This is a genomic window from Halomonas ventosae (assembly GCF_004363555.1).
GTDB lineage: Bacteria > Pseudomonadota > Gammaproteobacteria > Pseudomonadales > Halomonadaceae > Halomonas > Halomonas ventosae.
Genome location: NZ_SNZJ01000014.1, coordinates 57,672 through 108,402, shown reverse-complemented (window position 1 = coordinate 108,402; position 50,731 = coordinate 57,672). Strand labels below are relative to the sequence as shown.

Below are 50,731 nucleotides of genomic sequence, written 5' to 3'. Positions count from 1 at the left end.
TCGAGGGTGTCGGGTCCCGCCTCAGGGCCGCCCTCCCAGGTCGTCACCGGCACCAGCGGCGCCTCGGGGTCCTCGGCGTTGTCGTAGTCGTGGGCGCGCAGCCAGCCGGGGTGGAAGCGCAGTCGACGATCCTCAGGGGCGAAGTTCACGCACAGCGCGCCGGCGGCGTCGATCTCCGCGCCGGCGATCTCCGGCCAGGCGGGCAGGGTGGAGAGATCCAGGATGCGCTCGCGGGTCGCCGGGTTGACGGTGGTGTCGTCGGCGGCGTTCTCGCGCAGCCAGATGCCGTGGTAGCGGCTCACGCGGCCGTCGCGCCAGCGCACCGTCACCAGGCGCGGCGTGAAGGAGACACTCTCGAGGTCGGCCTCGATGGGCCAGGCGTCGTAGTCGGGCGTCGGGGGAAGATCAGCGGTCACCTGAGCCTCCTGTGCGTGTAGAGGTAAGTTTCGCATCGGCCAGCTGCCGTGCCTCGAGGGACTCGCGGAACAGCGAGAGCAGCACGCCGGCAGTCATGACCAGGATGACGCCGCTCAACGGCAGGGCGGCAGCGATCAAGGCGGTCTGCAGCGCGGTGAGGCCACCGGCCAGCAGCAGCACCGCGGCCACCAGGCCGATGACCACGCCCCACAGGACCCGAAACCGGCGCGGTGGCTCCTCGTCGCCCAGCGACAGGATGGTGGTCAGCACCAGCGTCCCGGAGTCGGACGAGGTGACGAACCAGCTCATCAGCAGGAACACCATCATGGCCGAGAGCAGCCAGCCGAAGGTACCGGTGCCGACGATGCCGTCGGCGGTGGCAAACAGCGCCGCCGGCAGCTTCCAGGCGTTGACCAGCTCGATGATGCCGGCGCTGCCCGCGCCGCCCCCCGCGTTGAGCTCCTGGTACATGGCGTTGCCGCCGAAGATGATCAGCCACACGAAGATGATCAGGGTCGGGACCAGCAGCACCCCGAGGACGAACTCGCGCAGGGTGCGGCCCTTTGAGATGCGCGCGATGAACAGCCCGACGAAGGGGGCCCAGGCCAGCCACCAGCCCCAGTAGAAGATGGTCCAGCCCTGCTGCCACTCTACGGTCGCGGGCTCGTCGGCGAACCATAGGCCCATGGGGATGAAGTTGACGGCGTAGTCGAGCAGGGTCTCGCCGAAGGCGGTGATCAGCCACAGGGTGGGGCCGCCGATCAGGAAGACGCCGACCACGAGCACCGAGATCCAGATATTGAGCTCGGAGATCACCCTGATGCCGCGCCGGACCCCGGTGACCGCCGAGAGGATCGAGACCATCGAGATCAGGGCAATCAGGATCAGCTGGGTATCCAGGCCGGCGCCGATACCCACCAGGCGCTCCAGGCCCACGGCCATCTGGCTGACGCCGAGGCCCAGGGAGGTAGCGACGCCGAAGACGCAGCCCAGCACGCCGAGGATATCGAAGAGGTGGCCCAGCGGGCCGAAGATGCGCTCGCCGATGAAGGGATACAGGGCCGAGCGCAGCGCCAGCGGCAGGCCCTTGCGGTAGGCAAAGTAGGCCAGCGACATGCCGACGATGACGTAGATCGCCCAGCCGTGCAGGCCCCAGTGGAAAACCGTGACCCGCAGGGCGTCGATGGCGCGCTCATGGCCGATGGCGGTGGCCCCAGCCATATCGGCGTGGGGGTTGTTGGGATAGCCGAAGGCGCCGGTGTCGTCGAGGTAGAAGACCGGCTCGGCGACGCCGAAGAACAGGATGCCGATCCCGATACCGGCCGAAAACAGCATCGAGAACCAGGCGAAATTGCTGAACTCGGGGCGGCTGTCATCGGGTCCCAGGCGCACGCTGCCGTAGCGGCTGAGGACGATGAAGGCACACACCGCCAGCAGCAGCATCACCGTGATCAGGTAGTAGCCGCTGAAGGTGCTCTCGATCCAGGCGCGAGCGGCGCCGAAGACGCTGCCGGCGGTTTCGGAGCCAAGCCCGGTGAAGAGCACGAAGGCCAGCACCAGGGCGCCTGCCGTGAGGGTCATGCCCTTGTGCATGCCCTGGAAGAGGCCGCCCTGGGCGAGCTCGGTCACCATGTAGTCGGTGGTCGTCTCGGCGTGCGGATTGGCGCCCTGTGACGAGGACGAGGGGCGAGTGGGGGGAGTCGACGCAGCGATAATCCATATCCTCCTTGGCCGGACCTCGGGCCGGCAATCCCGTCGGGCCGCCCCTGGAGTGGGCGGCCGGTCGCTGTTGGTTCTGGACGCGGGGGCTAGCGGCGTATGCCGATGGTGCGCCCGGCCAGTTCCGGCCAGGCGTCTCGCGCAACATGGGGCAGTGCGCCAATGGCGCTCTCGACGGGCGCGGGAAAGGGCGCGGGACGCACGGCCTCGCTGTCGATGCCCATCAGCATCTGCTCGCTGGTGGCCAGCAGGTTGCCCGCCTCATCGAGCAGTTCGAAGAAGACGTGCAGCCGCTTGGCGTCGCGGTCCAGCAGGGTCAGGGCGACCCTGAGCGGCTGCCCCTCGTGGACCTCGCGGCGGTAGCAGAGGTGGGTCTCCAGGGTGTAGATCGTATAGCCGTGCCGCTGGCGGCCGGTGGCATCCAGGCCAATACGGTCCATCAGCGCCTCCACGCCCAGGGAGAAGACCCTGGCGTACTCGGCGTCGTTCATGTGGCCGTTGTAGTCGACCCACTCGGGGGCGACGCGGCTCTCCAGGATCACCATCAGATGCGTCCCTCCAGGCCCTCTGCCTCGGGCCAGTACTTCTGCACCAGGTCGAGCAGCTCCACCAGGAAGTCGTCGCGGCGGCGGTCGAGCTCGGCCACCGGGCGGCCGGCGGCCTGGTGCTCGCAGCCCTCGACCACCCGGTCGATCAGCTCGTCGGTGAGCTCGGGCGCCTCCAGCTTGGTCCAGGGCAGTTTCAGCGCCGGGCCGAACTGCTCGAGCATATGACGCATGCCCTGCTCGCCGCCGGCCAGGTGGAAGGTAAGGAAGGTGCCCATCAGCGACCAGCGCAGGCCACAGCCGTAGACCACGGCGGCATCGATCTCCTCGGTGGTAGCCACGCCGTCATTGACCAGGTGCAGGGCCTCGCGCCACAGCGCCTCCATCAGGCGGTCGGCGATATGCCCCTCGATTTCCCGGCGCACCACCAGCGGGCGCATGGCCAGGTCCTGGTAGAGCGCCTGGGCCTGCTCGATCTGGCGGGGATCGGTGGCCTCGCCGCCCACCAGCTCCACCAGCGGCAGCAGGTAGACCGGGTTGAAGGGGTGGGCGACGATTACCCGCCCCGGCGCCTTGGCGCAATCCTGCTGCAGGTCGCTGGGCTTGAAGCCCGAGGTGGAGGAGCCGATCACCACCTGGTCTTCCGCGGCAGCGTCGATGGCGGCGAGGATCTCCTGCTTGAGCGGCAGGCGCTCCGGCACGTTCTCCTGGATCAGGTCGGCGCCCGTCACGGCGGCTTCGAGGCTCTCCACGAAGCGCAGCCGCTCGGGGCTGGCGCCCTCGGCCAGGCCCAGCTTCTCGAGCGAGGCCCAGGCGCCCGCGACGAAGGCGCGGGTGCGCGCCGGAGCCTCGGGGTCGGGGTCGAAGGCCACCACGTCCCAGCCGCGGGACAGGGCGCGGGCGATCCAGCCGTTGCCGATCACCCCGGTGCCGATCACGGTGAGTTGGCGGCTCATGCTTCACCTCCGGCGGCTTTTTCCACGGTCTGGCCGGTGTTCGGATCGCGCAGCCTGAGGTGGGCGCGGGTCTCGGCCGGCGTCATCACGCGGCCACCGAGGCTCTCGATGATGTCCCCGGCCTTCTCGACCAGCCCGCCATTGGTGGCGAGCACCCCTTTCTTCAGGTAGAGGTTGTCCTCCAGGCCGACCCGGGCGTGGCCGCCGAGCAGCATCGCCTGAGCGACCATGGGCATCTGCTGGCGGCCGATGCCGAAGGCGGCCCAGTTGGCGTTCTCCGGCAGCTTGTTGCGCATCGCCAGCATGGTCTCGGGGTCCGCCTCGGCGCCCCAGGGAATCCCCAGGCAGAGCTGGTAGAGCGGGTCGCCGTCGATCAGGCCCTCCTGCTGCAGCTGTCGGGCGAACCAGACGTGGCCCAGGTCGAAACACTCGAGCTCCGGCTTGACGCCGGCGGCCTGCACCAGTCGGGCGTGCTCGCGCAGCCAGTCTGCCGGGTTCACGTAGACCATGTCGCCGAAGTTGAGGCTGCCGCAGTCCAGGGTGCAGAGCTCCGGGAGCAGCGCGCCCACCGGCTCGTGGCGCTCGGCCGGGGTCTGGATGTCGGTGCCGGGGCCGCCGCGGGTGGGGTCCGCGGCGTCGGGGATCCAGTCGCCGCCGCCGCCGGCGGTGATGTTCATGACGATGTCGACGTCGGCCTCGCGGACCCGCTGCATCACCTCACGGAAGTGGTCGACGGAGTGGCTGATGCCGCCGGTCTCGGGGTCGCGCACGTGGATATGGGCCACGCTGGCACCCGCGCGGGCGGCCTCGATGCAGTCGTCGGCGATCTGCTTCGGCGTGACGGGCACGTTGGGGTTCTTGCCGGCGGTATCGCCGGCGCCGGTGACGGCGCAGGTGAGGATGACGTTGCGGTTCACGTTCGGCCTCCTGTGGCTCAACGAGGATGTGCCTACAGTGTGGGGGCATCCCGGCGTGACGTTTTGACCAGGAACGACGAAAAATCCACATCAAACGTCATTCACGTCGAGTTCCTGACGCCAAAGGCGAGCAGCGGGACCCGCCGACGCCACGGCACGTGGCCAACGGGAGCAATCAGGCAAGAGAGGGAAACCGGGTGAGGCACGGGGCCTGATGTGTGGCGATCGGCGTCGATGGCGTCAGCGGTGCAACACCCCGGCCTGACGCCTGCAATATCGCCTACCAGTGCAGCGGATAGCGCCGATGGCGAGCCAGGTTGTTCACCAGCACCGCCACCAGCACCATGATCGTGCTGCCGATGCCGATCGGCATCAGCGGATACCACCACTCCAGGCGGGTGATCTCGGGCCCCCCGATCACCGCAACCAGCGCGGCCGCCGCGCCGGGCGGGTGCACGCTGTGGGTAAGCTGCATCAGCAGGATCGAGAGCGACACGGCCAGGGTCACCGACAGCGCCGATGCCCCCAGTAACTGGAAGCAGGCGACCCCCACCACTGCCGAGAGCAGGTTGCCCAGCAGCACGTTGCGGGGCTGGGCGAAGGGGCTCTCCGGCGCGGCATAGAGCAGCACGGAGGTCGCCCCGAAGGAGGCCACGATCAGCAGGTGCTGGGAGAGCCAATGGGCACTCAGCCAGCAGATAGCCCCCATGCCGGAGAAAGCGCCGACCCATGACCAGAGCGCATCGCGAAAATCGGGAGTCTCACGTTTCAGGCGCTCGCCGCGCATCTTGCCCAGATATGTCTTCATCATCCATAAGGGATCGAGAGTGAGCGCGAGAGTCTGACAAATCACACGTTGGAATTAAAGACAATATTTTATATATCAAAAAGGAATGAAATTGATCGAGATCATCACGACCTACCGTTCCATGGCACTGCGGTGGTCGGCATGACCTGGGTCAATGCGGCCGTTTCCTCGCCAAGGAGGGCGATGGCGTAACGCTCGGCGTCTGTGAACCAGCACAGGGGGCCTGTCCAAGGGGGCGATCACAACCGAACGCGCCGGCGACCCGGTATTGGGCCCCCGCGCTGGATTCTCGAGGCCTGTCGGGTGACGCGCTTTCAACGCTCAAGGCGCCAAACGCCAGCGCCCGAGCAGCGCCCTTTCCAGGCAGGTAGGCTGGCATCATTAACGGCGAGGCGGCCTGCTTCTCGCCTGCCCATCAGGCCATCTCCGTCGTCGAGCCGGTTGGCGCAACCCGTGCCGGAACGCCTAAGCTGCAACATCACCTTTCGACAAGAACGACAACATCCAAGCGGCGCATCGACGCTGCGTGTCGGCCATCCAGGGAGATCGACCATGAACAAAGCCAACCTTCATCCGCATGGGGCCGTCAGCGAGCTGCGGGGACGGATCCGCGAGCACTATGCGGCCGACGAGGCCGACGTGCTGCATGAGCTGGTCGGACAGATCAAGCTGTCGGAGGAGGACCGCCGCAGGGTGGCTGATGTAGGTGCCAACTATGTAGCGCGCGTGCGCAAGGAAAGGTCGCCCTCGATGATGGAGGCGTTCCTCGCCGAATACGGTCTCTCCACCGCCGAAGGCGTCGGCCTGATGTGCCTGGCCGAGGCGCTGCTGCGCGTGCCCGACGCAGAGACCATCGACGATCTGATCCACGACAAGATCGAGCCGTCCGACTGGGGCTCGCACCTGGGCAAGTCGTCGTCGTCGATGGTCAACGCCTCGACCTGGGCGCTGATGCTGACCGGCAAGGTGCTGGATGACGATCCCAAGGGCCCGGCGCGGGCGCTGCGCGGCCTGGTACGCCGGATGGGCGAGCCGGTGGTGCGCAAGGCGGTCGGCCAGTCGATGCGCATCCTCGGCCGCCAGTTCGTGCTCGGCCAGACCATCCAGGAGGGCATGAAGAATGCCCGCGAGCTCGAGAAGCAGGGCTACACCTACTCCTACGACATGCTGGGCGAGGCGGCGCGCACCGACGAGGATGCGCAGCGCTATCATGAGGCTTACGCCAAGGCGATCACCGCCATCGCCAAACAGGCCAAGGGTGACGTGCGCGGAAGCCCCGGCATCTCGGTGAAGCTCTCGGCGCTGCATCCGCGCTACGAAACCACCCACCGCGAGACGGTGATGGAAACCCTGGTACCGCGCGCCCAGGAACTGGTGCGGCAGGCGGCCAAGGCCAATATCGGCTTCAATATCGATGCCGAGGAGCAGGACCGCCTGGACCTCTCGCTGGACGTGATCGAGGCACTGATGGCCGACCCTAGCCTCGACGGGTGGGACGGCTTCGGGGTCGTGGTGCAGGCCTACGGGCGACGTGCCGGGCCGGTGATCGAGGCGCTCTACGACCTGGCCGAGCGCCTCGACCGCAAGATCATGGTGCGACTGGTCAAGGGCGCCTACTGGGACACCGAGATCAAGCTGGCCCAGGAGATGGGCGTCGAGACCTTCCCGGTCTTCACCCGCAAGGTCAACACCGATGTCAGCTACATGGCCTGCGCCCAGCTGCTGCTCGACCGGCGCGACCGCATCTACCCGCAGTTCGCCACCCACAACGCCCATACCTGCGCCGCCATCGTCGCCATGGCGGGCGACGACAAGGACAGCTACGAGTTCCAGCGCCTGCACGGCATGGGCGAATCGCTGCACCATATCGTCAAGCAGTCGGAGGGCACGCACTGCCGCATCTATGCCCCGGTCGGTGCGCACCGTGACCTGCTGGCCTACCTGGTCCGCCGCCTGCTGGAGAACGGGGCGAACTCCTCCTTCGTCAACCAGGTGGTGGATGATTCGATTCCCCCCAGCGAGGTCTCGAAGGATCCGGTGGCCGGGATGCAGCAGCTCGGCGACGCCATTGCCAGCCCCATGATCCGCCAGCCCGGCGAGCTGTTCGCCCCCGAGCGCAAGAACTCCCGCGGCTACCGGATCAACGAACCCGCCTCGATCCTGCCGCTGCTGGCGGCTCGCGAGAAATTCGCCGACACCACCTGGACCGCCGGGCCCATGCTGGCGGGAAGCCCGGCCCCCCAGGGGCCGGCCAAGGATGTCGTGTCGCCCGCCGACACCTCGCGGGTGGTCGGCCAGGTGCATGAGGCGACCCCGGAGGAGGTGGCGACCGCACTGGACGCCGCCGAGGCGGGCTTCCGCGAGTGGTCGGCGCGACCGGTGGCCGAGCGGGCCGAGGTGCTGCGCCGCACCGCCGACCTCTACGAGGCGCACATCGCCGAGCTGACGGTGATCTGTACCCGCGAGGCCGGCAAGATGATGTTCGACGGCATCGCCGAGGTGCGCGAGGCGGTGGACTTCCTGCGCTACTACGCCAACGAGGGCGAGCGACTGGACGCCGAAGAGCCGGGTAGCGCTCGAGGCATCTTCGTCTGCATCAGCCCCTGGAACTTCCCGCTGGCCATCTTCACCGGCCAGCTCGCCGCGGCGCTGGCGGCCGGCAATGCGGTGCTCGCCAAGCCCGCCGAGCAGACACCCATGATCGCCGCGCGGGCCGTCGAGCTGATGCGCGAGGCCGGCCTGCCCGAGGCGGCGCTGCAGCTGCTGCCCGGCGACGGGCCCACGGTGGGCGGGCCGCTGACCAGCGACCCGCGGATCGCCGGCGTCTGCTTCACCGGCTCGACGCCGGTGGCACAGATCATCCACAAGGCCCTGGCGAAGAATGCCGGGCCGGACGCCGTGCTGATCGCCGAGACCGGCGGGCTCAACGCCATGATCGTGGACTCCACGGCGCTGACCGAGCAGGCGGTGCGCGACATCCTGATCTCCTCCTTCCAGTCGGCCGGCCAGCGCTGCTCGGCACTGAGGATGCTCTACGTACAGGAGGAGGCGCGGGATCGGCTGCTGACGATGCTCGATGGCGCCATGGACGCGCTGACCATCGGCGACCCCTGGAACACCGACGCCGACGTCTCGCCGGTGATCGACGCCGAGGCCCAGGCCGATATCAGTGCCTATGTGGCGGAGAAGGAAAAGGCCGGCAAGGTGCTGAAAAGGCTGTCCGCGCCGGACGCCGGCACCTTCGTCACCCCGGCCGTGATCGAGGTCGGCGGCATCGAGGACCTCGAGCGCGAGATCTTCGGCCCGGTGCTGCACGTGGCCACCTTCAAGGCGCGGGACATCGACAAGGTGGTCGATGACATCAATGACCGGGGCTACGGGCTGACCTTCGGCCTGCACACCCGCATCGACGACCGCGTGCAGCAGATCGTCGAGCGGATCCATGTCGGCAACATCTACGTCAACCGCAATCAGATCGGCGCCATCGTCGGCTCCCAGCCCTTCGGCGGCGAGGGCCTCTCGGGTACCGGCCCCAAGGCCGGCGGCCCGCTCTACGTCAACCGCTTCCGCCGTACCGCCGCCATCGAGCGCCTTGAGGCGCCGACAGGGAATGCCGTGACCGTCGGGGATCTGCAGTCGGCCCTCGACGGGCTGGATTCACGCAACTGGGCGGCACGGCGCGATCGGGTCGAGGTGCTGCGCAAGGCGCTCTCCGGCAAGGGTGGCGTGGTCCGCAAGGCGCTCGCCGAAACCGCGGCGCTGGACATGACGCCCCAGACGCTGCCGGGGCCGACGGGCGAAAGCAACCGCCTGGCGATGTATCCGAAGGGCCCGGTGCTCTGCCTTGGGCCGACGCTGGACATCGCCGTCGCCCAGGCGGTGCAGGCGCTGGGCGCGGGCTCGCCGGCAGTCGTCGTTGCCCCCGGCGCGGCGCAGGCCGTGCAGCCTCTGATCGATGCCGGGGCGCCCGTCGCCGCGCTCGACGGCAGCGTCGCGGCAGAGACGCTGACCACGATCAGGGGGATCGAGACCGTGGCCGCAGCTGGCGACAGCGACTGGACCCGCGAGCTGCGCATTGCGCTCGCCGAGCGCGACGGCGCCATCGTCTCGCTCGAGACCCAGACCATCGCGCCGGCACGCTACGTGGTGGAGCGTCACCTCTGCATCGACACCACCGCCGCAGGCGGCAACGCCAGCCTGCTGGCGACGGCCGAATAGGCTCGACGCGCCTGCCAGCGGCATCCCGCCGCGGCAGGCGCGGCAGCTTCCCCCCGGGGAGAGCCTTCCCAACCGCTACGCCGGGGCCTTGAGCCCCGGCGTTTCTTGGTGCGACAGGCAGGCACTGCGCGCCATGCCTGGCACACATCGAGAACAGGCCGCCAAGCAAGGATCGATGGCCTGAGCGTCAGGGAAGCTGGTCAACCGTGCTGGCCTGCCTCGGGCCCGATGAGGTGCTTCACCTGCAGGTACTCCGCCAGTCCCCAGGAGCCCAGCTCACGGCCGATGCCGCTGATGCCGAAGCCGCCCCAGCTGGCTTCCGGCATCACCACCTGCTCGCTGTTGACCCAGATGCTGCCCGCGCGAAGCTGCTGCCCTGCCCGCCGGGCCCGTTCGACATCACCGGCAACCACCGTGGCGGCCAGGCCGAAGGGACTGGCATTGGCGAGCGCGATGGCCTCGTCTTCGCTGGAGACGCTCCGCCCGCAGAGCACCGGCCCGAAGATCTCCTCCTGCCACAGGCGGCTCTCGACCGGCACATCGCGATAGAGCGTCGGGGCGACGAACTCACCGCACTCGGGCAGCTGGCGATGCCGGCCATCGCGCACCGCCACGAGTCCCTCCTCCCGCGCCACCGCCAGGTAGCGCTCGACCGCTTCGCGCTGGCGGGCGCTGGACATGGGGCCCATGTCGGTGTCGCTGGCCAGGGGGTCGCCCAGGCGAATGGCATCGATGCGCTTGGCCAGCGCCGCATAGAGCGGCTCGGCGAGGGCATCGTGGACGATCAGCCGCGAGGTGGCGGAGCAGATCTGGCCGGAGTTGAAGTAGATGCCCGCCATCACCCAGTCGGCAGCCTGCTCGACCTCGGCATCCTCCAGCACCAGGATCGGGGACTTGCCGCCCAGTTCCAGCGAGACGTTACGGACGCCCTCGGCCGCCGCCCGCATCACCTTCTCGCCCACCGCGTTGCTGCCGGTGAAGGAGAACTTGTCGACGCCGGGATGGGCGGTGAGCGGCGCCCCGATGCCTTCCCCGTCGCCGTGCACCAGGTTAAGTACGCCGGCAGGCAGGCCGACCGCCTCGGCGACCTCGGCCACCGCCTGTTCGGGCAGCGGGGTGACCTCGGAGGGCTTGAACACCACGGTGCAGCCGGCCGCGAGGGCCGGGGCAATCTTCCAGGCGCTGGTCACCAGCGGAAAGTTCCAGGGGGTGATCAGCCCCACCACGCCAACGGGGTCTTCGTAGGTCTGGGCCCGGATGCCATCAAGGCCGTGCTCGACGATGCGCCCCTGGCGCGCCTCCAGTTCGGCTGCCTGACCGGCGTAGTAGCGGTAACAGGCGATGGCATCATCAAGGTCGATACCCGCCTCGGCCAGGGCCTTGCCGTTATTGCGGGAGGAAAGGCGCATCAGCGCATCCCGACGTGCCTCCAGGGCGTCGGCGAGGGTCGATAGCCAGGCACCTCGGCGCTCACCGCCCAGCGCCTGCCAGGCCGTCAGGGCGCGTCGGGCGGCGGCCACGGCGGCGTCCACATCCGTGGCATCGCCGGCGGTGACCTCGGCGATGGTCTCCTGGCGGTAAGGGTCGGTGACGGGCAGGCGGCGCTGGCCGGCACTCTCGACCCAGCGATTGTCGATGAACTGGCGTGTCAGCTGTTGCATGGGGGGCTCTCTCGCAGTGGGTTTCCGGTTCGGTGAGATGCTATTCCTGCACCGCGGCATTCCAGGCCGCCGCGTCGATCTCGATCAGCAACGGCCCCTGCCGGGGGCGTCCGCGGATCGCCGTGGCCAGGGCCTGGGGATCACCAACGCGACGGGCAACGCAGCCGAATCCGGCGGCCAGCATCTGGAAATCCGGCGCCTGGATATCCACCCCCAGTCGCGGGACATCCGCGCCATCCATGTAGCGGCGGATCTCTTCATAGCCCTGGTTGTGCCACAGCAGGATCACCACCGGCAGGCCCTCCTCCACCGCACAGACCAGCTCGGTCAGCGTGAACATGATGCCGCCGTCACCCACCAGCGCCACGACCGGCAACCCGGGCTGTCCAAGACTGGCGCCCATGGCGGCGGGCAGGCCGTAGCCGAGCGTCCCGTAGCCGGTCGAGGCGTTGAAGAAGCGCCGCGGCGCCGGCTGGGCCACCAGGTGGTTGGCGGCATAGGTGGTGGCACAGGAGTCACCGACCAGGATGGCCTCCGGCAGGGTCTCACGGAGGGTGTCGAACAGCGGCACATAGGGCGCGAAGGCCGGGTCCTGCGACAACCCCAGCGCCTCCCGAGTCGCCCGGGCCCGGCCCTCGCCGTCTCGCTGGAGAGGCGTCTTGGCAAAACGCCTGGCCAGCGCCTTGAGGGTCGCTCCGGCATCCGCCACCAGTGCCAGGTCCGCCGACTGGTTTCTGGCCAGCTGCTCGGGGTCGATGTCCACGCGGATCAACCGCCCGGAAAGGGAGAAGCCGTCATCGAAGACGACGTCGTAATCGGTCTCGCCCAGCTCGGTGCCGATCGCCAGCACCACGTCGGCGTCTCTTGCCAGCTCACGCACGGCGGGCAGGGAGGCATTGGCGCCCAGGTCCAGGGGATGGTCGATGCCGAGCAGCCCCTTGGCATTGATCGTGGTGACCGTCGGGGCGTCCAGGGCGGCAACCAGCGTCCTTGCCGCCTGCGGCGCCCTGACGCAGCCGCCCCCCAGCAGCACCAGGGGGCGCCTCGCCTGTGCCAGCCAGTCACCGGCCGTCTCCAGGGCATCGGGATCCGGCGCCGCACTGGTCAGAGCCGTGCGTCGCCAGCTGGCCGGTTCCGCTACCGGGGCCTGGAAGAGGTCGATGGGAATCTCGATATGCACCGGCCCCGGCCGTCCCCCTTCGAACACCGCAAACGCCCTGGCCAGGGCCTCGGGCAATCCGTCGGGGTCGAGCAGGGTGTGGCTGAAGCGGGAGAGCCCTGCCACCAGCTGCTGCTGGCTGGGCAGCTCGTGCAAGCGTCCCTGACCGCGCCCCAGCGTGTCGCGGCGGCTGACGCTGGAGATCACCAGCATCGGGACGGAGTCGGCCAGCGCCTGGCCCATGGCCGTGGCGATGTTGGTCATGCCGGGGCCGGTGATGATGAAGCAGACTCCCGGCCGGCCGGTGGCCCGGGCATAGCCGTCGGCCATGAAGCCCGCGCCCTGTTCGTGACGCGGGGTGACATGCCGGATGCCACCGGCTGGCTCACCGCCGTCCAGTCCACGATACAGCTCGACGGTATGGACGCCGGGGATACCGAAGACGGTATCCACGCCGTAGGTGTCGCGCAGCAGTCGAATGAGCAGTTCTGCACAGGTCATCTGGAGCTCCCTCATCCCACCAGCCAGTGGGCCATGACGACGATGATCGGCAGGGTGATGGCGGTCCGGATCAGGAAGATGGCCACCAGCTCCCACAGCTTGAGGGGAATCTTCGATTTCAGCAGCAGCGCACCGATCTCGGACATGTAGACCAGCTGGGTCAGCGACAGGCAGGCGATCACGAAACGTGTCAGCTCGCTCTCGATGTTGCTGCCCAGCACCGCCGGCAGGAACATGTCGGCGAAGCCCACCAGGGTGGCAGGCGCCGCGGCTTCGGCCTCCGGCAGACCCATCCACTCGAGAACCGGCACCATGGGCATCGACAGCCAGGTGAACAGCGGCGTGAATTCGGCCAGGATCAGCGCCACGGTACCAATGGCGATGACCAGCGGCAGCAGGCCGAAGAAGATATCCGCGACGTTGAACAGCGCGATGCGCACCAGCTGACGCGGCCCCGGTGCCTGCTCTGCACGGGCGACGGCCATGCCCAGGCTATAGCGCAGCAGCCCCTGATCACCGGTGCGCTCCTCCTGCAGCTGGCAGCCCACCGGCTCGTAGTAGCTGTTGGGCTTGCGCGAGAGCGGCGGCAGACGCGGCACGATCACCGCGGCCACCAGCCCGGCCACCACCACCGTCAGGTAGAAGGGCACGAAGAGGTGATTGATGCCGATGAAGCTGGTCACCAGGATCGCGAAGGCGATCGAGACGATGGAGAAGTTGGTGGCGATGGCCGCCGCCTCGCGGCAGTTGTAGAAGCCCTTCTCGTACTGCTGGGTGGTGATCAGGACGCCGACGGTGCCTGAGCCCATCCAGGAGGCGGTGGCATCGATGGCGCTGCGGCCGGGCAGACCGAAGATCCAGCGGAAGGGGGTACGCAGCAGGCTGCCGATGAACTCCATGAAGCCGAAGTCGACCAGGAACGGCAGCAGGATGGCGGCAAAGAAGAAGAAGGTCAGCAGGACCGGCGCCAGGTCATTGAGCATCACGCCACCGGTGAAGGAGGCGGTGACGAACGCCGGCCCGACTTGGAAGTAGGTCATCAGCGCGAACAGCGCCCCGAGCCCGCGCATCACCGTCCACAGCGGGGCCACGTCGAACAGCTCCCCCAGCGCACTGCCCTGCGCCCAGAAAGGCCTGGCGGCCTTCACGTAGAGGGTCAGCACGAACGACAGGCAGAGTACCAGGGTAGCGATGGCGGGCAGCGCCTCACCCAGCAGGGCCTTGAGCCCATCGGCGGCGAACCCCATGCCGATATTGATGGTATCGCCTACCGAGAAGGGCACCAGGAACAGCAACACGCCGATCAGCGACGGTACGAGGAACTTGATCAGGCCGTGGCGCGAGAGCGGCGCGCCCTCGAGCGCGATGTTGTCGGAACTATCGAGAGAAGATGACATGGAGGACCTCGGCTGGAATTGTCATTGTATGAATCGATGGCAGGCCTATAGGTAGGCCAGAGGCGTCAATCGCGACGCTTCACGCCCGGCAGCACGCAGAGCATCTCGTAGAGCAGAGTGGCGCCCATCAGGGCGGTATTGCCGCTCGGGTCATAGGGGGGCGCCACCTCGACCAGGTCGCCGCCCACCACGTTGAGTCCCGCTGCACCGCGCACGATCTCCAGCCCTTGCTGAGCGGTGAGGCCACCCATCTCGACGGTGCCGGTGCCCGGCGCGACGGAGGGGTCGAGGGCATCGATATCGAAGGAGATGTAGACCGGCCCGTCGCCCATCTGCTCTCGCACTTCGGCCATCAGCGGCGCGAGCGACCTGTACCAGCACTCCTCGGCCTGCACGACGCGAAAGCCCTGCTCGCGGCACCAGTCGAAGTCCTCCGCGGCATAGCCGGTGCCGCGCAGGCCGATCTGCACCACGCGGTTGGCGTCGAGCAGCCCCTCCTCCTGGGCGCGTCGGAAGGGGCAGCCGTGGGCGACCTCCTCGCCGAACATCTGCTCATTGACGTCGGCATGGGCGTCGACGTGGATCAGGCCGACCGGGCCGTGCTTCCTGGCGATGGCGCGCAGCACCGGCCAGGTCAGGGTGTGATCACCGCCCAGCGTGAGGGGCGCGCAGTCGTGGGCCAGCACCCGGTCATAGAAGCCGGAGATGATGTCCAGGTTCTTGGGCAGGTTGAAGGTGTTGATCGGCACATCGCCGATATCCGCGACCTGCAGGCTATCGAAGGGGGCGGCCCGGGTCGCCATGTTGTAGGGACGCAGCATCCGTGACTCGTCACGAATCTGGCGAGGCCCCAGGCGGGTTCCGGGGCGGTTGGAGGTGCCGATGTCCATGGGAATGCCGATGAAGGCGGCATCCAGGCCTTCGGCATTCTGCTGGGTCGGCAGGCGCATCATGGTGGCGGGCCCACCGAAGCGCGGCATCTCGTTGCCCCCCAGGGGCTGGTTGAACTCACTCATGGGAACGTCCTCTGGTGTCCTGGTCGGTGCTGAAGGCGCCAAGCGCTCTGCATGTTGTTTTGCAGAAACCATGCCAACCTGGATTCGGGGCTATGCCGGGGCCGATTGCGGGCCAATGATCCAGAATTGGATCACTATCGGCTCGACGGCGATGCAATAATGAATCAATGATGCATCCATGAATCGAAGGCGGTCACATGAGCACCATCGATAGCCTCATCCTCAGGACCATCGTCGACACCGCCCATGACCACTTCTTCGTGGTCGATGCCGACGGCAAGGTTCGCCATGTGAGTCCCAGTGCCGCCGCGGTCTACGGCATCTCCTGCGAAGCGCTGCGTGCCAGCACCGTGCAGCGCCTCGAAGCCGATGGGGTGCTGAACCCCTCGATCAGCCTGGAAGTGATGCGAACCGGCAAGCCCGCTCAGATCGCGCAGCGCACCGGCACCGGTCGCCGGGTGATTGCCCAGGCCCATCCGGTCTTCGAGGAGAGCAAGCTGGTCGCCGTGGTCAGCCGCTCCATGGACCTCACCGACCTTCAGCTGCTGCAGCAGGAATACACCCTGCTGCAGCAGCGTTTCAGCGACCACCTGAAGCGCAGCCAGGCACTCGAGCAGGAGGATGCGGCACTGGAGAGCGAGCTCGACGAGCTGGAGGTGAAGAGCCCGCTGATGCGGGAGGTGGCCCTGCTGCTCCGCCGGGTGGCCCCCACCGACGCGACCGTGATGATGCTCGGCGAGTCTGGCGTCGGCAAGACGGCCTTCGCCCGCCAGCTGCATCGCTGGAGCTCGCGCCGCGATGGCCCCTTCGTCGACGTCAACTGTGCCGCCATCCCCGAAAGCCTGTTCGAGGCGGAGATGTTCGGCTATCGCCCCGGAGCCTTCAGCGGTGCCGCGCCCGGCGGACGCATCGGGTTGATCGAGCAGGCCGCAGGCGGCACGCTCTTTCTCGACGAGATCGGCGAGCTGCCCCTGGGGGTGCAGACCAAGCTGCTGAAGGCCATCCAGGATGGGCGCATCTCTCGGCTGGGCGACAACCAGTCCCGCCGCGTCGACTTCCGCCTGGTGGTGGCCACCAACCAGGATCTCGGCCGACGGGTGGAGGAAGGGGCGTTCCGCCTGGACCTCTACTATCGGCTGAACGTCATCCCGGTCACCCTGCCGCCGCTTCGTGAGCGCCGCGAGGATATACCCGGCCTGGTAGAGCGCCAGTTGAAGCGGCTCAATCGACGCTATGGCCAGGAGAAGCTCCTCGCTCGGAGCAGCTGGCAATCGCTGATGCGCCAGGAGTGGCCCGGCAACGTGCGGGAGCTGGAGAACTGGCTGGAGCGGGCCTGGTTATCCAGCGATGATGTGATCCATGCCGACACGCCGCGCCCGAGCCACCCTGCCGCAGCGTCCCGGCACGACGACGCCGCTGACCGGAGTTCCATCTCCTATCCGGCTCTCGGCGAGGAGGAAGGCCTCAAGGAGGCCCTGAGCCGTACCGAGCGCACCATCCTCGCCGAGCTCTGCGAGTCTCTTTCCTCGACCTACGCCATCGCCGAACGGCTCGGCGTCAGCCAGCCCAGCGTCGTCAGGAAGCTCAAGCAGCATGGCCTGCGCATCCGGCGATGATCATGATGACGGGGAGACGTCGGCGGCGTCAGCCGGTCGCCGGCAGGTGCGGAGCGCCCGCCAGGCGTCGAACCTCGACGTGGGAGAGCCAGTCGATGTCATGGGCACGGGCCTCGAGGCGTCGGATCACGGCGTCGCTCTCGAAGGGCGACGGCTCGTCCAGGCAGACCACCACCGTGACCGCCCCCTCCAGGTAGTGCAGTTCCATCTCGCGGATTGCCGCCCAGACATCCAGCTCTCCCCAGCGCTCGGCCAGGGCGGCCTCCACCTGGGGGCGCAATGGCAGCCCCGGGAAACGGCTGGGGTCGCCCTCGCCGGCATCGTCCTCGGGGTCGATATGGAAGGTGAGGTCGGTGAGGGCGGGGAAGGCGTGGCGCAGGCGGCGGCTCACCTCGTTGCCGATCTCGTGGCCCTCCGAGACGCTGATCCGCGGCGACACCACCACGTGCAGGTCGAGCATCGTATGTCCGGCCGACTGGCGGGTGCGCAGGTCGTGGATGCCCGCGACGCCCGCCACGCTTTTCGCCACCTCGCGCATCTCCTCCTGGGTGGCCACCGGCAGGGCGGTATCCACCAGCTCCCGGCCCGACTCCCACAGCAGGTCCCAGCCCACCTTGCCGACCATCAGGCCGACGATCACCGCCGCCACGGTATCGATCCAGGTGGCGCCGAACTGGCTGCCAACCAGGGCGACCATCACCACGCCGGTGGAGAGCACGTCGCTGCGGTGGTGCCAGGCGTTGGCCTCGAGCATCTTCGAGCCGATGCGGCGGGCCACCCGGCGTGTCAGGTGGAAGAGCCACTCCTTGGTCAGCAGCGCCAGGGCAGTCAACAGGATCGCCCCATAGCCGGGCGGCGGAATCACCGCAGAGGAGATGAGGCGCTCGAGGCTCGACCAGGCGATACCGCCGGCCACGAAGATCAGTACGCTGCCCAGGAACAGGGTGGCCAGGGTCTCGATGCGGCCGTGGCCGTAGTGGTGGTCGTGGTCGGGTCCCTGGTGGCCATAATGGGACGCGGCGAGCACGAAGCCGTCGGTCACCAGGTCGGAGAAGGAGTGCACGCCGTCAGCGACCAGGGCAGCGGAGCCGACAAGCCAACCGACGATGATCTTGGCCACGCCGAGCAGGGTATTGATCGCCGCGGAGAGGATGGTGACGCGCCGGGTCGCCTGATGCTTCTCGAGGTTGGTCTGCATGATCGTTCCCTGGGACGCTCCGCCGTGCAAGCCGCCATGAGGCGTCAGGAAATGGTACCGAAAAGGTCCAGATTGGCACAAGGCGCGGGCGTGCCTGACATCCCCCGCCATCGAGTTAATCCCCCGTCTCCAGGATAGGTCGCGCTGACCTGCGCCCGACGAAAACAGGCCGCCGATCATGGATCGGCGACCTGTGGTCTGGCGTCAGCGTGGCCCGCAGTGCGGGCCAACGGCTTACTTGGCCTTGGGTGCAGCTTCCTTGACGGCCTTGGTGGCAGTCTCGGTGGCCCCTTTGGCGCTTTCCTGGGCCTGCTTGACGCTGCCCTCGGTCAGCTTCTGGCTCTCCTCGACGAACTCCTGCTGCAGGGCCACGACCTTCTCGGCATCGCCCTTCAGGCGTTCGGTCAGCTCCGTGGCGACCTTCTGCTGGCCTTCCAGGTAGCCCTTCAGACCTTCGGCATCCTTGACCTCCACCAGGCTGCGCAGCTGCGCCAGGTTGATGTCTGCATAGGCCTTGGTGGCCTCGAGCTGCGCATTGACCAGCTTCTCGGTGAGATCGACGGACAGGGCGGCGAAGGCGCGCGCCGGGGCGACGAACATGGACTCGAACTGGGCGGTGTCGAATTGCTTGGTGTCGAATGCGAATGCGTTGGTCATGATGAGAACCTCCTGGGTTCTGAATGCGATGGAACGGGAGATTCCCGCTCTGCTGCACTGCACAATAGCAGAGATTATTGTGCAGTGCAACATAGACCGAGGACAGGGCTGCCGCCCTGCGCCCACCAGGATTCCAGTGCCCGGCCATGGTCGTTTCGACCGGCGAGACTCACAGATGGTCCCGGGGGATGACCTCGTTCCAGGTACGGGAGAAGACCCGCTCGTCGCCTTCGTAGGCATCCAGGGTAGCATTGAGATGGAAGTGGCTGGCCGTGCTGGTCATCACCGTGCGTGTGACAATATCCACCCGCCAATCGCCGCGCTCGAACCTGCGCCGATTGACGACCTCGCCGCTCACCGTGGCGTAGTCGTCGTTGGCCTGGGAGTAGCGTTCAGTGACGTCATAGCCGAGCGTCAGGCCCAGGTCGTCGAGGCGCCAGCTGCCATCGTTGTCGATGATCCCGAGCGTAGCCTCGTTGGTGGCCAGGTTGAAGAGCACCGTCCATTCCCGATGGGCCGGCACCAGCAGAGTGGTGGTCGGGCCTGGCGCCATGCGGGGCTCACCGAGACCGGGCAGGGTCCTGTCCGCGCCCCGTCGGGGACGCTGAGGCAGGGCCAAGCGACAGCCTCGCGGATGGAGCGTCAACGTCGCCGGAGACGGCGACGGCCAGGCCAGCGGCCAGTACGAGGAGGAGAGCGCCACGCGGATGCGGTTGCCCGCGGGGAAGCACTGGGCAACGTGATTGAGGCGGACCCTGACCCGGCAGGTTTCGCCTGGCGTCAGCGGCTCGGGTCGGTCGTGGCCATGGCGATGACTGAGGTTGCAGAGCCCGTAGCTCACCAGGGTGACGGTGCCGTCGGACCCGATGTCGGAGAGCCGCACGGCGACCATCGCCTGGGGCCGGTCCGCCGAGAGCTCGAGCTCGACGAAGGGCTCGCCGAGGATCTCGACATCCCGGGCCAGCGGCGGCGTATCGAAGCACAGCGAGCCGCCATCCTCCAGCCGCTGGTCGGTCGGGAGGTCGGTGCTCTCCGCATAGCTGCACCACTTGCCAGCGAAGAGCCCCACGCTCAGCGGGCTGCGAATCGACAAGGGAGCGCCCTCTGCGGGCTCCCCGGCGACCAGGCCTTCCCGGGACAGCGCATAGACCCGTGGCCGCAGGCGGGGGCTGGGCCACTGGGTCTCGGCGACCCAGCGCCCGGGACGGTCGTCACTGATCGGCGAGACGCTGTCCTGCATCCAGGCGCGCAGCAGGGGCTCCCGATCCACGCCGTTGTCGTGATCCTTGAGCCAACGATCCCACCAGCGCAGGCACTCGCCAAGGAAGTCGATGGAGGGTCCCGGACCACCCAGGTGGGGATACTTGTGGTTCCAGGGCCCGACCAGTCCCTTGCGTGGCACCTTCAGGTGGTGGATCAGCCGGAACACCGTGTTGCAGTAGCCATCGGCCCAGCCGCTGACCGCGAACACCGGACAGCGGATCGCCGCGAAGTCCTCGCAGACCGAAGCGTGGCGCCAGTAGGCATCCCGCCGCTGGTGGTCCAGCCAGGTCTTCAACCAGAGCCCGCTGTGCTCCAGCCGCCGCTGCCACAGCTCGCGCCAGCGCTCACCGACGATGGTCGGGTCCGGGGGACAGGCGTTGTAGGAGAGCATCACCGAGGCCCAGGAGAGGTTGTCGGTCAGCAGGCAGCCGCCCATGTAATGGACATCGTCGGTGTAGCGATCGTCCGAGGAGCAGACGGTGATCACGGCCTGCAGCTCGGGGGGTTGCAGGGCGGCGATCTGCAGGCCATTGAAGCCGCCCCAGGAGATGCCGATCATCCCGACTCGTCCGTTGCACCAGGGCTGGGCGGCGATCCAGCGGATCACCTCGACGCCGTCCTCCAGCTCCTGGGAGAGGTATTCGTCATGGAGCACGCCATCGGAGTCGCCGCTGCCGCGCAGGTCCACCCGGACCGCGGCATAGCCGTGCCGGGCGAAGTGGCCATGAATCTGGCTGTCCCGGATCACCCGGAAGTCCCCCTTGCGGTAGGGGATGTACTCGAGGACCGCGGGGACGCCGATCGACTCGGCACCCGCCGGCAGCCACAGCTTGGCCGCCAGCCGGGCGCCATCCGGCATGGGGATCCAGGCATTCTCGATGACCGTCACATCATCCTGCTGTGCATCCGCCATCCCCGCTCCTCCCCCGACATCCGGCATCGCGACCCCGACACCGGCCTGGCCCCCACCGACAAGCTTCAGCATATACCCTCGCGGCCATGAGGCGCGTCGCGTGCCCCGCCCCGTTCGGCGGCGCAACACGACCGGACGCCGGGTTTGCCGTCGTCGTATATGCTTTAGCAAGCACCGCCCCTGCCGGTGCGGCCCGGAGGGTAGCGTCATGAAGATCGTCGAGGATTTTCCCCGTGAGGTTCGCGTCATCGAGAACGTCTGGATCCCGATGAAAGACGGGACGCGACTGGCGGCCCGGATCTGGTGTCCCACCGACGCGGAATCCGAGCCGGTGCCGGCCATCCTGGAGTACATGCCCTACCGCAAACGTGACTTCACCCGCCTGCGCGACGAGCCGTTGCACCGCTATTTCGCCGGGCATGGCTATGCCTGCGTGCGCCTCGACCTGCGCGGCAGCGGCGACTCCGATGGCCTGCTCCAAGACGAGTATCTCCAGCAGGAGCTCGACGATGCCGTGGAGGCCATCGACTGGCTGGTCACCCAGCCCTGGTGCAGCGGCGAGGTCGGCATGATGGGCATCTCCTGGGGCGGCTTCAACGCGCTGCAGGTGGCGGCCCTGCGGCCGGCCCCGCTCAAGGCCATCATCACCATGTGTTCCACCGACGACCGCTACACCGACGATGTCCACTACCAGGGGGGCTGCCTGCTCAACGAGAACCTCGGCTGGGGGTCCGTGCTGCTGTCCTGCGCCACGACCCCGCCGGATCCCGACATCGTCGGGGCACGATGGCGCCCCCAGTGGAAACATCGCATCGAGCAGGCCCCTTTCTACCCGCTGGTGTGGATGCGCCACCCTCACCGCGACGCCTATTGGCGGCACGGCTCGGTCTGCGAGGACTTCGACGCGGTGACCTGCCCGGTGTACGCGGTGGGGGGCTGGGCCGATGGCTACGTCAACGCCATTCCCCGCCTGCTGGCCGGGCTGAAGGCGCCGTGCAAGGGCCTGATCGGCCCCTGGTCCCATGCCTTCCCCCACGCCGCCCTGCCCGGCCCGGCGATCGGCTTCTTCCAGGAGGCCCTGCGCTGGTGGGACCACTGGCTGAAGGGCCTCGACACCGGGATCATGGACGAACCCCTGCTGCGGGTCTGGATGGAGGAGTACGTGCCGCCCGCCCCGATGTATGCCGAGCGTCCGGGCCGCTGGGTGGCGGAAACGAGCTGGCCCTCGCCGAGGATCCAGCCTAAGACGCTCCACCTGAACGTGCTGTCGCTGGGCGAGAAGGCCGATGGCGAGGACCGCATGCGCATCGCCTCACCGCAGACGACCGGCCTGGGCGCCGGCGACTGGTACGGGTTCGGCTCCGAGGGCGAGGCGCCCATCGACCAGCGGGAAGACGACGGCAAGTCCCTGGTCTTCGACTCGGATCCCCTCGATCGGCGCCTCGAGATCCTGGGTGCCCCCGGTGTCTCGATCGAGCTCTCGGTGGACCGGCCGGTGGCCTACGTCATCGTGCGCCTCAACGACGTCGCCCCGGACGGCGCCTCGGCGCGGGTCAGCTATGGCCTGCTCAACCTCACCCAGCGCGACAGCCGCGAACACCCTAGCCCGCTGGAACCGGGACGCCGCTATCGGGTGACAGTGCAGCTCAACGACATCGCCTATGCCTTCGCGCCCGGCCACACCATCCGGCTGGCGATCTCGACCAGCTACTGGCCGGTGACCTGGCCGGCACCGGCACCGGTCAACCTGACGCTGCATACCGGGATCAGCCAGCTGACACTGCCGGAACGACCGCCCCGCCCCGAGGACGCCGAGCTACGGCCCTTCGAGCCACCGGAACGCGGCCCCATGCCGGAGATGACGACCCTGAAGGTGGCCCCCTTCCAGCGCCGGGTGGAACGCGACCTGACCACTGGCATGTCGACCTACCGGATCGCCACCACCGGCGGCGACTTCGGCGATGCCGCGCTGGCTCGGATCGAAGACATCGACCTGACGGTCGGCTATACCCTCGCCAAGACCTATCGTATCCACGACTACGACCCCGAAACGGCCGAAGTGACGGTCGAGCAGACCACCACCCACCAGCGAGGCAACTGGTCCACCCGTCTGGAATGCCGCACCAGCCTGACCGCCACCTCACGGAGCTTCCGGATCCGCGGCGTGCTGAAGGCCTACGAGGGCGACGCGCTCTTCGCGCGCCGGGACTGGGACGAGGAGATCGTGCGCCGGCTGCTGTGACGGGACTCAGGCAGGACCGCGCAGGCCATAACGGGTGATCGCGGCCTCGAGGATCAGCCGCAGCAGCTCATGGTAGGGATAGCCCGCCCACTCGGCCATCAGCGCCAGCTTGCCGTCCCAGGACCAGGTCGGGTTGGTGTTGACGTCGAGCAACCGCGGCTGGCCATCCTCGCCCTTGCGAAAGTCGATGCGCGCATAGTCGCGAAGCCCCAGGCGGCGAAACAGCTTGACCGAATGATCAATCAGCTGACCCCAGGTCACGTCATCGAGCTCGGCCCGCCGGAAACGGAGCTTCTCCCAGTAGGGCGAGCCGGGATCGGCCTTGGAGCCGTAGGTCAGGATGGGCGGCAATTCGGGATCCAGCGCCGAGTAGTCGATCTCCAGCGGCGGCAGCACCGTGAAGCCGCTCGCGCTGTTGCCGACCAGCCCCAGGGTATACTCCGGGCCGGTGAGGAAGTCCTGGATCAGGGCATCGGCGACGCCGGGTTGCTGCGCTAGCCACTGCAGGTAAGCCTCTGCTTCCCCGACATCCCGTACCACGCAATCCCGAGTGATGCCGAAGCTGCCACCGCTACTGTTGGGCTTTATCAGGCAGGGATAGATGGCCGGCAAGACCAGCGGGGCCGCGCTCAGGTCCACGTAGGTCTCGTTGGGGACGGGAATGCCCTGCCCCGCCGCCAGGGCGCGCACCAGGGCCTTGTCGGTAGTGAGACTGATGCTCATGGGATCGGCGCCGGTATAGGGAATCCCCAGGACCTCCAGTAGCGCCGGCACATCGCGCTCCAGCTCCCAGTCGTTGCGAAAGCCCGTATCGCAGAGGTTCAGTGCCAGGTCAGGGGGATTGGCCCGCAGGTCGTCGATCCAGGCCCCATGGTCGTCGAGAAAGGTAAAACGATACCCCTCGAGCCGCGCGAGGGCTTCGCGCAGGTGCTCGACCGCGTCCAGTTCCTCCTCGCCGAAACTGCCACCGATGGCATAGCCATAAGGCAGCCGGGGATCACCCAACAGCACGGCCACCTGGATATCCGACATGTCACCTCCGACGTCGCGGGTGATGCCTCCCGACCAGGCGCCCAACGCTCGCCTGGGGCGGCATGCTCCGGCACGCGACGGGTCAACACAGTATAGCCCCCGCGTCAGTCCGATGATCGCACCCGCTCCGAGGCCTGAAATGCCCCGGGCTCCAGAAGATACTTCCAGGGCTTGCACTGACTCCCCCAGCAGGCCCAGGAGATGTCATCGATATATCGAAGCATTCAGGATCCAAGCAGTCGAGCGGGTGACGGAGCAGTGCCGCTGATCGCGGTTACTGCACGACGGGGGGTGACTTCCGCATCATCACGATCACCCGGCCAGGCTTGCATCAACGACCTAAGGTTTCATGCCTTGACGACCTGTCACGCGGCACGGCATGGCCTGCCGGCGTGGAGGCTGCCATGCGCACCACGCTGCCCACCACGATCAGGCAGGGCGAGGGGAGCGGTTCGGCGGCCAGCCTGGCCGGCATGTCAGCCAGGTCCCCGACCAGTGAGCGCTGGTCGGCCAGGCTGGCATTGGCCACCAGCATCACTGGCCAGTCGTCGGGGAGCCCCGCCCCACGCAGCCCCTCACAGATCGCCGACACCTTGCTAAGTCCCATGTAGAACACGAGGGTCTCGTCCCGGCAGGCCAGCGAGGCCCAGTCCGGCTCGCCGTCCTCCCGGCAGCGCTGGGCCGTGACGAAACGCAACTGCTGGGCATGGGCGCGATCGGTGAGGGGGATGCCCATGGCGGCACAGGCCGCCGAGGCGGCGGTGATGCCGGGCACGATCTCGGCCGGGACGCCGGCCTCACCCAGGACACCGAGCTCCTCCCCCATGCGCCCGAACACGCCGGGATCCCCGCCCTTGAGGCGCACCACCGACTTGCCCTGACGTGCCAGCCTCACCATCAGCTCGCCGATCTCGGCCTGGGGGACGCTGTGGTGGCCACGGGCCTTACCCACGTCATGGCGCTCCCGCCCGGCGGGAATCAGTGCCAGCACTTCATCCCCGACCAGGCGGTCGTAGACCACGGCATCGGCCTGCTGAAGCAGCCGGGCGGCACGCAGCGTCAACAGGTCGGCCGCCCCGCTGCCGGCGCCCACCAGATAGACGCGGCCGCTACGGCGATCGCCTTCCAACGGCCCATCCGCGGGACGCGCGGCACTGCCGAACCGCTCGGCGAGCCAGCGGCCTGTCCCCTGGGCGAGACGCGCCAGCGGCATGCACGCCCTGGTTGCCGACTCAAGCGACATCAATGGCTTCGGGTTGCGGCTTGACGCGCGCATGGCTCCCCTCCTCTTCGGCATGCTCTTCGATCAGGGACTTGAGTTCGGGAATGCAGCTGCCGCACTGGGTGCCGCAGGCAAGACGCGCGCCCAGCGCCTCGACGCTGGCATCCCCCTCGCGGATGGCGGCGACGATGGCCCCCTCTCCCACCTGATGACAGCTGCAGACCAACGGACCGCTGTCACCGGCCCCGTCATCGCAGCCGGCCAGCAGCCGACGCCTCTGCCCCGTGGACAGCGCCTCACCGCTCGCCGCCTCGCTGAAGCGCGCATCGAGCCAGGCCAGGCCGGGCAGCTCGGCCGGCGGCGCCACCATCAGCCACCAGCGCAGGTGCCCCTCCTGGAGGCCCGCCGCCCGGAGGCGGCCCTGGGCCGGGTCGTCACACCACAGCGACGCCGCCACCCCCAGCCGCCGGGCGGCCCAGGCCAGCCAGTCCCGCGCCTGGCCGCCGGCCAGCTGCCAGCGCTGCGCCCGGGCCAGGGGGATACGCACCCAGTAGTCGACCTCGCCGCACCAGGTCGGCTCGACGTCCAGGTCATCGGCAATCACCAGTGTCGCTTCCCAGGCACAGGCCAGGGGCGCGAGGGACACGGCGCCGTGCTTGGACTCCGGCTGGCCTGACAGGGGGTCGACGTGTCCCTCGAGCAGGGCGCCCATGCGCGCCCGGCCGCTGAACTGGTCGGTCCAGTGGATGGGCACGAAGAGCTCACCATGGCGCTGGGCCCGGGAGAGACGTGCCCGGCCGACGTAGTCGCCGCCGGCGCCGACGAGCCTCGCCAGCTGCTGGTCCTCGATGCCGTGTGAGGCGGCATCGTCCGGGTGCAGGTCAATGTAGGGCTCAGCGCGGTGGTTCATCAGCCGCGGGGCCCGGCCGGTGCGCGTCATGGTGTGCCACTGGTCGCGCACCCGGCCGGTATTGAGGCGTAGCGGACGCGACGGGACGAGTGACTGCACGGGGCCGCGGGGCCGCACCGGCACCAGCCGGGCTCGCCCATCCGGAGTGGCGAACCGGCCCGACTCGAACAGCCGGGCGGTGCCATGGGGGGCGTCGGCCGTCACCGGCCACTGGATGGGGGCCAGGGCGTCATAGGCAGCACGGTCGAGGCCGGCCAGGGCGGAGATATCGAACAGCCGGCTCCCCTCGTTTTCAAAGCCGGAGAGCTGCGCGTGCTCGTCGAAGATCTCGGCGGGATCGGTGTAGGCGAAGGCCTCGCCGAACCCCAGGCGCCTGGCCACCTCGACCATGATCCACCAGTCGTGGCGTGCCTCTCCCGGCGGCGGCAGGAGGCCGCGCTGGCGCGAGATGCAACGCTCGGAGTTGGTCACGGTGCCATCCTTCTCGGACCAGCCGGAGGCCGGCAGGACGATATCGGCGTAGGGCAGCAGGTCCGTGGCGGCCGCGCAGTCGGAGACGATCACCAGCGGGCAGCGCTCGAGGGCGCGGCGCACGCGGTTGGCATCGGGCAGGCTCACCGCCGGGTTGGTGCCCATGATCCACACCGCCTGCACCTCGCCACGCTCGATGGCCTCGAAGAGCGCCAGCGCCTTGTGGCCGGGCCCTTGGGGGAGGGTCGGCACCAGGCCCGGCGTGGTCCAGAAGCGCGTGACACGGTCGATGGCGCCGGGCGTGTCGTAATCCATGTGGGCGGCGAGCTGGTTGGCCAGCCCGCCCACCTCGCGCCCTCCCATGGCGTTGGGCTGGCCGGTGATCGAGAAGGGCCCGGCACCCGGCAGGCCAATCTTGCCCCCCGCCAGGTGGCAGTTGATGATGGCGTTGCCCTTGTCGGTGCCGCTGGAGGACTGGTTGATGCCCTGGGAGAAGAGCGTCACCACATGCAGCTGGGTAGTGAACCAGTAGTAGAAGGTCTCCAGCCGCTCTGGGTCGAGATCACAGTCGGCGGCGATTGCCTCCACCCTGGTGTCCTCCTCCCGCGCCGCGGCCAGCGCCTCCTCGAGGCCAGCGGTGTGGCGGTCAATGTAGACCCGGTCGAGCCTGCCGGTGTCGGCCATCCGTGCCAGCAGGCCGGAGAAAAGCCGGCCATCGCTGCCCGGTGCCAGGCCCAGGTAGAGGTCGGCGATCTCGCAGCTATCGGTGACACGGGGGTCGATCACCACCACGCGCAGCAGCGGATTGCGAGTCTTGGCGGCCTTGAGGCGCTGGTAGAGCACCGGGTGGTTCCAGGCCAGGTTGGAACCCACCAGCACCACCAGTTCGGCCTCTTCCAGGTCCTCGTAGCAGCACGGCACGGCGTCGACGCCGAAGGCGCGCTTGTGGGCGGCCACCGCCGAGGCCATGCACAGCCGCGAGTTGGTGTCGAGATGTGGCGTGCCGACGAAGCCCTTGAACAGCTTGTTGGCGACGTAGTAGTCCTCGGTGAGCAGCTGCCCGGAGAGATAGGCGCCGATCGCCGCCGCCCCCCGCGACTCGCGGATGGCCGCCAGGCGAGTGGCCACGCTGTCCAGCGCGGTATCCCAGTCGACCTCGGTGCCGTCGACACGAGGCCGGGTCAAGCGGCCGTGCTCCCCCAGCGTCTCGTGCAGCGCCGAGCCCTTGACGCACAGGCGACCGTAGTTGGCCGGGTGCTGGCCGTCTCCCTCCACGTGGATCATCTGCTCGTCGTCCAGCTGGGCCAGAACGCCACAGCCGACGCCACAGTAGGGGCAGGTGGTTCGGGCCTGTTGCATGTCGACCTCCTCGAGGCTAGCCGGAAATGAGCGGGCAAACGAAGACGCCCACCGCGTCGTCCCGGAAGGGAAGGCGCAGGTGGGCGTCGTTGCCGTCTGCCGCGGGGATGGCCGCCTGGCCACCCCGGGTTGTTGGCTCTATCCCAAGCAAGCCATGTGCCAGGCGACGAAAACCCTCGCCATCCTGACCGGTTGCCCTGCCCGACGGGATGCTCGCGGCGCGTCATGAGCGCCCTGCCTGCACCAGTCGCGACGCACTCGGGCAAGCGCCCGCACCACTGCAGTGCAGCATGAGGCGACCCGGTGGTGTCGCCGCGCCGCCAAAGCCGCTCACTACCGGCAAAAGGCGAACCTGGAATGCATCTTGCTTACAGGTGGGTCAGACGCCAAACGACGAGCGATGTCACCATGCCCCCACCCCTGAAGATCCTGCTGGTCGACGACGAACTCGTGCGCGCCGCCATGGTCGAGGAGGCCCTGGCCCAGGAGGGTCACGAAGTGGCCTGTCGGCTGCAAGGCCCGGCCAGCCTCAACGAGATGGTCGCCCGCCACCAACCCGACGTGGTGATCATCGACATGGAATCGCCCGACCGCGACACTCTCGACAGCATGGCGCTGCTCAACCGCGAGAACCCCCGTCCGGTGGTGTTCTTCGCCGACCAGCACGACCCCGACACCATGCAGGCGGCGCTCAAGTCCGGCGTCAGCGCCTACGTGGTCGACGGCCTGGTCCCCAGCCGGGTCAAGGCGATCATCGAGGTCGCCATCGCCCGCTTCGACGCCTTTCAATCGATGCGCCAGGAGCTCGACAAGGTCCGCAACCAGCTCACCGACCGCAAGCGCATCGAGCGCGCCAAGGGGCTCTTGATGAAGCACCAGGACTGCGACGAGGAGCAGGCCTACCGCATGCTGCGCAAGATCGCCATGGACCGCGGCCAGCGCATCGCCAAGGTGGCCGAGAGCGTCATCGATATCCTCGAGCACCTGGACAAGGGGTCATTGCCATGAGGGACACCACCATGTCGTCTGCCGCGACACCGGAACTCGCGCACCTGACGCTCGGCTTCATCCCGCTGGTCGATGCGGTGCTGCTGATCGTGGCCCGGGAGCAGGGCTTCTTTGCCGAACAGGACCTGGAGGTCACGCTGTCACGGGAGAACGCCTGGTCGACGCTGCGCGACAAGGTCGCGGCTGGCCTGCTCGACGGCGCTCACATGCTCGCGCCCTTGCCGCTCGCCATGAGCCTGGGCATGGAGCGTGCCCCCTGTGACACCCTGGCACCCGCCACCCTCAGCCATAACGGCAACGCCCTCGTGCTCTCCTCGCGGCTGTGCGAGCAGAGCGGAGCGGCGCTGGGCGACGATCCGGCCGAAAGCGCCCGCGCCCTGGGCGAGTGGCGGGCCCGCCATCCGGACGCAGCGCGGCCCCGCCTGGCCATGGTCTACCCCTTCTCCTGCCAGCATTTCCTGCTGCGCGAATGGCTGGCCCTGGGCGGGCTCGCCGCCGGACGCGACGTCGACCTGATCGCCCTGCCGCCGCCGCGCATGGTCGCCGCCCTGCGCGAGGGGCAGATCGACGGCTTCTGCGTCGGCGAACCCTGGGGCAGCCTCGCCGAGCATGAGGGGGTCGGCCGACTGGTGGCCAGCGGCGCCCAGCTGTGGCCCGACCACCCCGAGAAGGTGCTGGGCGTGACCCGCTCCTGGGCACGACGCTACCCGGCCACGCTGGGGGCGCTGCTTCGCGCGCTGAAAAGCGCCAGCGACTGGCTCGCCGAGACGCCGGAACACCGTCGCCAGGCCCGTGACTGGCTGGCGCTGCCGCCCTACCTGGATCGCTCGGTCAGCCACCTCGATAGCCTGCCCGCGGGGCAGGCCCCCATATGCCAGCGCCTCTACGGTGGCGACCTGCTGCGGCCCGACGTCGAGGCCATGGGTCGGATCGCCGAGGCGTTGCAACGCCAGCTGCGCGACAAGGGCCGCTCGCTCGATATCCGCACCCTGCACGAGTGCCACGCCCCCGTGCATTTCGATGCTGCCCTGCACCAGTGATGTGCAGCCAGGGTCCGCGCATGGTGATATTGCTCCTCGCGCAGAGACCTCCATCTTGTTGAAATACGTGAAGTAATATCACGAACCCGGCCTTGTGGCCGGGTTCTTGTTAGTTGATGGGTAACAACGGCGATCAACGGTGATCGCCCCTCCTGACGAAGACGTCTCAGTGCTCCCCGATGCCGGGGCAGCACCGAGGCGTCTTCTTTTTTTGTCATATCGGAGGTGCCTGATCATGCACCCAGCCCCGCACGAGACCGAACACCTGGTGATCATCGGCAACGGCATGGCCGGCCACCGGCTGGTCGAGGCCCTGCTCAAGGAACCGGGCCGACCGGCGCGGATCACCGTGATTGGCGACGAGGCCACCCCCGCCTACAACCGCATCCTGCTCTCGCCCTGGCTGGCCGGCGAGATGGAGCGCCAGGCCCTCACCCTGCGCGAGGCCGAGTGGTACGCCGCGCAGGGCGTCGAGCTGCTACTCGGCGAGCGGGTCGCGTCCATCGATCGCGTGGCACGCCGGCTGACCACCGATGCCGGTCGTGCCCTCGATTATCACCGCCTGGTGCTGGCCACCGGCTCGCGCCCGGCCATGCCGGCGGTGCCCGGCATCGCGCTGTCGGGCGTCCACGGCTTCCGTGACCTCAGCGACGCCGAGGCCCTGGCAGGCGTCGCCGAGCGTGGCGGCCGTGTCGTGGTGATCGGCGGGGGGCTGCTCGGCCTGGAGGCCGCGGAGGGCCTGCGTAAACGAGGACAGGGCTCACGCGGCCTGGCGGTATGCGTGCTGCAGCGCTCTGCGCGCCTCATGAATCGCCAGCTCGATGCCACCGCCGCCGGCCTGCTGGAGGCTGAGCTCGCTCGTCGCGGCCTGGCCATCCACACCGGCGCGCAGCTGGCCGCGATCGAGGGCGACCACCACGGCAGGGTAAGCGGAGTGCGCCTCGTCGACGGCCAGCGCCTGGTGGCCGACTGCGTGGTGGTCGCCGCCGGCATCACTCCCAATGCCGAACTGGGCCAGCGCGCCGGACTCGACGTCGACCGGGCCATCGTCGTCGACGACACCCTGACCACCTCCGACCCGGCGATCCACGCCCTGGGCGAGTGCTGCCAGTTCGAGGGCACCACCTACGGGCTGGTGGAGCCGATCTGGCGCCAGGTCGAGGTGCTCGCCGAGCGGCTGACGGCCGACCCCGCCGAGGGGATCCGCTACGAGGAGAGGCCCTGCGCCACCAAGCTCAAGATCAGCGGCATCTCGCTGTTTGCCTTCGGCCCCATCGAGCCTGACGCCGGCCACGACGTGCTCGCCTACCACGACCCCGAGCAGGGCGACTACCGCCGACTGCTGCTGCGTGACGGCCGACTCGAGGGCGCCATCCTCTATGGCGACACCGCCATGGGCCCCTGGCTGTTCGACCAGGCCCAGGCGGGCGGCGATCTCGGCCCCTGTCGCCGGGCCCTGCTGCTCGGTGCGGCGGATGCCGATGCCCTGCTCGATGCCCACCACTCCGACACCAACTCCGACAACCCGGACCGCCCCGTCAAGGAGGCCGCATGAACACGCCCAAGCAACACCTGATCATCATCGGTAACGGCATGGTCGGCCACCACCTGGTCGAGCAGCTCATCGAGCGGGGTGCCACGGCGCGCTACGCCATCACCGTCTTCGGCGAGGAGCGTCACCGCGCCTACGACCGGGTGCACCTCTCCGAGTACTTCACCGGCCGCGATGCCGATGCCCTGGCCCTCTCCGACGTCGACTGGTATGCCGCCAACGGCATCGAACTGCGCCTCTCGGAGGCCGTGACCGCCATCGACCGCGACGCCGGGGAAGTGGTGACCGACAGTGGCCGCACCCCCTACGATCGCCTGGTGCTGGCCACCGGCTCCTATCCCTTCGTGCCGCCCATGCCCGGCAGCGACCGTCCTGGCTGTCTGGTCTATCGCACCCTGGACGACCTGGATGCCATTCGCGCCGCCGCCGAGCATGCCTCTACCGGCGTGGTGGTGGGTGGCGGCCTGCTGGGGCTGGAGGCGGCCAATGCCCTGCGCGGCCTGAACCTGGAGACCGCCGTGGTGGAGTTCGCGCCGCGCCTGATGCCCATGCAGGTCGACGACGAAGGGGGCGAGCTGCTGCGCGAGAAGATCGAGGCCCTGGGCGTGCAGGTCCATACCGACCGGGCCACCCAGCGCATCGAGGATGGCGTGGATGCCAGCCATCGCATGGTCTTCCAGGACGACAAGGTGCTGGAGGCCGACCTGATCGTCTTCTCCGCCGGCATCCGTCCCCGCGACGAGCTGGCCCGGGAGAGCGCCCTGGAGATGGGCGAGCGCGGCGGCGTGGTGATCGACGACCGCTGCCTGACCAGCGACCCGGCGATACTGGCGATCGGCGAGGTGGCGCTCTGGAACAACAGCATCTTCGGCCTGGTCGCCCCCGGCTACCAGATGGCCAAGGTGGCCGCCGACACCCTGCTCGGCGGCGAGGGCGAGAGCTTCCGCGGCGCCGACATGAGCACCAAGCTCAAGCTGCTGGGGGTCGACGTGGGGGCCATCGGCGATGCCCATGGCGACCGGACGCCCGGCGCCCGGGTATTCCGCTACCTCGACCAGCTCAAGCAGCAGTACCGCAAGCTGGTGGTTTCCGGCGACGGCAGGCGCCTGGTGGGCGCCATGCTGGTCGGCGACAACAGCGTGTATGACACCCTGCTGCAGTACTACAGCAACGGCCTCGACCTTCCCGAGGACCCGGCCTCGCTGATCCTGCCCAGCAGCGAAGGCGCCCCGACGCTGGGACCGGACGCCCTGCCCGAGACGGCCACCATCTGTTCCTGCCACAACGTCACCAAGGGCAATATCTGCGCCAGCATCGATGGCGGGGCCGGGGACCTCGCCGCGATCAAGGGCGAGACGAAGGCCAGCACCGGCTGCGGCGGCTGCACGGCCCTGCTCAAGAGCGTCGTGGAGCACGAACTGGAGAGTCGCGGCGTGGAGGTCGACCGTTCGATCTGCGAGCACTTCGCCCATACCCGCCAGGCGCTCTTCGACATCGTGCGTGTCGAGGGCATCAAGACCTTCAGCGAGCTGATGGAGGTGCACGGCAACCCGAAGACCCACCGCCTCGGCTGTGATATCTGCAAGCCGGCGGTGGCCTCGATCCTCGCCTCCTGCTTCAACGAGCCGATCACCGATGCCGCCCACATCCCGCTGCAGGACACCAACGACACCTTCATGGCCAACATGCAGAAGAACGGCACCTACTCGGTGGTCCCGCGGGTGCCCGGCGGCGAGATCACCCCGGACAAGCTGGTGGTGCTGGGCCAGGTGGCGCAGAAGTACGGCCTCTATACCAAGGTCACCGGCGGACAGCGCATCGATCTGTTCGGCGCCCGCCTGGAGGATCTCCCGGAGATCTGGAGCGAACTGCTCGACGCCGGCTTCGAGACCGGCCACGCCTATGCCAAGTCGCTGCGCACGGTGAAGTCCTGCGTGGGCAGCACCTGGTGCCGCTATGGCGTGCAGGACAGCGTGGGCATGGCGATCCGGCTGGAGCACCGCTACAAGGGCCTGCGCTCGCCCCACAAGCTCAAGTTCGGTGTCTCCGGCTGTACCCGGGAGTGCGCCGAGGCCCAGGGCAAGGACATCGGCGTCATCGCCACCGAGAACGGCTGGAACCTCTATGTCTGCGGCAACGGCGGCATGCGCCCTCGCCATGCAGAGCTCTTCGCCACCGACCTCGACGACGAGCGGCTGGTCCAGCTCATCGACCGCTTGTTGATGTTCTACGTGCGCACCGCAGATCGCCTGCAGCGCACCTCGGTGTGGCGCGAGAACCTCGAGGGTGGCCTGGCCTACCTCAAGGAGGTGGTCATCGACGACCGCCTGGGGATAGGCGAGGCGCTGGAGCGCCAGATGCAGACCGTGATCGACACCTACCAGTGCGAGTGGGCCAATGCCATCGACGACCCGGAGAAGCTCAAGCGCTTCCGCAGCTTCGTCAACGACAGCCGCCCGGACCCGGACATCATCGTGACCGAAGAGCGCGGCCAGCTACGCCCTGCTTGACGCTCATCTCTCGTCGATTTCTCGCTGACTCCAAGGAAGCACTCATGAATACGGCTACCGCGACCAAGACCATGACACAGACCTGGCAAGCCCTCTGCACCCGCGCCGACCTGGTGCCCTTCTCAGGCGTCGCCGCCTGGGTGGAGACCACCGAGGGCCCCGCCCAGGTGGCTCTCTTCTACTTACCCGGCAAGGATCCCGAACTCTACGCCCTCGACCACCACGACCCCATGGCGGGCGCCAACGTCAATGCCCGGGGGATCGTCGGCGACCTGAAGGGCGAGCCGGTCGTGGCCTCGCCGCTCTACAAGCACCACTACCGGCTGGCGGACGGCCAGTGCCTGGAAAACCCGGGCATACGTTTGCGCACCTGGGCGGTGAGCTTCAAGGGCGATGAGGTGTGGATCCGGGCATGAAGACCGGGCTTGCCGAGTATTGCCCAGTTCCCTGGCAGGCCGACCAAGGCAGAGACGTCACCGGACACCCCCGCTGGTAGACCGACCCATCACAAGCGATTCAGACAGACACCTTGCGTCATTCAACAACGCCAAGGCCGACGTGGACCAGGCTCCCCGGAGTACGAGTGCGTCGGACCCGACCTTCAACGGCGAAGGCCCAGGATCGTGTGTTCGACCATCACCCGACGAGGTACTCCCATGGAGATCCGCAACAAGGCCAACAGGATTCGCCTGTTCACCCTCAAGACGCCACAGATGCGTGCCTTCCACTTCTCGTGGTTCGCCTTCCACCTCTGCTTCTTCGGCTGGTTCGGCATTGCCCCGCTCATGGCGGTGGTACGCGATGACCTCGGCCTGACCAAGACCCAGATCGGCAACACCATCATCGCCTCGGTGGCGATCACCGTGGTCGTTCGTCTGCTGATCGGCGTGCTCTGCGACCGCATCGGGCCCCGCCGGGCCTATACCTGGCTGCTCTGCCTCGGCTCCCTGCCGGTGATGGCCATCGGTTTCGCCAACAGCTTCGAGACCTTCCTGCTCGCCCGCCTGGCGATCGGCGCCATCGGCGCTTCCTTCGTGATCACCCAGTACCACACCTCGATCATGTTTGCGCCCAACGTGGTGGGCACCGCCAACGCCACCTCGGCAGGCTGGGGCAACCTCGGTGGCGGGACCACCCAGATCCTCATGCCGCTGATCTTCTCGGGCCTGCTGATGCTGGGTGTCAGCGAGGCCTTCGGCTGGCGGCTGGCCATGGTGGTCCCGGGCGTGGTGCTGTTCCTCACTGGCATCGCCTACTATCGCTTCACCCAGGATGCCCCCAACGGCAACTTCGATGAGCTGCGTGCTCGCGGCGAGCTGCCGGCGGCAAGCGGCGAGAGTAGTGCCGGCCGGACCTTCCTGGCCGCTGCCAGGGACATCCGGGTCTGGGCCCTGTTCGTGGTCTATGCCGCCTGCTTCGGTGTCGAGCTGACCATCCACAACATCGCCGCCATCTATTTCTTCGACAACTTCGACCTGACCCTGGCCACCGCCGGCATGATCGCCGGCCTCTTCGGCCTGATGAACCTCTTCGCCCGCACCCTGGGCGGCATCTTCTCGGACCTCTTCGCCCGGCAGGCCGGCCTGAAGGGTCGTGTGCGCTGGCTGTTCATCGCCATGCTCTGCGAGGGCATCGCCCTGATGTTCTTCTCGCAGATGCATGTGCTGGCACTCGCCATCGGCATCATGCTGGTGTTCAGTCTCTTCGTGCAGATGGCGGAAGGGGCCACCTTCGGCGTGGTGCCTTTCATCAACAAGCGGGCGCTGGGCGCCGTGGCCGGGATCGTCGGTGCCGGCGGCAACGCCGGTGCGGTGGCCGCCGGCTTCCTGTTCCGCTCCGAGTCGCTCAGCTACCAGCAGGGGCTCTTCTACCTGGGCGTGGCCGTGATCATCGCCGCCCTCTGTACCCTGCTGGTGCGTTTCACACCGGAGGTCGAGGCCCGGGAGGCCAGCGCCTACCGCGAGGCGGAGGCCAGTCAGGGAGGTGCCGCCCTGTCGCTGCGCTGACCCTTCCGTGTCTGCCTGTCTTGTACAAGCCACCGCCCCATCGGGCGGTGGTGTTGCGCTTGGTTATTGAAACCGCCGTCGTCTATAAGGCGGGCGAGTGGTCAGCGCCCGGCTCGACGGCCGCTCCCCCCGGGAGGCGGTCCGCCGCGGCAAACTGATCGGCTCGCTCGCGGTGCAGGTGGCGGGCAACATGGAGGGGTTGCCGAATCTCAAGCACCTCGCCATCTTGGAAGCCAAGCTGTCCGCTCTCAAGACAAGGAGCCTGACCCATGAAGAAGCGCATCCTGGCCTATGGCCGCCTGAACGATGACCAGCTGGCCCAGCTTGGCCAGGACTTCGAGGTCCTGGCCTTTCCCGGCCTGGCCTCCGCCGACGACCCGGCCTTCCGGGCCGCGTTACCCGACGCCCACGGCCTGATCGGCGCCAGTCTCGCCATCACCCCCGAGCTGCTCGACGCCGCGCCCCAGCTCGAGGCCATAGCCACCATCTCGGTAGGCTACGACAACTACCCGGTCGAGGCGCTGACCCATCGCGGCATCCTGCTGTGCAACACGCCGGATGTGCTCACCGAGACCACCGCCGACACCGGCTTCCTGCTGATCATGGCCGCCGCCCGGCGCGCCGTGGAGCTCGCCGACCTGGTCAAGCGCGGTGACTGGCAAGCCGGGATCGGGCCCGAGCACTTCGGCAGCGACGTGCATGGCAAGACCCTGGGGCTGATCGGCTTCGGGCGCATCGGTGCCGCCGTGGCCCGGCGCGGCGCCCTGGGCTTCGGCATGAGCGTCCTCTACTCGAACGCCTCACCCAAGCCCGCGCTGGAAGCGGAGCTGGGGGCAGAGCGGCGCGAGATGGACACGTTGCTTGCCGAATCCGACTTCGTCTGCATCACCGTGCCCCTCACCGCCGAGACCGAGCACCTGATCGGGGAGCGAGAGTTTGCCCTGATGAAGCCATTGGCGATCTTCGTCAACATCGCCCGCGGCAAGGTCGTCAACGAGGCGGCGCTCATCGAGGCGCTGGAGATGGGGCGCATTCGCGCCGCCGGCCTGGACGTCTTCGAGCAGGAGCCGCTGTCGCCGGAGTCGCCGCTGCCGCACATGACCAACGTGGTGGCCCTGCCGCACATCGGCTCGGCGACTCATGAAACACGAACCGCCATGGCCCAGCGCGCCGTGGACAACCTGATCCTGGCGCTCAAGGGCGAGCGCCCGATCAACCTGGTCAATGAGAACGCCTGGAAGTCCGCATGACGCCACCATTCCGATAGCAAGGAGCACGTGAAGCCGGTGGGTCCCAGAGTAGCGATTACCTGGGACCCTACCCCTATGGCGATTTCAGGATGGCCAACGGGTATGCGTTCCCCACGTTGATTCCCCCCTTACCGCTACGCGTCGCCAGACTCACCCAACGGCACTTCTTGGAGTGCATCACCAAACCACTGCTGACGCAGGCCGCGCTGCTCGCGAAGCAGGATGGCGAGGTAGGCGGCCAGCGGGTGGCCAACGGGCAGGCGGGCGGCGTGGTCGCGCAGCGCCGGCTGGTAGCGCTGCTGTTCCGGGGGCTGGTGCGCAGCATTGGCGCGCTCGGCCAGATCCTCGAACGGCGGCAGCAGCAAATGGGTGGCGCGGCTGGCGAGGGCGATGCTCACCCCCTTGGCATCGAAGTCGCCGAGATAGAGGTGGGGCCTGGCGCGCTCTGCCCAGGCCTCGGCCACCCTGGCGAAGGCGCCGCCGTAGTGCCTGTCGCCACGGTAGAGCACCAGCGGGCAGGCCCCGTTGGCCACCGCCGCAGGGGGCGGCGCGAAGGCGTAGAAGCCATCGAGGTTCTCGACCTGAACCAGCACGTCGAAGGCGTCGAGGTCGAGGTCGCGCCAGTCAAGGTCGAGGAAATCCCGGGAGCGGCTGGCAAGGCCCGGCCGCCGCTCCGCCGCCGCGGGTAAGCTGGCCAGCACGCGTCGATCGCGAGGCTTCTCGCGGACGCCCTTCTCCTCCCGGTTACCCAGATGAGCCTGTTCGGCGGTGGTCAGGCCGCTGAGCTCGGCGGCGATGGCGGGCTCGCCCAGGGCGGCCAGGGTCTCGTCGATCCGGGCGAGCAGCTCGGGGTCGAGCTGCAGGCGGGCGTGGGTGAGGCGCGGGCCGAGCTCGATATCGTGCGCCTGGCACCAGGCCACGACCTCGTCCACCACCTTGCTGCGGCGCTTCTCTTCACTGGGAGTGCTACGCAGCGCCTGGGCGGCGTCGCGGAGCAGGTGGCGAGCACGCGATGACAGCTTCATGCCCCCGCCCTCAGCGCCAGGCTGACGTCATGGATCAGCCGCAAGTGGTTGAAGGGGCTGGCCTGGCTCTCCTGCTGGCGAAGGCGGAAGGCGCGCTGCTCGCCCCTGGGCAGTCCCTGGAATTCGGCAATCACCTGGAAGAGCCAGATCTCCTCGCCCCACGCCAGCTCGCCCTCCTGCAGGTACGCCAGGGCGCTGAGCCCCTCACCACCGCGGTCCACCACCGCGAGATAGAAGCGTTCCACGTCCTCCTTGAGCGCCTGCTGACGAGCGGCGACGAGGGTGTCTTCCTGGGGAGCCGCGGCGCCGGCGGCGGTCACCGGTTCCGGGCGATGAACAGGCCGCGGCAGCTGGTGCAGCAGCTCGGTAAGTGCCCGAGTATCGGGGTGGTGATCCAGGGCCGCGGCGCCGGCGGCGACCAGCGGGGCGGCGCGGTTGACCAGCGCCGGCACCTCGCTGCGCCGGGCGTAGTTGCCGGGCACGAAGCCCGGATGTTCACGAAGGAAACCGGCCATGCCGGCCACCAGGCGGCTTCGCGACTGCTGCTGGCGGAAGCGCGCCATCAGCTCGACCATGCGCCGCTGCACCTCGCGCAGGCTGGTGTAGTGCTGGGTGAGCTGGTGCTGCAGGCCGCTGACCAGCAGCTTGCGCAGGGCACCATCGCTGCCCACCAGCTCGATCAGCTCGTGGAAGTCGATCAGCTCCAGGCCGTCGAGCAGGCGCACGATCTGCTTCTGGGCGCGCGCGTTCTCGCGAATCTTGTCACCCAGGCGGCTGACGAAGCCGAAGTCGCTGTTGAGGCGCCGCCACAGGCTGTCGATGGCATCGGCGAAGCGGCCGTTGAGGTCATCCACCTCCTGGCGCAGGCGCAGCAGCTGCTGCTCCTGACGCCAGTACTCGCCGGCGTCGCGGGCCTCGCGGTAGCTCTGCACCAGGGTACGCATCAGCTCCAGGGTCTCGGCCACGTCGGCATTGACGTGGCGCCGGGTCTCGTCGGCGAGCATCTCGGCAATCAGCTCGCGCACCTTGGGGGCGAGCTTCACCCCCCCCTGCTCGTCCGGCCGCCACAGGATGCGCGCCGCCAGCAGTCGGTTGAGTGCCGTGGTGCTGAGCCCCTCCAGGGGCACCTCGTCCCGGGCGTAGCCGGCCATCAGCGCCTCGGCGTGCTTGCCGAGCAGCGCCAGGCGCTCGACGCCGGTGCCGATCAGGCGGCTCTCCAGGGCGTGGGGGTCGCGGTCGCTCACAGCAGGCTCTCCTGGCTGGCCGGGGCCTGGTCGTCCACGGGCAGGTTCTCCTCGTCGCGGATGAAACGCACCAGGTCGACCAGGTAGTCGATCTTGGCGGTGACCACGAAGTACTGGCGATCGGCGTGGGGCTGGAGCAGGTAGCCGTGCTCCTTCAGGCGCTTGAAGACCTGCTTGAGCTGGGCGTCGAGCTGGTCGCTCTGGGAGCCGAAGAAGGGGTCGGTGGCCAGTCGCTCGAGGCGCTCACGCAGCCCCTGGTTGTCCTCGCAGCGCGAGCTGAAGTCGGCGGGCTTGAGCACGTCACCGGGGGCGGCCAGGCCGTCGCGGCCCAGCGTCTCCTGCACCAGCTGCAGCCACTCCAGCATCGGCAGCAGGCTGTTGACGGTGTCCGCCAGCTGGCGCGAGAGCTGCTCGCGAGCGCCCTCGTCGAGCTGACGCCAGGCCAGGAAGTAGACGCTGCCCTCGTCGTTGGTGGCCAGGCGGCGGTTGAGCGGGCGCAGGTAGGTATCGAGCTGCTCGCGAACCTCGTCGTCCTGCAGGCGGCGGAAGGCGCTCTCGTCGCTCACCGCGCAGATGAACTCGCCGGCCAGCAGGCGTTCGAGCAGGGGGCCATGTTCAACCATCGAGCACTCGGTCATGGGGCGGCCTCCTCGGCACGGGCCTGCAGCCGCTGGGCCAGGCGGCTCAGGCGCGGTTCGATGCGCTTGAGGCGTCGCGTGCCGGGTGCCGCCTCATCGCGGTCAATCAGGTAACGGTTGTGGAACAGCAGCAGCACATCCGACTCCGGGTTGGGAAAGGCGCCGACGATATGGATGCGGTTGTTGTCGCAGGCGTCGAACAGCTTCTCGACGTTGTGGTAGGCCAGGGTGCCGATCTCGTCGATGGGCCAGTGGATGGCCACCCGGGCCTCGCCGCGCAGCAGCCGGGTGAAGGCGAGCAGGAACTTGCACAGGATCAGGTAGGCCATGCCATGGCTGGAGGACTCCAGCAGCTGGCGGTCGTTCCTGATGACCAGGTCTGTGCCGCCCTCGTTGAGGTGCAGCTCCAGGCGCAGCAGGCTCTCGAAGCTGTACTGCTGGTCGCTGCGCAACAGCTCCACCACGTCGGCCAGGGCATCAAGGTAGTCGTCGCCGGGCAGCGGCTGGCCCGAGTCGCGCCATTCGTGGTAGCGCAGGGCGAAGCGCTTGAGCGGCTCCCAGAACCCGAGCTCATCGATGGTCGACTGGATCTTGACCTCGGCCCTGCCGATGCCCTCGAGCCTGAGGTCGTCGGCCACCTCGTCGGAGAGCCGCCGGCTCTGGGCATTGATGCGCCGATTGAGGTCGCGGAACACGGTAAAGAACTTGTCGAGGTCATCGCCGAGGTTGCGCCCCTCCTGCAGCAGCTGCTGCTGTTGCCCCTCGAGCAGCTGAAGCATGCCGGCGATCACCGGCAGCAGCCGGCGCGGGCTCTCGCCCTCGAGCTTGGCGCGCTCGGCCTCGAGCATTTCCTGGAAGTCGGCGCTGGCGCCCTTGATCAACTCGGACTCGATCTTCTCGCAGCCACGGCGCAGCTCGTCCAGCCGCCGGGCGTGGTCGGCAAGGCCCTGGCGAACGCGCTCGATGCGCTCATCGGCATCGCCCGGGGCCTCGCCGATGGGTTCCGGGGCGGGATCGAGGCTCAGGGCCTCGAGCTTGTCGAGCAGCGGGGCGAGGGTCTCCACCAGCGCCCTGGCCGCGTCGCGGCGGGCCTTCAGCGCACTCACCGCCGCCTGGTGTTCGCTGCGGGCGGTGCGAAAGTCGGCCCGCTGCTGTTCGCGTTCGCGCTCGGCCTGCTGGCGCTCGCGGGAGAGCTCGGCCTCCCTATCCACCAGGCGCGGCTTGCGCTCGCCCCACGCCACACGCATGAAGTGGCGATATTCCCTCAGTTCATCCTCGCGCTCGGTGGTCCGGCGAATGCGTGTGGCCAGTGCCTCCAGGCGTGAGCGAGTCTCGCGGACGGTGACCGGGTCGACGCCCTGCTCGGTCAGCTCGCGGTCGAAGGCGGCCTGCAGCTCATCACGCTGGCGGCGATTCTCCTCCCGGTGATCGTCCAGCTGGCGGCGGTGCTGGGCGATCTGCTGATCGAAGCCGGCCAGCCGCCCCTGGAAGTCGGCGGTCAGCTCCAGGCGCTGGGAACGGTGGCCGTCGGCCAGGGCCTCCAGGGCCTGACGCTGCTCGTCGCGCAGCGCCTGCTGCACGGCCTCCTGCTCCTCGAGCGCCTCGCGACAGGCGGCCTGGCGCGCCTGCTGCGCGGCGGCATGGCGCTGCTGGCACTGGCTGCGCGCCTGCAGGGCGTAATCGACCTCCTCGGCGGCGCGGCGACGCGTGCCCCGGGCGCGGTCGAGGCGCGCATCGGCCTCCTGCACCCGTTGGTGGCAGGCGCGGAGTGCCTTCTCGGCGCCCTTCTCGGCTTCCCTGGCCTCGGCCAGCGCTGCCTCGCCGGCCTCGATCTCGGCCAGCAGGCTGGCCTCGTCCTGGGCATGCTCAGGCAGCGCGATGGCGGCCAGATCCAGCGCCAACCCGAAGAGGTCGTCGCTGGCTTCCTCGTTGATCTGGGGCGCCAGGTCGCGGCGCTCAAGGAGCTCGGGCGCGATCACCTTGCCCAGGCCCTGCTCCCAGCCCGGGCGGTGGTGACGCAGGAAGTGGCGCAGGCTGCCCTGGGCGGGGTCACGCTGAACCAGCAGGGCGGCGCGGTGCGCCTCGGCGCGGGAGCGCTGCGCTCGGGCTCGTTCCAGCTCGCGCTCGGCGGCCTCGCGTTCCTGCTTGCGCTCATCCAGTTCGGCTCGCACGCTCTCCATCGAGGTGGCAGCCGCACCCTGTTCGCTCTGGGCCTGGTCGACCCGGGCCTGGGCCTGCTCCGCCTCGCGCGCCTCCTCCGGGATCTGGGCGCTATGGGTAAGCTGCGCCTTGAGCTCGGAGAGCCGCCCGGTGATCTGGTCCAGGCGAGTGCGGAAGTCCTCCTCCAGGGCCTGGCGGCGAGCCTGGTAGTCCGCATCCAGGCGGTTCTCGGCATCGCGCTGCTGGTCGCGACAGGCCTCCTTCTCCTCGCCCAGCGCATCGATCAGTGCCTGGAGCTCGTCGCGGCGCTGCTCGAGGAGGTCGCCCAGCTCCACCAGGCGCGCCTCCAGCCTGGCCTTGCTCTCCTTGACTGCCTGCTGCATCAGTTCCAGGTGGTCGCGCAGCTGTTGCTGCTGGTCGCGCCACTGCGGGAGCGCCTTGAGGTCCTGTTCGAGGCCCGGCATGTCGGCCTGTTCGAAGGCCTCGAACTGGCGCTGCAGGTCGTCGAGGTCGGCACGCGCCTTGCTCAGCTCGCTGTCGAGCGAGCTCAAGCGATCATTCAGCGCATCGCGGGTCTCCTGATAGGCCGCCTCCCGGATCTGGAAGGCCCGCTGCTGGCGCTGGATCTGCGCCTCGAGGTCTGCGCTCTCGCGATCGGCGCGGTGGCGGTCGGCCTCGAGCTGGGGCCGCAGCTGCCACAGCGAGGTCTCGACATCGGCGATCTCGCGATCGAGGCTCTCCAGGGCAGACAGCGAGCGCTGAAGGGGCTCGAGGCGCATCGACTGACGCATGCGGTCGATCCACTCGCGTGCCTTGGTGTTGCGGATGCGGGTCACCGGCAGCTCGACACCGTCCTCCTCGAAGATCGCCGCCAGCATGGTCTTGAGGGTGTCCATCTTGCCCTCCTTGGCGTGCACCGCGGAGACCAGTTTCTCCATATGCCGGATGCGTTGCCCCGGGCGCACCAGGCTGAAGCGGGCGGCAAGCTGGCGAAGCCGCAACCCCTCCTTGCTGTTGCCCCTGGGCTGGGTCCCGGTATGGGTGAAGTCGTTCTGGATCACCGAGCGGTATTCCGAGGTGGCGCCCAGCTTGGCCGATGGAGGGATGCCCTGGCGGCGCAGGCCGTTGGCCCACTGGGCGTAATCCAGGCCGGTAACGCCGCCCTCGCTCTCCACCAGGTAGTCCTCGGGGCGATAGGGGGCCCCGACGAAGCGATACTCGACGCCGCCATCGCTCTTGCGTGTCAGCACCGCCTGACAGAGATCACCCTCCTCACGGCGATACTCGTAGACGAGATAGCTGTTGCGGTGCGGAAGGTAGAAGGCGTCGAACTTGAGCCGGGTCTTCGGCACCACCTTGTTGGGCTGCTCGCCGTAGAACACCGGCACCAGGCGCTGCAGGGTGGTCTTGCCCGAGGCGTTGGTGCCGCAGATGTTGGTGTGGCCATCCACACTGAGCTCCACCACTCCCTCGAGGTGGCCGTGGATCATCACGATGCGTTGCAGGTGAGCCATATCGCGTCCTTGGTCGTAGGCGATCCATGCTGCCCGTAGGCGAAACCGAGATGGTGCCCGAGCCGGTCGGTGGGTTCAAAAGCGACTATGTAGGGTAGCGGTTTCCGGACAGGGCGCCAGATGCAGAGGCGAACGAAAAAGGGCCTGCGACAGTGTCGCAGGCCCTTGAATTCGTGGCGCGCCCGGCAGGATTCGAACCTGCGACCCTCGGCTTCGGAGACCATTTCGAGTCATTTACCGCGCAAGACCAACTTAGCACCTAATCACCCAGAACACCACAACCACGGGCCTCGTAGCGGATTATCTGTTTGCAGCCCACACCGATTGCCAACGAAACACGTCCCTGGAGGGCAAGTCGCCGGTCACGGGGGGTTAAGAACCAGAATGCCTAAATCGGGGAGCCTGACCTCTAGCCAAACCCGATTTTTTGACTCCGGAAGCGAACCATCTGTTTGTTGGTAGTGACGATCAGCGACAAGTGCTTGTAGAACGATTTACCCGCCGGAAACAGCGCATAACAGACCTACCGGCTCATCAAGGCCTGTAACCGTGAGAGCCAGCAATGGGGGGACACCCTCAAGGCAGAGCGACTGATAACGAAAAAACCGCACTACCACAGTTTCTTCACGGATGTAAAGTCAGATCCTATCCCGCAAGAGAAAGAAAAAAACCGAGCCAAAATCAGCCACCACAATTGCTGAGCACAAGTCCAGTCTGAAGTTGGCCTTAATGGGCACGAATTAAGGGCAAGATGATCTGCCTATCAGAGTCCAGCATGCTTTTCCAGCTATCGAAGTAACCTTCATTGGGAAAGTGGCAAAAAAGACGGCCCGCAGGCCGCCGCAAGGAAGGTGATCAGTGCCTTGCCCTTGACCGCGATGACCAGCCCCGGATTGGTGCAGAACTGTCCTCCCCTCATGGAGTTATCGTCAAACCTGGTGGATGGCGATCAGACCGCACTCCTGTCTGATTGATCGGCCACTTGCTCCCCGTCCTGGAACTTGACGTTGCTGACGACCAGTTCCAACTTCTGGAAGTGCTTGATCCTCCTCCATCGCTTTTGGGCGCTCTGGAGTAGCTTGAAGACCATCGTCAAGGTCGTCGCACGGGACCCGCAGTTCCAGCTGCGCTTGCTTCTCAGCCGGACCGTAGCGAAGGTCGATTCGTTCGGGTTGGTAGTGCAGATATGCACCCAGTGCTCTGCCGGGTAATCGTAGAACGTCAGCAGTTCGTCCCGATCTCTGGCCAGGCACGCCATCGCATTGGGGGGCTTGGCCTCGAAGCGTTTCACCGTGCGATCGAAGGCCTGGTGCGCCTCGTCGCGAATCTCGGCCATCCAGATGTCATGGAGGTCGGCCTTGACCTTGGGTTGCACCGACTTCGGCAACTTGTTCAGCACGTTAGCGGTCTTGTGGACCCAGCAGCGTTGATGATCGGTCTCCGGGTAAATCTTGCTCAGCGCCGCCCAGAACCCCATGGCACCGTCACCCACCGCCAGCTCGGGAGCCGTGACCCGGCCGCGCTCACGCAGGCCTGTCAGCAGGGTCTCCCAACTGGCTGCCGACTCGCGGAAGCCGTCCTTGACGGACACCAGTTCCTTGCGGCCCTGCTCAGTGACACCGATGATCACCAGCAGGCACAGGCGGTCATCCATGCGGACGTTGCTGTACACGCCGTCGGCCCACCAGTAGACGTAGCGCCTGTCGTCTAGGTTCCGCTTCCGCCATTCGGTATGCTCGTCTTCCCACTGCTTCTTGAGCCGTGACACCGTGTTGGCCGACAGGCCCTTGGCCTGGTCGCCCAGCAGCGCCGCCAGGACCTCCTGATAGTCGCCGGCGGAGATCCCTTTCAGGTAGAGCCAAGGGATCAGCTCCTCGATGCTGCGGTCCCGCTTCAGGTAGGGCGGCAGCAGGCTGCTGTTGAAGCAAACGCCACCACCACTGCGGTCACGCACCTTGGGCACCTGCACGCTGACATCCCCTACTCCGGTCTGGACTGTCCGCTCGGGCAGGTAGCCGTTGCGGACCACTGCTTGGCGCCCATCATCGAGCCGTTGCTCGGCATACTGTGCCAGGAAGGTGGCCAGTTCAGCCTCAACGGCCTTGGCGATCAGGTCACGGGCGCCTTGGCGCAGCAGCTCGGGCAGCGGGTCAGCGACATGGGGTTCTGGTTGCGAAAGAGCCCGGAGGGTAGAATCGGTCATGGCGTATCCGTTCGTGTTGGTTGAGATCTTGGTCGTGATCAATCAACAGGATACGCCCCCCCTTCCAACCTCCTCCCGTACACCAGAAATCACCATAGCTCGCAGAGTTTCGCCAATGGCGTCACCGAGATCGGCTGCATGGCCCATGCGTGGCGCAAGTTCGTCGACCTGCACGTGGCCGGCAAGAGCCAGATCGCCGGGTAGGCCATCGAGCTGATCGGTCAGCTCTACCAGGTGGAGCGCGAGGCACAGTCACTGAGCGCTGATGAACGCCAACGACTGCAGGAGACAAAAGCGAGGCCCATCGCCGACGCACTGCACCGCTGGATGCTGGCTCACCGCGAGAAGGTGCCGAACGGCTCGGCGACGGCCAAGGCGCTGGATTACAGCTTGAAGCGTTGGGCGGCGCTGACGCGCTACCTCGAAGACGGCGGGTTGCCCATTGACAATAATCGGGTGGAGAACCTGATTCGCCCCTGGGCGCTCCAACTGGCTGTTCGCCGGGTCACTGCGCAGTGGCCAGCACACTGCCGCCATCATGAGCCTGATTCAGTGCGCCAAGCTGAACGGCCACGAGCCCTACGCCTACCTGAAGGACGTGTTGGAACGGCTGCCGACCCAGAAGGCCAGCCAGGTCCACGAACTCCTGCCGCAGAACTGGCAAAAACCCGCCTGATCATGCGCCGGCGGTGATGCTCGAACGCTTACACTACAACTATGGCGAGACGGATACCTATCATAACAGATGTCTTCTGCGGCAGATGGATTCACCGTCCCGTAACCATGCGTCAAGCGGCTCTTCCTTTAATAGCGAAAAAGGCACTTGACCCTTGGGCAACCCTCAGGTTCTAAACTGACTTCGAGTGTCTAGAAAAAGTTAAGGAACCGGCTATGCGAGTCACCGAACTAGCACGGGCTGGTGGCGTCACCCCTGAAACTGTACGCCACTACACTCGGCAGGGTCTGTTACGACCCCGCCGGGACCCACGCAACGGCTATCAGCACTATGACGAGGATGCATTGGGCCTCATCCGTTTCATCGATTGCCTTCGCTCATTGGGAGTTAATCTATTAGAGGTCAAACAGATCTTGATTTTCGCAGACCAAGACTGTGTCTCCGCCAGCGATACATACGCACCACTAGTCGATCGCGCACCATACATTCGCTTGCTAATTCAAGAGCTCAAAATTATAGCTAAGTGGCTGGATGAAAGCTTGTATGAGGATATGCCATGTACTTCCAAACTGGAGGAATTAATCAAAGTACTGGGTTCGACGAGCAGTACCTGCAGAAGCCCGTCCATGAGTCATATGGAATGACTGCAAACCTCAACCGACACGATCATCGGGTCAACCACAAACAGTCGCTCCGGCTAATACGCCATAGGAGATTCGGGTCATCTATCCACAACCACGAACCAGCATGCATGGCAAGGGGCTCCGAATTCACCCTAACTCCTACCATGATAACTATTGAAGGCTTAGAGTTCGTGCGTTCAGTCTGGATTCAGATTGTTGCGGTACAAACGAGTCTCCCCTACACCATCCAAAAGGTAATACGATGCGCAAGACACTGCTAATCATAACACTGGGCCTGATCGCGACACCGACATTCGCCGCCGGCAAGCACGGAGGTTCTCACGGTTCCGAGAGCGAGGCCGACATCGATCGCACCATTCGCTTTGAGGCGGGTGACATGTGGTTCGACCCTGAAGGGCTCGACATCGTCTCCGGTGAGACCATCCGATTCGAGATTGCCAACACCGGCAACCTCGAGCACGAGTTCGTAATCGGAGATACCTCCGCCCAGGAAGAGCATCGCAAGATGATGCTGGAAATGGCAGGCAGCCACGGCGAGTCTGGGGTTCACGGAGGCCATGGCGGTCACGACGGACATGATATGGCGGAGGGTGGGCTCGGGAGCAGCATGCCGGCGGTCACCATCGCACCAGGGGAGACGGCAGAACTCGTGTGGACCGCTCCCGAGAACGCCGGTGACTTGGAGTACGCGTGCAACATCCCGGGACACTATGAGGCCGGCATGTACGGTGACATTGACTTCCAGGGGTGATCCGGACGCATGAAACTGTTGCTGCTCGAGGATGACGACCTGCTCGCGGAGAGCCTGGTCGAGTGTCTGGTGGATAACGGTTACCGTGTCGATCTGGCCACTTCGCTGAGAGTGGCCAGGTCGCTCATGGCAACCGAGCACTATGAGCTCGCGATCCTCGACCTCGGCCTTCCAGACGGCTCCGGGCTAGACCTGCTCAAGCTGTGGCGCAAGCATGGCCATGATCTTTCGGTGCTGATTCTCACCGCGCGCGATACCTGGGAAGACAAGGTGGTCGGACTCGAAGGCGGTGCCGATGATTACCTGACGAAGCCCTTCCATGAAGCCGAACTCATCGCCAGGGTGCGGGCGCTGCTGCGTCGAAAGTCCGGACGCCTCTCCCGGGAGATGACGCTCAATGGCGTCTCGCTGGATGAGGCGAACCAGCGTGTCCGCGTCGGTGGCGGCACCTGGCACCCCCTCACCGGCACCGAATTTCTCCTGCTGCGCTACTTCATGCATCACCCGGGGCGCGTTCTCTCCAAGGACCACCTGCTCAACCAGCTCTACGCCCTGGATCAGGACGCCGCGGCACCCAACCTTATCGAGGTGTACATCGCGCGGCTGCGGCGCTATCTGGGCAAGTCGATCATCAAGACCCGGCGCGGCCAGGGTTATGTCTTCGTCACGCCTTGACCGGCGCAGCCTGCGTGTCCGGCTGCTGGCGTGGCTGTCTGGCATTGCCCTGGTGGTGGCCGGGATGACATGGCTGCTGCACGGTATCCTGCTGAAGGATCTGGCGCGCGACTTCCTCGGGGCGCGACTCGAGCGGGAAGCCGGCCACGCCATCGAGCAGCTGAGGCGCGACTACCTCTCCACTGCCGCCGTGCTGGATTCGGCCAGCCGAGGATTTCAGGTCTTTCACCACCTCTACGTGTTGCGCCTCGGCGATGATATCTCGGCCTCGGATACGCGGTGGCAGGAGGCGCTGCAGCCCCTGCTCGATGCGTCCAGCGAAACGCTCGTCGAGGTGAGGGAAGGGCAGCAGCATCTGCTGGTCTACCGGCAGCCCTTCGCCCTCAACGGCGAGGATGGCGTATTGCTGATCGGCGAGGACTTCTCGCAGGTGGAGGCGGGGCTCCACCGGCTGCACTGGTGGGTCGGCGGGATTGCGGCGTCACTGCTGGTGATGCTCGTGGGACTCAACCTGCTGGCGGTCAATCGTGGGCTGATCCCCCTGTCACGGCTTCGCGACCAGCTGGGCGAGCTGCGCAGCGGTGAGCGCGATCGCCTCTCCCTGGACGTGCCGTCCGAACTGGACGGCCTGGTCGTGCAGCTCAACCGCTTCATGGACGAGATCGACAGTCGCCTGCAGCGCTCTCGCGACTCGGTCGCCAACCTCTCCCACGCCCTCAAGACGCCGCTGGCGGCGGTGACCCAGGTGCTGCGCGGCACCCGCCCCATCGATGAGGCGCGCCGCCGGCGGCTGGTGGAGCGCCTGGAAGCGGTGCATGCCCAGCTGGATGCCGAGCTGCGACGCTCACGGATCGCCGGCCCTCACGCCGGGCGCATGTCCGAGTTGTGCCGTGACGGCGCTCGGCTGGTGGAGATGTTCCGTGTCCTCTACCCCGACAAGCGATTTCACCTGAACCTGCCGGATCGGCTAGACCAGCGTATCCCGGTCGAGTCGCAGGACCTCTCCGAGATGCTGGGTATCGTGCTGGACAACGCCGGTAAATGGGCCTGCCACGAGGTTCACTGCCAGCTGCGCCTGGAGGGTTGTCTCACCATCCTCGTCGAGGACGATGGGCCGGGGGTGGCCGAAGCGGAGCTGCCCAGCCTCGGCCAGCGAGGCAGGCGCCTGGACGAGAGCCAGCCCGGCTACGGCCTTGGCCTCTCGATCCTGAATCAGTTGCTGACACGCTACTCGGGGCGGGTTCGGTTCGCGCCGAGCTCCCTCGGGGGATTGCGCGTGGAGATCACGGTGCCTGTGGGCGAGTGCCTGCCGTGAGCCTACACGTTCAGCTGTGATTCAGCTTGACCCGTCAAGATGCTGCGACCAGACATTGACGGGAGTCACACATGGCAAGCTCGCGCGTCATCACCCACCCGCTGTCACGCCGTCAGATCCTGAAAGGCGGGGCGGCGCTTGGTCTTGGGTCGGCGGCGGCCCTGGGCCTGCGCCCCAGCTGGGCCGATCCCTGGGGGCAGACCAGTGTGTACGCCAAAGGGGTGGAAGAAGGCCCCGAGGTGTCGCTGGCCATCCGCCGGGAGTCGATCCTGATCGACGGCAAGAAGGCACGGCCGTTCAGTATCAACGGCGAGAGCCCCGGG

Annotated in this window: 35 protein-coding genes and 2 pseudogenes (1 of these 37 running past the window's edge); 16 read left to right on the top strand and 21 right to left on the bottom strand. The window is 67.4% G+C overall.

Annotated elements, in window-relative coordinates:
* The 6 genes and pseudogenes from DFP85_RS12705 to DFP85_RS12680 all read right to left on the bottom strand — a co-directional run.
* Positions 1 to 452 (bottom strand): annotated as a pseudogene (locus DFP85_RS12705) (TauD/TfdA family dioxygenase); the annotation flags it as partial.
* Positions 406 to 2,049: a BCCT family transporter gene (locus DFP85_RS12700; protein WP_133636634.1), complete on the bottom strand. Its 1,644-nt coding sequence runs from the start codon at positions 2,047 to 2,049 to the stop codon at positions 406 to 408. The gene DFP85_RS12700 and the pseudogene DFP85_RS12705, both read right to left, overlap by 47 nt.
* A 176-nt stretch (positions 2,050 to 2,225) precedes the next feature.
* On the bottom strand, positions 2,226 to 2,681 hold the full coding sequence (locus tag DFP85_RS12695) for a thioesterase family protein (protein WP_133636633.1): 456 nt from the start codon (positions 2,679 to 2,681) through the stop codon (positions 2,226 to 2,228).
* A complete protein-coding gene (locus DFP85_RS12690; RefSeq protein ID WP_133636632.1) occupies positions 2,681 to 3,637 on the bottom strand; it encodes an L-carnitine dehydrogenase in 957 nt (318 codons plus the stop codon). The genes DFP85_RS12695 and DFP85_RS12690 overlap by 1 nt, the downstream gene beginning before the upstream one ends.
* Positions 3,634 to 4,554 (bottom strand): beta-keto acid cleavage family enzyme, encoded by a 921-nt coding sequence (locus DFP85_RS12685; protein WP_133636631.1) that lies wholly within the window; start codon positions 4,552 to 4,554, stop codon positions 3,634 to 3,636. The genes DFP85_RS12690 and DFP85_RS12685 overlap by 4 nt, the downstream gene beginning before the upstream one ends.
* A gap of 280 nt (positions 4,555 to 4,834) precedes the next feature.
* The gene (locus DFP85_RS12680; protein WP_133636639.1) at positions 4,835 to 5,362 is read right to left on the bottom strand and encodes an HPP family protein; all 528 of its coding nucleotides are present in this window, start codon (positions 5,360 to 5,362) and stop codon (positions 4,835 to 4,837) included.
* A gap of 552 nt (positions 5,363 to 5,914) precedes the next feature.
* On the opposite strand from DFP85_RS12680, the gene putA reads away from it, so the two are divergent.
* Positions 5,915 to 9,580, top strand: coding sequence for a bifunctional proline dehydrogenase/L-glutamate gamma-semialdehyde dehydrogenase PutA (gene putA / locus DFP85_RS12675; protein ID WP_133636630.1), 3,666 nt, complete (start codon positions 5,915 to 5,917; stop codon positions 9,578 to 9,580).
* Between the two features lie 200 nt (positions 9,581 to 9,780).
* Here putA and DFP85_RS12670 read toward each other — a convergent pair whose 3' ends face one another.
* The 4 genes from DFP85_RS12670 to speB form a co-directional block, all read right to left on the bottom strand.
* A complete protein-coding gene (locus DFP85_RS12670; protein ID WP_133636629.1) occupies positions 9,781 to 11,241 on the bottom strand; it encodes an aldehyde dehydrogenase family protein in 1,461 nt (486 codons plus the stop codon).
* Positions 11,242 to 11,281: 40 nt separating this feature from the next.
* A complete protein-coding gene (locus tag DFP85_RS12665; RefSeq protein ID WP_133636628.1) occupies positions 11,282 to 12,901 on the bottom strand; it encodes a 5-guanidino-2-oxopentanoate decarboxylase in 1,620 nt (539 codons plus the stop codon).
* Between the two features lie 11 nt (positions 12,902 to 12,912).
* Complete coding sequence (locus DFP85_RS12660) at positions 12,913 to 14,298, bottom strand: YjiH family protein (RefSeq protein ID WP_133636627.1); 1,386 nt, start codon at positions 14,296 to 14,298, stop codon at positions 12,913 to 12,915.
* Between the two features lie 65 nt (positions 14,299 to 14,363).
* Entirely contained in the window at positions 14,364 to 15,314 is a 951-nt protein-coding gene (gene speB, locus DFP85_RS12655; RefSeq protein ID WP_133636626.1) for an agmatinase, read from the bottom strand.
* 197 nt (positions 15,315 to 15,511) lie between these two features.
* Here speB and DFP85_RS12650 point away from each other — a divergent pair, with 197 nt between their 5' ends.
* A complete protein-coding gene (locus DFP85_RS12650) occupies positions 15,512 to 16,930 on the top strand; it encodes a sigma-54 interaction domain-containing protein (protein WP_133636625.1) in 1,419 nt (472 codons plus the stop codon).
* A 28-nt stretch (positions 16,931 to 16,958) separates the two neighbouring features.
* Here DFP85_RS12650 and DFP85_RS12645 read toward each other — a convergent pair whose 3' ends face one another.
* The 3 genes from DFP85_RS12645 to DFP85_RS12635 form a co-directional block, all read right to left on the bottom strand.
* On the bottom strand, positions 16,959 to 18,128 hold the full coding sequence (locus DFP85_RS12645; RefSeq protein ID WP_133636624.1) for a cation diffusion facilitator family transporter: 1,170 nt from the start codon (positions 18,126 to 18,128) through the stop codon (positions 16,959 to 16,961).
* A gap of 234 nt (positions 18,129 to 18,362) precedes the next feature.
* Positions 18,363 to 18,785 carry a phasin family protein gene (locus tag DFP85_RS12640; RefSeq protein ID WP_133636623.1) on the bottom strand — a complete coding sequence of 141 codons (423 nt, stop codon included), beginning with the start codon at positions 18,783 to 18,785 and terminating at the stop codon, positions 18,363 to 18,365.
* Between the two features lie 169 nt (positions 18,786 to 18,954).
* Positions 18,955 to 20,961, bottom strand: coding sequence for a CocE/NonD family hydrolase (locus tag DFP85_RS12635; RefSeq protein ID WP_133636622.1), 2,007 nt, complete (start codon positions 20,959 to 20,961; stop codon positions 18,955 to 18,957).
* Between the two features lie 208 nt (positions 20,962 to 21,169).
* Between DFP85_RS12635 and DFP85_RS12630 the strand changes: the two genes are divergently transcribed.
* Positions 21,170 to 23,203, top strand: coding sequence for a CocE/NonD family hydrolase (locus DFP85_RS12630; RefSeq protein ID WP_133636621.1), 2,034 nt, complete (start codon positions 21,170 to 21,172; stop codon positions 23,201 to 23,203).
* Between the two features lie 6 nt (positions 23,204 to 23,209).
* Here the strand turns inward: DFP85_RS12630 and DFP85_RS12625 are convergent, their stop codons facing one another.
* From DFP85_RS12625 to DFP85_RS12615, 3 genes are all read right to left on the bottom strand, one after another.
* Positions 23,210 to 24,235 (bottom strand): D-alanine--D-alanine ligase family protein, encoded by a 1,026-nt coding sequence (locus DFP85_RS12625; RefSeq protein WP_133636620.1) that lies wholly within the window; start codon positions 24,233 to 24,235, stop codon positions 23,210 to 23,212.
* A gap of 331 nt (positions 24,236 to 24,566) precedes the next feature.
* Positions 24,567 to 25,448 (bottom strand): uroporphyrinogen-III C-methyltransferase, encoded by an 882-nt coding sequence (cobA, locus tag DFP85_RS12620; RefSeq protein WP_243737298.1) that lies wholly within the window; start codon positions 25,446 to 25,448, stop codon positions 24,567 to 24,569.
* Positions 25,449 to 25,467: 19 nt separating this feature from the next.
* Positions 25,468 to 28,197 (bottom strand): nitrate reductase, encoded by a 2,730-nt coding sequence (locus DFP85_RS12615; RefSeq protein ID WP_133636618.1) that lies wholly within the window; start codon positions 28,195 to 28,197, stop codon positions 25,468 to 25,470.
* A 408-nt stretch (positions 28,198 to 28,605) separates the two neighbouring features.
* Between DFP85_RS12615 and DFP85_RS12610 the strand changes: the two genes are divergently transcribed.
* The 7 genes from DFP85_RS12610 (at position 28,606) to DFP85_RS12575 (ending at position 37,563) form a co-directional block, all read left to right on the top strand.
* Complete coding sequence (locus DFP85_RS12610) at positions 28,606 to 29,205, top strand: ANTAR domain-containing response regulator (RefSeq protein ID WP_133636617.1); 600 nt, start codon at positions 28,606 to 28,608, stop codon at positions 29,203 to 29,205.
* Positions 29,202 to 30,245 carry a CmpA/NrtA family ABC transporter substrate-binding protein gene (locus DFP85_RS12605; RefSeq protein ID WP_243737297.1) on the top strand — a complete coding sequence of 348 codons (1,044 nt, stop codon included), beginning with the start codon at positions 29,202 to 29,204 and terminating at the stop codon, positions 30,243 to 30,245. The genes DFP85_RS12610 and DFP85_RS12605 overlap by 4 nt, the downstream gene beginning before the upstream one ends.
* Positions 30,246 to 30,480: 235 nt before the next feature.
* Positions 30,481 to 31,800, top strand: coding sequence for an NAD(P)/FAD-dependent oxidoreductase (locus tag DFP85_RS12600; protein ID WP_133636615.1), 1,320 nt, complete (start codon positions 30,481 to 30,483; stop codon positions 31,798 to 31,800).
* Complete coding sequence (nirB, locus tag DFP85_RS12595) at positions 31,797 to 34,307, top strand: nitrite reductase large subunit NirB (protein WP_133636614.1); 2,511 nt, start codon at positions 31,797 to 31,799, stop codon at positions 34,305 to 34,307. The genes DFP85_RS12600 and nirB overlap by 4 nt, the downstream gene beginning before the upstream one ends.
* 44 nt (positions 34,308 to 34,351) lie before the next feature.
* The gene (nirD, locus tag DFP85_RS12590) at positions 34,352 to 34,723 is read left to right on the top strand and encodes a nitrite reductase small subunit NirD (protein WP_133636613.1); all 372 of its coding nucleotides are present in this window, start codon (positions 34,352 to 34,354) and stop codon (positions 34,721 to 34,723) included.
* Positions 34,724 to 34,963: 240 nt separating this feature from the next.
* Positions 34,964 to 36,313, top strand: coding sequence for an MFS transporter (locus DFP85_RS12585; protein WP_133636612.1), 1,350 nt, complete (start codon positions 34,964 to 34,966; stop codon positions 36,311 to 36,313).
* 269 nt (positions 36,314 to 36,582) lie between these two features.
* Positions 36,583 to 37,563 (top strand): 2-hydroxyacid dehydrogenase, encoded by a 981-nt coding sequence (locus DFP85_RS12575; RefSeq protein WP_133636611.1) that lies wholly within the window; start codon positions 36,583 to 36,585, stop codon positions 37,561 to 37,563.
* Positions 37,564 to 37,697: 134 nt separating this feature from the next.
* Here the strand turns inward: DFP85_RS12575 and DFP85_RS12570 are convergent, their stop codons facing one another.
* From DFP85_RS12570 to DFP85_RS12550, 5 genes are all read right to left on the bottom strand, one after another.
* On the bottom strand, positions 37,698 to 38,588 hold the full coding sequence (locus DFP85_RS12570; RefSeq protein WP_133636610.1) for a DUF7281 domain-containing protein: 891 nt from the start codon (positions 38,586 to 38,588) through the stop codon (positions 37,698 to 37,700).
* Positions 38,585 to 39,832 carry a hypothetical protein gene (locus tag DFP85_RS12565; RefSeq protein ID WP_133636609.1) on the bottom strand — a complete coding sequence of 416 codons (1,248 nt, stop codon included), beginning with the start codon at positions 39,830 to 39,832 and terminating at the stop codon, positions 38,585 to 38,587. The genes DFP85_RS12570 and DFP85_RS12565 overlap by 4 nt, the downstream gene beginning before the upstream one ends.
* Positions 39,829 to 40,455, bottom strand: coding sequence for a condensin complex protein MksE (locus tag DFP85_RS12560; RefSeq protein WP_133636638.1), 627 nt, complete (start codon positions 40,453 to 40,455; stop codon positions 39,829 to 39,831). Before DFP85_RS12560 ends, DFP85_RS12565 begins: the two co-directional genes overlap by 4 nt.
* Positions 40,456 to 40,466: 11 nt before the next feature.
* Positions 40,467 to 44,144 (bottom strand): ATP-binding protein, encoded by a 3,678-nt coding sequence (locus DFP85_RS12555; protein ID WP_133636608.1) that lies wholly within the window; start codon positions 44,142 to 44,144, stop codon positions 40,467 to 40,469.
* Between the two features lie 949 nt (positions 44,145 to 45,093).
* On the bottom strand, positions 45,094 to 46,347 hold the full coding sequence (locus DFP85_RS12550; RefSeq protein ID WP_133636607.1) for an IS256 family transposase: 1,254 nt from the start codon (positions 46,345 to 46,347) through the stop codon (positions 45,094 to 45,096).
* A gap of 108 nt (positions 46,348 to 46,455) precedes the next feature.
* Here DFP85_RS12550 and tnpC point away from each other — a divergent pair.
* From tnpC to DFP85_RS12520, 6 genes and pseudogenes are all read left to right on the top strand, one after another.
* A pseudogene (gene tnpC / locus DFP85_RS12545) lies at positions 46,456 to 47,023 on the top strand (IS66 family transposase); the annotation flags it as partial.
* A gap of 215 nt (positions 47,024 to 47,238) precedes the next feature.
* Entirely contained in the window at positions 47,239 to 47,667 is a 429-nt protein-coding gene (locus DFP85_RS12540; RefSeq protein WP_133636606.1) for a MerR family transcriptional regulator, read from the top strand.
* Between the two features lie 241 nt (positions 47,668 to 47,908).
* Positions 47,909 to 48,418, top strand: coding sequence for a cupredoxin domain-containing protein (locus DFP85_RS12535; protein ID WP_133636605.1), 510 nt, complete (start codon positions 47,909 to 47,911; stop codon positions 48,416 to 48,418).
* 9 nt (positions 48,419 to 48,427) lie between these two features.
* Complete coding sequence (locus tag DFP85_RS12530; RefSeq protein ID WP_133636604.1) at positions 48,428 to 49,093, top strand: response regulator transcription factor; 666 nt, start codon at positions 48,428 to 48,430, stop codon at positions 49,091 to 49,093.
* On the top strand, positions 49,074 to 50,408 hold the full coding sequence (locus tag DFP85_RS12525; RefSeq protein ID WP_133636603.1) for an ATP-binding protein: 1,335 nt from the start codon (positions 49,074 to 49,076) through the stop codon (positions 50,406 to 50,408). The genes DFP85_RS12530 and DFP85_RS12525 overlap by 20 nt, the downstream gene beginning before the upstream one ends.
* A gap of 71 nt (positions 50,409 to 50,479) precedes the next feature.
* On the top strand, positions 50,480 to 50,731 hold the 5' end (the start) of the coding sequence (locus DFP85_RS12520; protein ID WP_133636602.1) for a copper resistance system multicopper oxidase. Its footprint extends 1,530 nt past the window's final position; only the first 252 of its 1,782 coding nucleotides appear in the window; the start codon lies at positions 50,480 to 50,482; its stop codon lies beyond the right edge, outside the window.

Excerpts from the sequence above, each read along its gene's own strand:
- DFP85_RS12690 (WP_133636632.1), bottom strand. The coding sequence starts at position 3,637 with ATGAGCCGCCAACTCACCGTGATCGGCACCGGGGTGATCGGCAACGGC.
- DFP85_RS12630 (WP_133636621.1), top strand. The coding sequence starts at position 21,170 with ATGAAGATCGTCGAGGATTTTCCCCGTGAGGTTCGCGTCATCGAGAAC.
- DFP85_RS12695 (WP_133636633.1), bottom strand. The coding sequence starts at position 2,681 with ATGGTGATCCTGGAGAGCCGCGTCGCCCCCGAGTGGGTCGACTACAAC.
- DFP85_RS12665 (WP_133636628.1), bottom strand. The coding sequence starts at position 12,901 with ATGACCTGTGCAGAACTGCTCATTCGACTGCTGCGCGACACCTACGGC.
- nirB (WP_133636614.1), top strand. The coding sequence starts at position 31,797 with ATGAACACGCCCAAGCAACACCTGATCATCATCGGTAACGGCATGGTC.
- DFP85_RS12535 (WP_133636605.1), top strand. The coding sequence starts at position 47,909 with ATGCGCAAGACACTGCTAATCATAACACTGGGCCTGATCGCGACACCG.
- DFP85_RS12570 (WP_133636610.1), bottom strand. The coding sequence starts at position 38,588 with ATGAAGCTGTCATCGCGTGCTCGCCACCTGCTCCGCGACGCCGCCCAG.
- DFP85_RS12530 (WP_133636604.1), top strand. The coding sequence starts at position 48,428 with ATGAAACTGTTGCTGCTCGAGGATGACGACCTGCTCGCGGAGAGCCTG.
- putA (WP_133636630.1), top strand. The coding sequence starts at position 5,915 with ATGAACAAAGCCAACCTTCATCCGCATGGGGCCGTCAGCGAGCTGCGG.
- DFP85_RS12550 (WP_133636607.1), bottom strand. The coding sequence starts at position 46,347 with ATGACCGATTCTACCCTCCGGGCTCTTTCGCAACCAGAACCCCATGTC.
- DFP85_RS12670 (WP_133636629.1), bottom strand. The coding sequence starts at position 11,241 with ATGCAACAGCTGACACGCCAGTTCATCGACAATCGCTGGGTCGAGAGT.
- DFP85_RS12615 (WP_133636618.1), bottom strand. The coding sequence starts at position 28,197 with ATGCAACAGGCCCGAACCACCTGCCCCTACTGTGGCGTCGGCTGTGGC.
- DFP85_RS12525 (WP_133636603.1), top strand. The coding sequence starts at position 49,074 with ATGTCTTCGTCACGCCTTGACCGGCGCAGCCTGCGTGTCCGGCTGCTG.
- nirD (WP_133636613.1), top strand. The coding sequence starts at position 34,352 with ATGAATACGGCTACCGCGACCAAGACCATGACACAGACCTGGCAAGCC.
- speB (WP_133636626.1), bottom strand. The coding sequence starts at position 15,314 with ATGAGTGAGTTCAACCAGCCCCTGGGGGGCAACGAGATGCCGCGCTTC.
- DFP85_RS12585 (WP_133636612.1), top strand. The coding sequence starts at position 34,964 with ATGGAGATCCGCAACAAGGCCAACAGGATTCGCCTGTTCACCCTCAAG.
- DFP85_RS12560 (WP_133636638.1), bottom strand. The coding sequence starts at position 40,455 with ATGGTTGAACATGGCCCCCTGCTCGAACGCCTGCTGGCCGGCGAGTTC.
- DFP85_RS12680 (WP_133636639.1), bottom strand. The coding sequence starts at position 5,362 with ATGAAGACATATCTGGGCAAGATGCGCGGCGAGCGCCTGAAACGTGAG.
- cobA (WP_243737298.1), bottom strand. The coding sequence starts at position 25,448 with ATGCCGCTGGCGCGTCTCGCCCAGGGGACAGGCCGCTGGCTCGCCGAG.
- DFP85_RS12645 (WP_133636624.1), bottom strand. The coding sequence starts at position 18,128 with ATGCAGACCAACCTCGAGAAGCATCAGGCGACCCGGCGCGTCACCATC.
- DFP85_RS12610 (WP_133636617.1), top strand. The coding sequence starts at position 28,606 with ATGCCCCCACCCCTGAAGATCCTGCTGGTCGACGACGAACTCGTGCGC.
- DFP85_RS12540 (WP_133636606.1), top strand. The coding sequence starts at position 47,239 with ATGCGAGTCACCGAACTAGCACGGGCTGGTGGCGTCACCCCTGAAACT.
- DFP85_RS12600 (WP_133636615.1), top strand. The coding sequence starts at position 30,481 with ATGCACCCAGCCCCGCACGAGACCGAACACCTGGTGATCATCGGCAAC.
- DFP85_RS12650 (WP_133636625.1), top strand. The coding sequence starts at position 15,512 with ATGAGCACCATCGATAGCCTCATCCTCAGGACCATCGTCGACACCGCC.
- DFP85_RS12660 (WP_133636627.1), bottom strand. The coding sequence starts at position 14,298 with ATGTCATCTTCTCTCGATAGTTCCGACAACATCGCGCTCGAGGGCGCG.
- DFP85_RS12640 (WP_133636623.1), bottom strand. The coding sequence starts at position 18,785 with ATGACCAACGCATTCGCATTCGACACCAAGCAATTCGACACCGCCCAG.
- DFP85_RS12635 (WP_133636622.1), bottom strand. The coding sequence starts at position 20,961 with ATGGCGGATGCACAGCAGGATGATGTGACGGTCATCGAGAATGCCTGG.
- DFP85_RS12700 (WP_133636634.1), bottom strand. The coding sequence starts at position 2,049 with ATGGTGACCGAGCTCGCCCAGGGCGGCCTCTTCCAGGGCATGCACAAG.
- DFP85_RS12625 (WP_133636620.1), bottom strand. The coding sequence starts at position 24,235 with ATGTCGGATATCCAGGTGGCCGTGCTGTTGGGTGATCCCCGGCTGCCT.
- DFP85_RS12605 (WP_243737297.1), top strand. The coding sequence starts at position 29,202 with ATGAGGGACACCACCATGTCGTCTGCCGCGACACCGGAACTCGCGCAC.
- DFP85_RS12575 (WP_133636611.1), top strand. The coding sequence starts at position 36,583 with ATGAAGAAGCGCATCCTGGCCTATGGCCGCCTGAACGATGACCAGCTG.
- DFP85_RS12555 (WP_133636608.1), bottom strand. The coding sequence starts at position 44,144 with ATGGCTCACCTGCAACGCATCGTGATGATCCACGGCCACCTCGAGGGA.